A 57028-nucleotide genomic window follows, 5' to 3' on the forward strand; every position below is an offset into this window, starting at 1 on the left:
AGAGCCGGCCGCTGGCCGGCTGCTACGTGACGGGGTTAGTGAGGTTGCCGGCCAGCGGCCGGCACTACCCGAGGCGCGACCCAGGCCGGGACAGGCCCTGGTAGAGCCGGCCGCTGGCCGGCTGCTACGTGACGGGGTTAATGAGGTTGCCGGCCAGCGGCCGGCATTACCCGAAGCGGTCAGCGCGGCTGCTTCACCGGCAGCACCACGCGGAAGCGCGAGCCCACGCCCGGGGTGCTGTCCAGGTCGATCCGGCCATGGTGCTTGTTGATGATGCTGTAGGAGATCGACAGGCCCAGGCCCGTGCCACTGCCCACCGGCTTGGTGGTGAAGAACGGATCGAAGATGCGTTGGCGCAGTTCCGGCGAGATGCCACCGCCGGTGTCCTCGAACTCGACCCACACCTGGTCGCCATCGACGCCGGTGCGCACGGTGATCGTGCCGCGCTCGGCGATGGCATGGCCCGCGTTGAGCAGCAGGTTCATGTAGACCTGGTTCAACTCCGATGGCAGGCATTCCACCAGCGGCAGTTGGCCGAACTCGCGTACCAGGGTGACCTTGTACTTGAGCTCGTTCCAGATGATGTTGATGGTCGATTCCAGGCCCGCGTGCAGGTCGACCAGCTTCCACGACTCGTCACGCCCGGAATACGAGAAGTCTTTCAGATCACGCACGATGCGCGTCACCCGTTCGATGCCTTCGCGCGATTCGGCCATCAGCTGCGGCAGGTCGCGGCTGATGAAATCGATGTCCAGGCGGTCACGGATGTCATCGATCTCCGGGATCAGCGCCTTCGGGTCCGGCGCACGCAATGCGCGTTCGTAGGCTTCGATCACGGTGAACAGGCTGCGCAGGTACTCCTGCAGGCTGCCCAGGTTTGAGTGCACGTAGCCGATCGGATTATTGATCTCGTGCGCGACGCCGGCAGCAAGCTGGCCGATCGAGGCCATCTTCTCAGATTGCAGCAGTTTCTCCTGGGTACCGTTGAGCCGCAGGTAGGCCTGGCGCAGCTCGGCGTGGCGCTGCTGCAGTTCTCGCTCGTAGTCTTCCTGTCCTTCGATATGGCGGAACAAGGCCAGGAAGTGCCCCTGCCCCACCGGGCCGTGGTGATACAGGTGGGCGATGACCACGCCCTCGCCCAGCGGCAGGCTGCCGTTCCAGTGACCATGCTGGCGCGCGTGTTCCAGCGCATCGGGGGGCAGCAGCTCGCGAAGCCGCTGCGGGGGCGGCAATGCACCATCCTCACCGCTTGCCAACAGGTTCTGCGCGGCTGGATTGGCCAGCGCAACCTGCCCGTCTTCGGTGAACAGCAGCAGCCCTTCGCGCAGGCGCTCAAGCAGGGCCTGCAGTACCGGCTGTGGCGGAAGGGGGGCGGTAACCAGGGCGTTGGCAGCGGACACGGCGACTCGGGGGCATTCGAACAGACGCCCAATATACGCGCTCGTGCAGCGGGCTTCAGCCCGCGTGATGGGGTTGTTCGAGCGCCGCCTCAGGCGACGGCGAGTGGGCGGCGCGCTGTGACGGTGTGCGCCTGCCCCTTGGCATCGTAGGCCGAGGCATCTTCGGTGCGCCCGAGCTGGCGCAGGGCCCAGTTGACCTCGCGGCGCCGGCGCGACAGCAGCACGCCGTTGGCGCGGTTGCGTTCGGCCAGTTCCTGCAGCTGCTCGCCTTCCCCGACCGGCGGCGCGCCTTCCAGCGCACGCAGCGCTTCCAGCTTGGCGCCGGTGGCCCGGATCAGGGCGTGCACGTCGTGCTCGACCAGGGCCTGGCGTTCAACGTCCAGGGCCTGGGCAAGACGCTGCAGCGGCTCGCTCATCGCCGCAGTCATCCGTGCAGCTGCTGGTCCAGCTCGAGCATGCGCGATGCGATCGCGTCCGGATTGATCTTGTAGGTGCCGTTCTGCAGCGCCTCGCGCACGGCGGCCACGCGCTGGGCGTCGATTGCCGGGGCGGTGGTCAGCTCACGCTCGATTGCCTGCAGATTGGTGGCCTCGCCGGTCAGGCGCAGGCTGTCGGCCGCCTCGACCGGGCGTGCCGCCGCATCGGTGCTTACACCGGGCTTGTTGGCCGGGGTCGTCACGCTGCGCAGGGCCTGGGGGACCTGCAGGTTGCCGTCGATTTTCTGGCTCATGGGGTGTCCTGGAGTTGCCGTTCACATGGGATAACGGCCGCAGGGCCGTGATCTTTAGGGATATTCTGCGGTAATTCAACGCGCCACGATTACGTCACCGGCGGCGTCGACCGTGCCCTGCACGATCCGCCGCGAGGACAGGTTCTCGACCGAGACCCGCTCGTTCTCACCCGCGTCACCCATCGCACGGCCTGCAATACGGACCTCGACCGAGCCGCGACGCGAGACCAGTGCCACATTGTCTCCTCGCTTGATGAGACGCTGCACCACCAGATCGTTGCTCGACAGCAGGGCCCCGGCCTGCAACGGACGGCGGGCGATGCGGCCGATCGCTGCGTTGGGATCGGCCAGCACCGCACCGGCAATCCGGGCGGCATCACGCTGGGCAGTGGTGATATCGGCAGCGGTAAGGGTTTCTCCAGTACCGATTCCGCGGTTGAGCACCAGCACGGTCTGGTTGCGCCGCACTTTCACTGGCACGAACAGGCGCCAGCCACCGGCGTCGGGACAGCTGACTTCCACCGTGGTGTTGGCGGTGGGCTGCACCTGCAGCGCGCCGCCACACTTGGGCAGGCGCAGCGCATCGGCCACCTGCGCCTCCCCCTCGCTCCCGGCAGGCAGCGTCGACAACGCCGCCGCGCGGATGCTGGCAACCGGCTGCCACTCTGCAGCGGCTGCCCATGGCGCGGCTGCGGCGAGCACGATGGCGAATAGAGGTGTGACCCGGCGCATGGCGCCTCCTGTCGATGGAATCTGGCCCTGGTGCGTGCAAGGGGTGTGCCAGAGCGCCGGGACCCGTTGATCCGATCCGGGATGGGGATGCGACCGGATGGGTAGAGTCGACTGTCAGTCGACTTTCGCGCGAAGCACGGGGTTTCCCGTGATCGGATCGAAGAGCGGTCGACTGACAGTCGACTCTACAAACGTGGTGCGGACCGCGCAGGCGGCAGAGCGCCCTCAAGTTTGGCGCCCACCCCGCCGATACAGCAGCCATGTCCCATGACCTGCTCAACCGGATCGACCAGCGAACCCGACTGGCCGGCCACAACCGCCTGGCGCTGCTGCTGTTCCGTCTCGGCGGACGTCAGCTTTTTGGCGTCAATGTCTTCAAGGTGCAGGAAGTCCTGCGGCGCCCGGAGCTGTTCCAGGTGCCCGGGTTGCCCAGCCAGTTTGCCGGCGTGGCCGACGTACGCGGCCGCTCGGTGCCGGTGCTGGACCTGGGCCTGGCCATCGGCCACCCCGAGCGTGAGCCTGACGCGGACACCTCGCCTGGCTATCTGGTCGTCACCGAATTCAACCGTTCGATCCAGGGCTTCCTGGTCAGCGGCGTGGAGCGCATCGTCAACATCGCGGTGGAAGACATCCACCCGCCGCCGGAACTGGGTGCCGAATCGAGCTACCTGACGGCGGTGACCCGCTTCCAGGGTGAGCTGATCCAGGTGATCGACGTTGAAAGCGTGCTGGCCGATATCGCCCAGGTACGCGGTGATGCCGTACTCGATCCAGCAATGGCAATGCCTGCCGATGGCCCGCAGCTGCAGGTGCTGGTGGTGGACGATTCGCGCGTGGCCCGCCAGCAGATCCGCAGCGTGCTGGACCAGCTGGGCGTTGGCGCCACCCTGCTTTCCGATGGCAAGCAGGCGCTGGACCATCTGCTGCAGATCCACGCCTCGGGCGAGAACCCGGCCGAGCGCTATGCCATGGTCATCTCGGACATCGAAATGCCGGCCATGGACGGCTATACGCTGACGACGGAAATCCGGCGCCACCCTGGCCTTGCCGGCCTGTACGTGCTGCTGCATACCTCGCTGTCGGGCGTATTCAACAATGCGATGGTCGAGCGCGTCGGCGCCAATGCCTTCGTCGCCAAGTACTCGCCGCACGAGCTGGCCGATTTCGTGCTGGACCGCCTGCGCAAGGTCGCGATGGCGGCGTAAGGCCGCGTCACGGGTCTCCGCCGGGCATGGCCCGGCGCTACCACAACCTCCCCGACCCCTGGGGTAGCGCCGGGCCATGCCCGGCGGACGCGATGTCGCGCGTGCTTTGGCATACCCCTTGCAGCTTCCCGGGCAACGTTCCCGTGGGAGTGCACCGTGCGCAACCTGATTACCGACTACCTGGGCGTCCACGCCCAGGCCATGCCGTTGCGCGAACAGCGGATGAAGCTGATCGCCAGCAACCTCGGCAATGCCGATACGCCCGGCTACAAGGCCCAGGACCTGGACTTCGACGCCGCCCTGCGCCATGCCCAGGGGCAGGATGCCAATGGCCTGATGGCCACCACCCATGAGCAGCACTACGAAATCAGTAGCGGCCTGAACCCGTTCCAGATCGCGCGCGAAGGCGTGCAACCCAGCCTGGACGGCAACACCGTCGATCCCGATGCCGAGCGTGCCGCCTATGGCCGCGCCGCTCTTGAGTACCGCGCCTCGCTCAGCTTCGTCGAGAGCAAGGTGCGTTCCATGCTGACCGCGATCACGGGGCAATAAGCCATGAGCAACCTGCCGATCTTCGATATCGCCGGTTCCGCGCTGCAGGCGCAGTCGGTGCGCATGAGCACCATCGCCTCCAACCTCTCCAACGCCGACACCGTCGCCGGTTCCGCCGACGCCGTGTACAAGCCGCTGGAACCGATCTTCCAGGCCGTCACCAGCAAGAACGATCCGAACATCACCTCGGTGAAGGTGAAGGAGATCACCCAGAGCGAGGCCGCGCCGATCAAGCGCTACGAGCCGGGCCACCCGCTGGCCGACGCCGATGGCTACATCTACCAGCCCGACGTCGACCCGGTGGCGCAGATGGTCAACCTGATCTCGACCTCGCGCAATTACCAGGCCGGCGTGGAGATGTTGACCACCGCCAAGGAACTGGCCCTGGCCACCCTGACCATGGGCCGCTGAGGCCCGCAGTACCGGATACCGCCATGACCACCGCCGTCAACAACCAGACCAACCAGGACGTCTATACCGCACTTGGTCTGAACGCCCCGAACAGCAACGCCACCAAGAAGAAGAACACGCTGGACCAGGCCGATTTCCTGCGCCTGATGACCGAGCAGCTGCAGCACCAGGACCCGCTGAAGCCGATGGACAACACCCAGATGGTCGCGCAGATGGCGCAGATGTCCACCGTGCAGGGCATCACCGATCTGAACAAGACGGTGAAGGGCTTCCAGGAGTCGATGGCCAGCGACCAGGTGCTGCGTGGCGCGGCACTGGTCGGCCACCAGGTGCTGGTGCCGTCGGAAAAGCTGGTACTGGAGAAGGAGGGCAGCGTCGAAGGCACGGTGGCCGCGCCGTCGGCCGGCATCATCACCGTGGACATCACCGATGCCAACGGCGCCAAGGTCACCTCGCTGAGCGTGGAAGCCACTGCCGCCGGCGAGACCGCCTTCCAGTGGGACGGCAAGGACGCCAACGGCAAACGCATGGAGCCGGGCAAGTACTCCATCGTCGCCAACCATGTCGATACCGCCGGCAAGAGCACCAAGCTGTCCACCTACGTGCAGGCGCCGGTGGAAAGCGTGACCGTCGGTTCCGACGGCCTGTACCTGAACCTCAAGGGCCTGGGCACGGCCCCGATCGACTACGTGCTCCGCGTCAGCTGAGCCGCACATCCCGCATCAACCAGGAGCATCCCATGGGCTTCAATGTCTCGCTGTCCGGCATCAATGCCGCCAACACCGACCTGAGCGTCACCGCCAACAACGTCGCCAACGTCAACACCACCGGCTTCAAGCAGTCGCGCGCCGAGTTCGCCGATCTGTTCGCCTCCACCAGCTATGGCCTGTCGAAGAACCAGACCGGCTCGGGTGTGCGCGTCTCCAACGTCGCCCAGCAGTTCATCCAGGGCCACAACGAGCAGACCGGGCGCAGCCTGGACATGGCCATTTCCGGTGAGGGCTTCTTCACCATGAACATGAACGGTTCGCGGGTGTATTCGCGTGCCGGCAACTTCCAGACCGATTCGGCCGGCTACGTGGTCAATCCGCAGGGTGCGCGCCTGCAGGTGTTCGCACCGAATGCCGATGGCACCAACTTCGACGCCGGCCGCCTGGTCGACCTGCAGCTGCTGACCACCGACAGCCCGCCGAAGCAGACCAGCGAAGTGAAGGTCGGCTTCACCCTGCCGGCCAACGCCAAGCAGCCGACGGTGGCCACCTTCGACCCGGCCGATTCCAACAGCTACAACCACTCCAGCGGCGGCATCACCGTGTACGACTCGCTGGGCGTGAGCCATATCCAGGTCTCCTACTTCGTGAAGGGCGCCAACCCCAACGAATGGACCGTGCACAACTATGTCGATGGCCAGCCCGCTGGCACCCCGACCGCGGTCACCTTCGACAACAGCGGCAAGCTGACCGCCCCGGCCAACGGCAAGGTCGGCCTCGGCACGTTCACCCCCACCACCGGCGCCGGCCAGCTGAACATGACGCTGGATATCAACGGCTCGACCCAGTACGGCGAGAAGTTCGCGCTGCGCAACACCCAGCAGGACGGCTATGCCGCCGGCAAGCTCAACGAGATCACTGTGTCCGAGTCGGGCGTGGTCTATGCGCGCTACTCCAACGGCGACGACAAGCCGCTGGGCCAGGTCGCACTGACCACCTTCAACAACACCCAGGGACTGGAATCGAAGGGCAACAACCTGTGGGTGGAGACCTTCGAGTCGGGCACGCCGCGCACCGGCATGCCGGACACCTCCAATCTCGGCAAGATCCAGGCCGGCTCGCTGGAAGCGTCCACCGTCGATCTCACCGAGCAGCTGGTCAACATGATCACCGCGCAGCGCAACTTCCAGGCCAACGCGCAGATGATCACCACGCAGGACCAGATCACCCAGACCGTCATCAACATCCGTTGATGAGCTGCTGACCCTGTCACGGAACTCCCCGCATGGATAAAGCCCTTTACGTGGCGATGACCGGTGCCCGCGCCTCCCTGCAGGCGCAGGGAACGCTCAGCCACAACCTCGCCAACTCGGACACTCCTGGCTTCAAGGAAGCGCTGGCCAACACCGAAGCCTTCCCGATCAAGGGTCAGGGCTTTGCCTCGCGGGTGGATGCGCTGCACGTCGACGCTGGCTTCAACCGCACGCCCGGCGCGCAGCACATCACCGGCAAACCGCTGGACCTGGCGCTGCAGAGCGGCACCTGGCTGGCGGTGCAGGCCAGCGATGGCAGCGAGGCGTATACGCGCGGCGCGGCCTTGTCGGTCACCCCCAATGGCCAGCTGGTGACCTCCGGCGGCCGCACGGTACTGGATGACAACAACAACCCGATCGCCATTCCGCCCTACCAGGCGATGGAGATCGGTGCCGACGGCACGATCTCGATCATCCCGCAGGGTGAAGGCCCGCAGACCATGGCGCAGATCGGCCGGATCAAGGTGGTGCAGGCACCGGACGAGCGCCTCGAGCGCGGCCTGGATGGCCTGTTCCGCAATACCGACCCGCAACAGCCGTTCGCACCGGCACAGGGCACCGCAGTGCACAGCGGCCAGCTGGAAGGCAGCAACGTCGATGCGGCCGGGGCACTGGTGCAGATGATCCAGCTGCAGCGCCAGTACGAAATGCAGGTGCAGGTGATCAAACACGGCGACGAAAACGCGCGCAGCGCCAACAGCATGCTGCGCCTGGGCAGTTGACGGAATTCCGGCGCCGGCGGATGTCGGCGCTGGCACACCGCTTGCACACCCGCATACAAGGGCCGCACCACGCGGCCGGTTTCACCAGACAGGACATCGAAGATGAACCAGGCATTGTGGATCGCGAAAACCGGACTGGATGCGCAGCAGATGCGCATGTCGGTGGTTTCCAACAACCTCGCCAACACCAACACCACCGGCTTCAAGCAGGACCGTGCCAGTTTTGAAGACCTGCTGTACCAGCAGGTGCGCCAGCCCGGCGGCTCTTCGTCGGCGCAGACGCAGCTGCCGACCGGCCTGCAGCTGGGCACCGGCGTGCGCGTGGTAGCAACCGCCAAGAACTTCGAACAGGGTAGCCAGCAGCAGACCGGTCGCGCCCTGGATGTGATGGTCAACGGCCGCGGCTTCTTCGAAGTGCAGATGCCCGACGGCAGCTCGGCCTACACCCGTGATGGCTCGTTCAAGATCAACCAGGACAGCGAGCTGGTCACCAACAGCGGCTACCCGGTGCAGCCGGGCATCCAGATTCCCGAGGGCGCGCAGTCGGTCACCATCGGCAGCGACGGCACCATCAGCGTGAAGATGGCCGACAACGCCGCGTCGGTGGAAGTCGGTGCGCTGACCCTGACCGACTTCGTCAATCCGGCCGGCCTGCAGGCGCGCGGCGAGAACCTGTTCCTGGAAACCACGGCCTCGGGCCCGGCCCAGAACGGTAATCCCGGCCTGAACGGCCTCGGCACCGTGGTGCAGGGGGCGCTGGAAGGCAGCAACGTCAATGTGGTGGAAGAGCTGGTGTCGATGATCGAAACCCAGCGCGCCTACGAAATGAATGCCAAGGCGATCTCCACCACCGACTCGATGCTCGGCTATCTCAACAACAAGATCTGACCGGCCCAACCGGGAAACCGCCATGTCGCCCATTTCCAACTTCGCCCGCACTGCCCTCGCCTGCACCGTGGCCGCCCTGCTCGGTGGCTGCGTGATCGCGGGCGACGTGCGCCCCTACCCGGCGATGGCGCCGATCCAGCCGATCATGCCGCCGCAGGCCGCGCCCACCGCCGGGGCGATCTATGCCGCCGGCCCGACCCTGCAGCTGTATTCAGACCGCCGCGCACGCGATGTCGGCGACCTGCTGACCATCACCCTGCTGGAAAGCACCACCGCGCAGACCAGTGCAAACACCGCCACCAACAAGGAGTCCAACCTGAGCCTGGGCAGCCCGAGCATCTTTGGCGCGCCGGTCACCCTGGGCGGCAAGGACATCCTCAGCGCCAGTGCGGAAGGCAAGCGTGATTTCACCGGCAAGGGCAACAGCGCGCAGAGCAACCGCCTGCAGGGCAGCGTTACGGTCACCGTGATCCAGCGCCTGCCCAACGGCAACCTGGTGGTGCAGGGGCAGAAGAACCTGCGGCTCAACCAGGGCGATGAACTGGTGCAGGTGCAGGGCATCGTGCGCCCTGGCGACATCAGCCAGGACAACACCATTCCCTCCAGCCGCGTAGCCGAGGCCCGCATCGTCTACGGCGGCCGCGGACCGGTCGCGCAGTCCAACGCGATGGGCTGGCTGAGCCGCTTCTTCAATTCCGGCCTGACGCCGTTCTGAGTATGGCCATGAAACTCCTCCCCTCTTCTTCCTGGCAGCGCCGCGTGGCGTCGTTCGTCGCGCTGATGCTGATGGTCGTGGCAGCCCCGGCCAGCGCCGAGCGCATCAAGGACCTGGCACAGGTCGGCGGCGTGCGTGGCAACGCACTGGTTGGCTACGGCCTGGTGGTCGGCCTGGATGGCAGCGGCGACCGCACCAGCCAGGCGCCCTTTACCGTGCAGAGCCTGAAGAACCTGCTCGGCGAGCTGGGCGTGAACGTGCCGCCGAACGTCAACCCGCAGCTGAAGAACGTGGCCGCCGTTGCGATCCATGCCGAGCTGCCGCCGTTCGCCAAGCCCGGCCAGCCGATCGACATCACGGTGTCCTCGATCGGCAACGCGGTGTCGCTGCGCGGCGGCTCGCTGCTGATGGCCCCGCTGCGCGGGGCCGACGGGCAGATCTACGCCATCGCCCAGGGCAACCTGATCGTGGGTGGCTTCGGTGCGCAGGGCAAGGATGGTTCCCGTGTCTCGGTGAACGTGCCCAGCGTCGGCCGTATTCCCAACGGCGCCACCGTGGAGCGTGCCCTGCCCGATCCGCTGGCGAACGGCGGCGACATCACCTTGAACCTGCACAACAACGATTTCACCACGGTCTCGCGCATGGTCGCCGCGCTCAACAACGCCTTCGGCGAAGGTGCGGCACGCGCGATCGATGGCGTGACCGTCGCGGTCACCGCGCCGACCGACCCCGGCGCACGCGTCGGCCTGCTGGCGCGCATCGAGAACCTGGAACTGACCCCGGGCAGCGCCCCGGCCAAGGTGGTGGTCAATTCGCGCACCGGCACCGTGGTCATCGGCCAGCAGGTGCGCGTGGGACCCGCGGCGATCTCGCACGGTTCGCTGACCGTGACCATCCAGGAAAACACCAACGTCAGCCAGCCCAATGCCCTGTCCGGCGGCCGCACCGTGGCCAGCCCGCAGTCCACCATCACCGCCACCAACGACGGCAGCCGCATGTTCAAGTTCAGCGGCGGCACCACCCTGGACGAGATCGTGCATGCGGTGAACGCCGTAGGTGCGGCACCGGGCGACCTGATCGCGATCCTGGAAGCCCTGAAGCAGGCCGGCGCATTGAGTGCCGAGCTCGAGGTGATCTGACATGCGCATCAATCCCGCATTCGACCTGCACCCGGCGCAACAGAACGATCCGGCAAGGATCGACAAGGTGGCGCGCCAGCTGGAAGGCCAGTTCGCGCAGATGCTGGTAAAGAGCATGCGTGACGCCAGCTTCGGTGACTCGCTGTTTCCCGGCGAGAACAAGATGTTCCGCGAGATGTACGACCAGAAGATTGCCGAGGCGATGACCCGCGGCAAAGGCCTGGGTCTGTCCAGCATGATCAGCCGGCAGCTGTCCGGCCAGGCCGCCGATGGCCCGGCGCTGGATACCCGCGTGGATCCGGCCAAGGCCAGCCGTGCTTACCAGCTCAATGCACCGGCCAGGCCGGCACCGTCGCTGCCACTGGAAGACGGCAGCCAGGCGGTGCGCCTGCTGCAGCAGATGGCCGCCGGTGCGCAGCACGGTGCGCAGGCGGCAGTGGCGCCGATGGAGCAGGCCCTGGACCTGATCGCCGGGCGCGAGAGCAGCAGCATGCACCGCTCGCTGGGCACCGACGATCCGTACATCGGCAGCCTGCAGGGCGAGGACTGGGCCGCCAACAGCGACCAGTGGTCGGCCACCGCCAGCAACCGCGGCACCGCGATCAGCCCGGCCGATGCGATGGCGACCCGCACCGCTGTCGCCCAGCTCGGCGAGCACACCCCGGAAGGCTTCGTCGCCAGCATCTGGCAGCACGCGCAGCGTGCGGCCAAGGAACTGGGCGTGGATGCCCGCGCCCTGGTCGCCCAGGCCGCGCTGGAAACCGGCTGGGGCAAGCGCCACATCAAGCACGCCGACGGCAGCACTTCGCACAACCTGTTCGGCATCAAGGCCAATGGCTGGAACGGCCAGCGCGCCGTAGCCGGCACCCATGAATATGTCGATGGCGTGCGCCGCAACGAGACCGCCAGCTTCCGCGCCTACAGTTCGCCGGCCGAGAGCTTTGCCGACTACGTGCGCCTGCTGAAGACCAGCCCGCGCTACCAGCAGGCCCTGCAGGCCGGCACCGACGTGCAGGGCTTCGCCCGTGGCCTGCAGCGCGCCGGCTATGCCACCGATCCGCGCTACGCGGCCAAGATCGCCGCGATCGCCGGCGGCCCGACCATCGAGCGCGCCGTCGCCGCCGTGGCAGACGCCGGCTCGCGCCTTGGCCAGACCTTCGCCAGCACCGCGACCGCGGCGCTGGGTATCACCCGTCGTTGAGGAACCCCATGTCCAGCGTACTTTCCACCGGTACCGGTGCCCTGCTCGCCTTCCAGCGTGCGTTGGCGACCACCAGCCACAACGTGGCCAACCTCAATACGCCCGGCTACAGCCGGCAGAAGGTCAACTTCGCCACCGCCGATCCGCAGAACTATGGCTACGGCACGGTCGGCAACGGTACCCGCATCACCGACATCCGCCGCACCGCCGACCAGCTGGCCATCTCGCGCCTGCTCGACAGCAGCGGTGAACTGGCGCGCCTGAAACAGCTTTCGGGCATGGCCGACCGGGTCAACGCGCTGTTCTCTGATGCGGCCACGAATGTCTCTGGTGTGTGGTCGAACTTCTTCGACTCGGTCAGTGGCCTGTCCTCCAATGCCTCCGGCACGGCCGATCGCCAGAACATGCTCGATGGCGGCAAGGCCCTGGCCAACCGCTTTGTGCAGCTCAACACCCACCTGAACAACCTCAACAGCGAGGTCAACAACGGCCTGCTGGCCGGTGCCACCGAGGTCAACCGCCTGGCGCAGGAGATCGCGCAGATCAACGGTGCGATCGGCACCAACATCGCCACCGCCGCGCCCGACCTGCTCGATCGGCGCGACCAGCTGATCACCCAGCTGATCGGCTACACCGGCGGCACCGCGGTGATCCAGGACGGCGGCATCATGAATGTCTACACCGCCGGCGGCAACGCGCTGGTGGTGGGCACCACCGCGACCAAGGTCACCACCGTGGCCGACCCGTACCAGCCCGAGCGCCTGCAGCTGGCCCTGGAAACGCAAGGCAACACCATCCGCCTCGACCCGAAGGCAGTAGGCGGCCAGATCGGCGGCCTGATGGAGTTCCGCGACACCGTGCTGACCCCGGCCCAGGCCGAACTGGGCAAGTTGGCTGTCGGCCTGGCCGAGACCTTCAACCAGGCCCACCACCAGGGCGTGGACATGTATGGCCAGCTCGGGGGCGACTTCTTCAACATCGGCAACCCGCGCGTCACCGCCAACAACGCCAACACCGGCACCGCCAGCCTCAGCGCCACCTATGGCGACCTGGGCAAGCTGGACGCGCAGAACGTGGTGCTGCAGTTCGATGGCAGCAACTGGAAGGCCAGCCGGGCCGACACCGGCGCCAGCGTTCCGCTGGCCGGCACCGGCACCGCCGCCGATCCGCTGGTGATCAACGGCGTCACGCTGGTCGTGGGCGGCACCCCCGCTGCCAACGACCGATTCCTGCTGCAGCCCACCGCAGGCGTCGCCGGCAGCATGGAGATCGCCATCACCGATCCGTCCCGGATTGCAGCCGCTGCCGCGGTAAAGGGCGCCGCCGCGACGGCCAACACGGGCACCGGCAAGCTGAGTGGCGTGACCGTGACCGATTCGAGCAACGCCAACCTGCGCAATCCGGCCGCGATCGTGTTCACCTCGGCCACCACCTACACCATCGATGGTGGCCCGCCGCAGACCTACACGCCCGGGCAGACCATCAGCGCCAATGGCTGGAGCTTCGTGCTGGACGGTGCGCCGAAGGTCGGCGACACCTTCAACATCACCCCGACGCCGGCCGGCTCCTCCGACAACAGCAACGCCTCCAGGCTGGCCAAGGTCGAGAGCGCCAAGGCCTTCAATGCCGGCACGGTGACGCTGAACGGCGCGCTGGGTGGCCTCACCACCCAGGTGGGTGCTGCGGCCCGTTCGGCCGAGTACTCGCTGGAAGCGCAACTGGTGATCAACGACAAGGCGCAGGAAGCGCGCGATGAAGTGTCCGGCGTCAACCTGGACGAGGAAGCGGCCGACATGCTGCGCCTGCAGCAGGCCTACCAGGCCGCCTCGCAGCTGATCTCCACCGCCGACAGCATGTTCCAGACCATCCTGGGAGCCGTCCGCCGATGAGCAGCCGCATCTCCACCAGCATGATGTACAACCAGTCGGTGTCGCTGATGATGGCCAAGCAGGCCAAGCTCAGTCACCTGGAGCAGCAGATCGCCACCGGCAGCAAGATCGTCTCCGCAAAGGACGATCCGGTCGGGGCCGGCGCAGCGGTCGGACTGGACCGCAGCCTGGCCGCACTGGAACGGATGAAGCTCAACGCCGGCAACGTGCAGAACCGGCTGGGCGTGCAGGAAAACACCCTGGCCCAGGTCAATGATCTGATGGGGCGCGTCAACGACCTGACCATCCAGGCCAGCAACCCCGCCCTGAGCGCGTCCGACAAGAAGACGCTGATCACCGAACTGAACCAGATCCGCGACGGCCTGCTGTCGCTGGCCAACGCCGAGGACGGCACGGGTCGCTATGTATTCGGCGGCACCAACGACGGCGATCCGCCGTTTGCCAGGATCAATGGCAAGGTGGTCTACCGCGGTGACCAGACCCAGCGCCAGATCGAGGTCGGCCCCGATACCTACGTGCGCGATGCCCTGCCCGGCAGCGAGATCTTCATGCGCATCCCCACCGGCGATGGCTTCGTCGATGGCGGTGCCGCCGCCGGCAACACCGGCAACGGCGTGCTGACCAACATCACCCGCGATGGCAGCGACAGCTGGAACGGCCAGAGCTTCAGCGTCCGCTTCACCGCCGCCAACCAGTACGAAGTGCTGGATGGTGCCGGCAATGTGACCGGCACCGGCACCTACAAGGCCGGTGATGATCTGGAAGTGAACGGCGTGCGTCTGCAGATCACCGGTGCGCCTGCCGCAGGCGACAGCTTCAACGTGAAGCCGGCGAGCAGCCGCGACATCTTCGACACCATGGACAAGCTGATCACCGCGCTTGACGCCGACACCGGCACCACCGCGAAGATGAGCGCACAGCAGAACGAGTTGCAGAGCGCGTTGCGCGACGTGGCACGGGCGTCGGAGCGGATGATCGACTCGCGTGCGGCCGGCGGTGCGCAGCTGAAGGCGCTGGACAATGCCGCCGACATGCGAGAGGCCAACAGTGTGACCCTGAAGACCACGCTGTCGCAGATGCGCGACCTGGACTATGCCGATGCCCTGAGCCAGTACCAGCTGCAGAGCACCGCGCTGCAGGCGGCACAGACGATCTTCTCGCAGATGCAGTCGATGTCGTTGTTCAACAAGATCCGCTGACGCATCTCCTGCGTCACCCCTGAAAGGCCGCGATGCCCTGCATCGCGGCCTTTCTCGTTTCTGCGGCCCGTTGCCGCCGGGCGCGCCGACCTACCTCCCGCGGATTTTCCGTGATTGCCCATCAAGCCCGGCTGGCCCCCGCCGATACCTTCATCAGCGCTGGCTGGGCTTGCCCAGCCGCCCCTTCCCGGGTCCCCTTCACGCCCCTCCAGGGCTGGAAAACCCCGGAAAAACAGCCTCCGGCAACGAATTACGGCTTCAGCGGAATTCACGGCTAAAGGTTGTTGACAAAGCGCCGTTATTCATTTGGCAACAACGAAGCACACAGCCACACAAAAAAACAGGCGGCGCTTCGTTTCATTCACCAACGGGTTCCATATAAGAGGAGACGACCCCATGGCACAGGTAATCAACACCAATACGATGTCGCTCAACGCTCAGCGCAACCTGAGCACCAGCGGCAACTCGCTGGCCACCACCATCCAGCGCCTCTCGTCCGGCCTGCGCATCAACAGCGCGAAGGACGACGCCGCCGGCCTGGCGATCTCGGAGCGCTTCAGCACCCAGATCCGCGGCCTGGACGTGGCCATCCGCAACGCCAACGACGGCATCTCGCTGGCCCAGGTTGCCGAAGGCTCGCTGAGCGAAGTCGGCAACAACCTGCAGCGCATCCGCGAACTGGCCGTGCAGGCCTCCAACGCCACCAATTCCAGCAGCGACCGCAAGGCCCTGCAGGCCGAAGTGACCCAGCTGGTCAGCGAAATCGACCGCGTCGCCAAGCAGAGCGACTTCAACGGCACCAAGCTGCTGGACGGCTCGTTCACCAGCCAGCTGTTCCAGGTCGGCGCCAATGCAGGCCAGGCCATTGCGATCAACAGCGTGGTGGATGCAAAGGCTGAATCGCTGGGGGCAGCAAGCTTCCTCGATGCCGGCAAGATCGCCTTCACTGCAACCGATGTGGAAGATGCAAAGGGTACGCTGAGCGGCCTGAAGGTCGGCAATGTATCCCTGGGCGAGATCAAGTTCGACTATACCCCCCGCGCTGTGGCCGGCACCCCGGAGCCGGCCGTCGACAACGCCAACATGGAGCGCGCGGCCAAGGCCGTCGCCGCAGCCATCAACAACAAGCTGGGCGAAACCGGGTTGCACGCTACAGTAGCCACTGCAGCCAATGGCGCAGTCATTCCGGGCGAGGTCGCGCTCACCGCCGTCAAGGCGGATGGAAACGCGACTGACATCACTGTGACCAAGCCGCCGGTCGCTCCGGCTACGGACCCTGTTGCGATGAACACTGTCGGTCCCGCAGCCAACCCGGTCCATGTTGCGGATATCAAGATCGACACCGTTGCGGGTGCTCAGCAGGCACTGTCGATCGTCGACAAGGCTCTTGAGTCGGTCAACAGCGTCCGCGCCGATCTCGGCGCGATCCAGAACCGCTTCACCTCGGTGGTGGCCAACCTGCAGACCTCCTCGGAGAACCTGTCCGCCTCGCGCAGCCGTATCCGCGATACCGACTTCGCCAAGGAAACCGCCGAACTGACCCGCACCCAGATCCTGCAGCAGGCCGGTACGGCCATGCTGGCCCAGGCCAACCAGGTACCGCAGAACGTGCTCAGCCTGTTGCAGCGCTGACATGAGCCGCCCCCGGGGCACGTCGGGGGCGTCTAACCCAACTCACGTGCAACCGCTCAAGGACCTCTCCTCATGGCACAAGTCATCAACACCAACACGATGTCGTTGAATGCTCAGCGTAACCTGAGCACCAGTGGCAGCTCGCTGGCCACCACCATCCAGCGCCTGTCCTCCGGTTCGCGCATCAACAGCGCCAAGGACGACGCCGCTGGCCTGGCGATCTCCGAGCGCTTCGGCACCCAGATCCGCGGTACCGACGTCGCCATCCGCAATGCCAACGACGGCATTTCGCTGGCCCAGGTCGCCGAAGGTTCGTTGACCGAGATCGGCAACAACCTGCAGCGTATCCGTGAACTGGCCGTGCAGTCGTCGAACGCCACCAACTCTGCCAGCGACCGCAAGGCTCTGCAGGCGGAAGTGACCCAGCTGAAGTCGGAAATCGATCGCGTTGCCAAGCAGTCCGAGTTCAATGGCACCAAGCTGCTGGACGGCTCGTTCTCCAGCCAGCTGTTCCAGGTGGGCGCCAACGCTGGTCAGGCCATCGCTATCGACAAGGTGGTTGACGCAAAAGCCGACGCACTCGGAAATGCTGCCTTTGACGACCGTACGTTGGCCATCACTGCGACCGGCATTGCCGCGGCCGACAAGGGGAAGACCATCTCCTATGACGGCCTGACCATTGGTGGCGGCGGCTTGGCAGCTGGCATCAAGATTGACAAGGTCGAAGTGACTTCGACGGGCGTTATCGCAGACGACCAGAAAGCATTGGTTGCTGCCGTCACCACCGCTATCAATGCCAAGATCGGTGAGGCGGGAATCTACGCAGAAGTTGGCGCCAACGCCGGCGAAATCACGCTCACCTCCGTCAAGGAGAGCATCGATTCCTCTGGCAACTTCGCAGGCATGACTGTCAGCGCTGGCACCGGCACGCTTACCGGTGCCGCAGGCACCGTCGCCATCGGCAGCGTTGCGCTTACTGCCGGCCCAGCTAAGGCAGGGAAGATGCTCTCCGATGTCAACATCGATAGCGTCAAGGGAGCTCAACAGGCTCTGGAAGTCGTAGACAAGGCCCTCGGTGCCATCAACAGCTCCCGCGCAGACCTGGGCGCGATCCAGAACCGCTTCACCTCGGTCGTCGCCAACCTGCAGACCTCGACGGAAAACCTGTCGGCCTCGCGTAGCCGCATCAAGGATACCGATTTCGCCAAGGAAACCGCAGAGCTGACCCGCACCCAGATCCTGCAGCAGGCCGGTACGGCCATGCTGGCCCAGGCCAACCAGGTGCCGCAGGGCGTGCTCAGCCTGCTGCGCTGATCTGCACCTTGATCGACCACCGGGCGGCGGCTGAGCTGCCGCCCGGCTCCTGAAATACGTACCACCTTCGCCAAAGGAAAAGCACCATGGCACAAGTCATCAACACCAACACCATGTCGTTGAACGCTCAGCGCAACCTGAGCACCAGCGGCAGCTCGCTCGCCACCACCATCCAGCGCCTGTCCTCCGGTTCGCGCATCAACAGCGCCAAGGACGACGCCGCAGGCCTGGCGATCTCCGAGCGCTTCGGCACCCAGATCCGCGGTACCGACGTCGCCATCCGCAACGCCAACGACGGCATCTCGCTGGCCCAGGTTGCCGAGGGCTCGCTGACCGAGATCGGCAACAACCTGCAGCGCATCCGTGAGCTGTCGGTGCAGTCGTCCAACGCCACCAATTCGGCCAGCGACCGCAAGGCACTGCAGGCCGAAGTGACCCAGCTGGTCAGCGAAATCGATCGCGTCGCCAAGCAGTCCGAGTTCAACGGTACCAAGCTGCTGGACGGTTCGTTCTCCAGCCAGCTCTTCCAGGTCGGCGCCAATGCGGGCCAGGCCATCGCAATCGACAAGGTAGTTGATGCCAAGACCAACGCCCTCGGTGCAGCCAGCTTCGCGAACGAAGGAAGCATCGTTTTTGCCGCTGCGGCCGATCTGAGCAGCGGTGAAATCACCGGCATGAAGGTTGGCGACATTGACCTTGGCAAGATTACCTACTCCGCTGCTACCGTCCCGGCCGTCGTGACACCGCCAACCCCCGCTGATCCGGCCAACCCCACACAGGCTGAGCAGGATGCAATCGACGCAGCGAACGCAAGCAATGCTTCCCGCACCAAGATTGCTGACAGCAACATGCAGAACGCCACTGCAGCCGTCACTGCAGCCCTGAACGCCAAGCTCGGCGAGACCGGCCTACTGGCTGCGCAGACGATGGATGCCAACAACAAGCCGGTCGCCGGATCAATAACCCTGACCTCTGTCAAGGCAGGCGCGGACGTCACCAAGCTTGCAGTGACCGGACTTGCTGCCGGGGTCGCAACGACCACTGACGTTACGGCCAATGCCAGCAGCTCGCATCTCTCCGACATCAACATCGGTAGTGTTGCTGGCGCACAGAAGGCGATGGAGATCGTCGACAAGGCTTTGGAATCCATCAACAACACCCGCGCCGACCTCGGTGCGATCCAGAACCGCTTCACCTCGGTCGTCGCCAACCTGCAGACCTCGTCGGAAAACCTGTCGGCATCGCGTAGCCGCATCAAGGACACCGACTTCGCCAAGGAAACCGCCGAGCTGACCCGCACCCAGATCCTGCAGCAGGCCGGCACGGCCATGCTGGCCCAGGCCAACCAGGTGCCGCAGGGCGTGCTCAGCCTGCTGCGCTGATCCACGGCAAGAAGGCGCCGCTACCGTCGAAGTGAATCGACGGTAGCGGCAACCTGGAAGCCATGGTGCTCGAAGGCGCGGGCCATGCCCGGCCCGGGAAACCTCCCGAACCGGCTCGGCATCGCCCGCTCCTGCGGACCTCTCTTTCAGCGCTGTACCTTTGACTGTACGTACCGGGCGGCTTCGTCTCCCCCCGATTGTCAGTAGCCTGATCCCTCCCCTGCATTGGGGGAGGGCTTTTTGCAGACCCCCGGCAGCCTGCGGTGAATGTCCCCGCACCCTGCCCCAACCCTCCTGCAATCTGCGTGCCAGAACCTGCGCCAGACCATTGGCACGGCGCATGCATCAACGAAGTCCTCAAGACCCAGCGGCGCAGGCCGCTATTTTCGTTGACGACGGGCCGCCGCACGACGGCCAGGCCCGGATACCAGGAGAAACGACGTGGCAGACTTTGGATACGGTGGCATTGGCTCGGGGCTGGACATTTCCAGCATCGTCAACCAGCTGGTCGCAGCTGACCGCAAGCCCGCCGACAATGCGCTGAACCTGCAGCAGTCCAAGGCCAAGATGCAGCTGTCGTCGATCGGCACCGTTACGGCGGCCTTCGACAAGCTGAAGACCGCGCTGACGGCCCTCAAGGCCACGACGGCCTTCGATACCCGCACCGTCACCGCCACCGGCAAGGCCGGTCCGAACAATGCAGATGATGTGCTGACGGCGTCGGTCGCGTTGTACGACGTGGGCACGACCAAGGCAGCGGCCTCCAACGGCACGCACCAGGTGGAGGTGAAGTCCCTCGCCACGGCACACAAGCTGATCGCCGATACCTCGGTGCCCAAGACCGACACCTTCGGTGCCGGAACCTTGACGCTGACCGTTGGCGTGGGCGACAAGGCCAAGACCATGAACGTGACGGTGGAGGACGGCGACACGCTGACCACCATCCGCAACAAGATCGATGCCGCCGGGCGCAAGGAAGGCGTGCAGGCCACGCTTATCAGCTCGGGCGACAACCAGTATCTGTCGATCGCCCAGGAAAAGACCGGTGCCGCCAACGCGATCAAGCTGGAGTATGCCGGCAGCGACCCCAAGCTGGGTGCACTGGTAGGCAGCCTGAAAGAAAACACGGCCGCTGCGGACGCCGAACTGACCATCGACGGCGTCAAAGTGGTCAGTGCCAGCAATACGGTGACCGATGCGGTACCGGGCCTGACCCTGAACCTGAAGGTTCCCGGCAAGAGTACCGTGGTGATCAGCACCGACACGGCCGCCGCGACCAAGGTCATGCAGGAATTCGTGACCGCCTACAACGCGGCGATCGCGGCGATCAACACGGAGACCAAATACGACGCCAAGACCAAGGAAGCCGCCACCCTGACGGGTGACGCGCAGATGCGCGGCGCCTCCAGCCAGCTGCGTTCGATGATGTCGAGCGTGCTGAAGGAGCTCTCGGCCGACGGCTTGGATCCGAAGGTGCTGGGCCTGCAGACCCGCGGTTATCCCAACGCCGACGGCAGCCTCGTTCTCGATACCACCAAGTTTGCCGCCGCACTGGCCAGCCAGCCTGAGAAGATCCGCTCGGCCATCACCGGCGACACCGGCGGTGCTGGCACCCTGTACACCATGGTCGACGGCTATGTCAGCACCACCGTCGGCAAGGAAGGGGCGTTCGTCGCCCGCACCAAGGGCCTGAACACCACGCTGGACAACATCGACAAGCGCCGCAAGGACCTCGACACGCGCATGAAGAACGTCGAGGAACGCTACAAGAAGCAGTTCCTGGCGCTCGACAGCCTGATGGGCAAGCTGCAGCAGAGCAACACCGCACTGCAGCAGCAGCTGGCACAGCTGAACCGCTAAGGACGGCGTGCAACGCTCAAGTTTGGCGTGGTTCGCACCGATAACGGACGCAACAGCAATCAACGCCGCACCGCCGGCCACGGTCCCCACGACCACCCGACGGCACCCAGCGCAAGGAGAATCACGAATGTACGGTTCCAGCCGTCAATATGCCGAGCAGTACCGCCAGGTAGGAGTGACCAGTGCGGTTGCCGACGCCGATCCGCACAAGCTGGTGGCGATGCTGCTGGCGGGCGCGCTGGAGCGCGTACGCCGTGCCCAGGCCAGTCTTGAGCGTGGCGACCAGGCCGGAAAGGGCAAGGCGATCGGCGAAGTCTGCGCGATTGTCGGCCACCTCAACGGCTCGCTGGATCACGAAGCCGGCGGCGAAATCGCCGGCAATCTGTCGGCACTGTACGACTACGTGTTGCAGCGCCTGACCGAGGCCAACCTGCACAACGACCGTGCCGCGCTGGATGAATCGCTGCAGTTGCTGGGCGAGATCGACAGCGCCTGGAATGCGATCCCGCAGGAACAGCGCCGGCCGGCGGCGGTGGCGCCATGAGCCTGCACGAACTGCACGCCCAGCTGGATGCCTTCGAGAAGGCCCTGGGCGAAGAGTCCCTCGACCAGGCCGACAGCCTGCTCGACGGCCACGACAGCACGCTGCATGCGCTGCTCAGCCAGCCGCTGGCCGCCACCGACCACGCACCGCTGGCTGCGCTGTTCGATCGCCAGCAGAATCTGCTGGGCCTGCTGCGCCAGCGCCGTGATGCGGTGGCAGCACTGATGAATGACGGCCAGCGTTCCCTTCGCGCAGCGCATGCCTACCTGCAGGCAGAATTGCTGGCATGACCCAATTGCCGACCACGTCGCTGCATCATCCGGCCGAAAGCGAGCTGTTCGACGAGACGCTCAGCTGCGAGCTGGCCCTGCCGGCCGAGTTCCAGGCAGGCAGCGCGGCGGGTCGCACCAGCAGCGCCGAAGGCCTGCTGCGCAGCCTGGCGCTGGTTGAAGACAGCCGCGTTGACGAACATGACGACCGCAATGAGGCCAGCCTGCAGTTGCAGCGGCTGGAGGCCAAGCTGGATCTGGCGATGGTGCTGCTCGGCCGGCTCGTACGCCAGCAGGGCCAGGAACTGACCCTGCGCCCCGTGCGCTGGTCGCGCCGCGGCATCCGCCTGCAGCTGGGCCCACGCAGTGGCGCCAGCCCCGGCCAGGCCGGCGTGGTGCGCCTGCAGCCCAGCGATTGGCTGCCCGACCATATCGACCTGCCGGTGGAAGTGATCGCCGAAGCGGCGGACGGTGGCGGCGGTCACTACCTGTGGCTGCGTTTCCAGCGTCTTGGCGATGGCCTTGAGATGGCAATGGAGCGGCACTTGTTCCGCCTGCACCGCCGCCAGGTGGCCGAGGCGCGCCGCGCCCGCTGAAACCTGCCACCATAACGCTTTGCGGGCAAGCCTTGGCGCGCCCGTTCAGCTAAGTTAAGGTGGACTCCCCTACACGGATCTGTTGCGTGCCTGTGCGAGTTCTCATCGTCGACGATCACACCCTCGTCCGCGCCGGCCTGGCGCGGCTGCTGCAGGGGTTTGCCGACGTGCAGCTTGTTGCCGAGGCCAGCAACGCCGAGCAGGCACTGCAGCTGGCCCTGCAGCACGCACCGGATGTGGTGCTGATGGACCTCTCGCTGCCGGGCCGCACCGGCCTGGAAGCACTCAGCGACATCCGCCTGCGCGCGCCCGGTACCCGGGTGGTGATGATGACCATGCACGACGATGCCGCTCACGTGCGCGATGCGCTGGATCGGGGCGCGGTCGGGTTCGTGGTCAAGGATGCGGCACCGCAGGAGTTGGAACTGGCGCTGCGCGCCGCGCACGCCGGCCAGGTGTTCCTGAGCCCGCAGATCTCCGCCAAGATGCTGGCACCGATGCTGGGCCGCGAGAAGCCCACCGGCATCGCCGCGCTGTCGCCGCGCCAGCGCGAGATCCTGCGCCGCATCGGCAAGGGTGAGAGCAACAAGGAAATCGCCGCCGACCTCGGCATCAGCGTCAAGACGGTGGAAACCCACCGCGCACGCATGATGGAATCGCTCGGCTGCCGCCGCGCCAACGATCTGCTGCTGCTGGCCGCGCGCCACCAGCACGAGCTGGAGTAAGCGCGAGCCTCGGCGGCGCGAAACGATGGCTGGGTAGAGTGGGCTGTTGGTAGAGTCGACTGCCAGTCGACTTGCGCGCGGAGCGCGGGACTTTTCCTTGGTCTGATCGGAGAGCAGTCGACTGACAGTCGACTCTACCGGTGATCGTCTCTATCGACAGCCGACGCAGCCAACCCGCACCCAGCGACGAATTCCCGTCGCCCTGACACTCCCCGACAGGAATCCGTACACGGCGCAGCCCGATCAATCTGGGCCTTGCACCGGAAATCAGCAACTTAGCAGCTATCATCGTCAACAATCCGCGTCGATGTAGGGAATACCCCTACATCCTGTCAGGACATTCACCAAGCCCCTCAGGAACCCCCTGATTCCGCCCCCGCCGGATCAAAAGCAAGATGCGTTCCACAAGGCGCCGGGGAGCGGCGCCGGGGAACCACGATGAAGGCTGCACTCTCGACCCAGCTGGGCCAACAACTTCACCTCACCCCGCAGTTGCTGCAGTCGATCCGGCTGCTGCAACTCGACGGCCTGCACCTGGAACAGGAAATCCAGCGCCTGCTGGACTCCAACCCGCTGCTCGAAATCGAAGAGGCCGAAGCGCCTGCCGCCGACGCCACCGAGGCCAGCGCGACCACGCTGGAAACCGCCGCGTTCGACGAGTTGCCCGAGTCTTCGATGTGGGACGTGGCCGGCGCCAGCTGGCAGGACGGCGACGACGATCGCATGGCGCGCATCGCCGCCGGCGAATCGACCGACCCGCAATTGCGCGTGCTGCAGCGCCTGTCGCTGGACATGGATGACCGCGAACTGGCGGTGGCCGCGTTCTGGCTCGACCACTGCGATGAGGCCGGCTACCTGCAGGCGCCGCTGGCACAGCTGCAGCTGCTGGCCAGCGCCCAGTTCGACATCGCCGCCGCTGGCGTGGAAACCATCCGCCAGCAGCTGCTGCACGGCGAGCCGGCCGGCATGGCCGCACAGGACCTGCGCGAAGGCCTGCAGGCGCAGCTGCGCAGCCTGCACGGCGTGGTGCCGGCCCGCCATCTGGCTGCGCGCATCCTGGACGGCGCGCTCGACGCACTGGCTGCCCACGACTACCCCGCCCTCGCCCGCCAGCACGACGCCGAGATCGACGACGTGCGCGAGGCGGTGCGCCTGATCCTTTCGCTGCAGCCGCGCCCCGGCGACAGCCTGCTGCCCGAGCGCAACGCGGTGGTGGTGCCGGACGTCGTCGCCTGGCACGCCGACGGGCAGTGGAAGGTCGCCCTGAACCCGGCCACCAGCCGCCGCGTGTCGATCAACAGCCAGTACGAACAGGTGCTGGCCGAAACCAGCGACGCCGCCCCGGCGCTGCGCGAGATGCTGCAGGAGGCGCGCTGGTTCAGCCGTGGCCTGTCGATGCGCTACGACACCCTGCTGCGTACGGCGCGGGTGATCGTCGAGCGCCAGGCCGCCTTCCTGGTGCGGGGCGAAGAGGCCATGGCGCCGTTGACCCTGAAGGAAGTGGCCGAGGAAATCGGCATGCATGAGTCCACCGTCTCGCGCATCACCACCGGCAAGTTCCTGCAGACCCCGCGCGGCACCTTCGAGCTGAAGCACTTCTTCGCCGTGCGCCTGGAGGGCGCCAGCGTCTCCGGCCAGGCGGTGAAGGCCATGGTCCGCCGCCTGATCGACGCCGAACCGGCCGGCCGCCCGCTGGCCGACGAGGCCATTGCCGGCCTGCTGTCGCGCCAGGGGGTGAACATTGCCCGCCGAACCGTCGCAAAATACCGAGAACAACTGGATATCGCCCCGGCCCGCGAACGGCGCCGGCTCAGCGCCAGGCAACCCCAGCTGGCCCGGGTGGGCTGAAAAGGATGTTGGACATGAACAAGCTCACGGTCCTGCTGGTCGATGACCACGAGGGCTTCATCAACGCGGCGATGCGCCATTTCCGCAAGATCGACTGGCTGCAGATCGTCGGCAGCGCCGGCAACGGCCTGGAAGCGATCGAGCGCTCGGAAACGCTGCGCCCGCAGGTGGTGCTGATGGATCTGGCCATGCCGGAAATGGGGGGGCTGCAGGCCACCCGCCTGATCAAGTCGCAGGACGATGCGCCGTACATCGTGATCGCCAGCCACTTCGACGACGCCGAGCACCGCGAACACGCGCTGCGCGCCGGCGCCGACAACTTTGTCAGCAAGCTGTCCTACATCCAGGAAGTCATGCCGATCCTGGAAGGCCTCAGGGAGGAACAGTCGTGAGCGAATCGCGCATCCTGGTGCTGGACAACGACGCCGTGCGCGCGGAGCGCACCGTTGCCCTGCTGGAATTCATGGACTTCAACCCGCGCTGGGTGTCCGACGCAGCCGACTTCGACCTGGGCCGACAGCGCCAGAACGACTGGATGGCGGTGATCGTCGGCAGCCTGGACGACAGCCCCGCCAGCACCGCGCTGTATCACTGGCTGGGCGGCAGCGGCCTGCCGCCGCCGGTACTGCTGGCCGACGGTGATGCCGCTGCGTTCGCGCAGCAGCATGGCCTGCACGAAGCCAACATCTGGCCGCTGGAAACCCCGCTGCGCCATGCGCAGATGGAAGCGCTGCTGCGCCGCGCCAGCCTCAAGCGCCTGGATGCCGAGCACCAGGCCGGTGCCGCGCAGGAGCAGGGACCGACCGGCAACGGCCCGGCGGTCACCGCGCTGCGCACCATGATCGAACAGGTGGCCGCGTTCGACACCACCGTGCTGGTGCTGGGCGAATCCGGCACCGGCAAGGAAGTGGTGTCGCGCGCGATCCACCAGCGTTCGCCGCGCCGTGATGGCCCGTTCGTGGCGATCAATTGCGGCGCCATTCCGCCTGACCTGCTGGAAAGCGAGCTGTTCGGCCACGAAAAGGGTGCCTTCACTGGCGCACTGACCGCGCGCAAGGGCCGTTTCGAAATGGCCGAAGGCGGCACCCTGCTGCTCGACGAGATCGGCGACATGAGCCTGCCGATGCAGGTGAAGCTGCTGCGCGTGCTGCAGGAACGCAGCTTCGAGCGCGTCGGTGGCAACCAGACCATCCGCTGCAACGTGCGCGTGGTGGCCGCGACCCACCGCGACCTGGAGACCCGCATCGCCGAGGGCAAGTTCCGCGAGGATCTGTTCTACCGCCTCAACGTGTTCCCGATCGAAGTGCCCGCGTTGCGCGAGCGCCGTGAGGACCTGCCGGCGCTGGTGGAAACCATCGCCGCGCAGCTGGCCCGCACCGGCCGTGGCGAAGTGCGCTTCACTCCCGAAGCGCTGCAGGCGCTGTCCAGCTACGAATGGCCGGGCAACGTGCGCGAGCTGACCAACCTGGTCGAGCGCCTGGCGGTGCTGCATCCGGGCGGTTCGGTGCGCGTGCAGGACCTGCCGGCCCGCTACCGTGGCGATGCCGCACTGGCAGCGGTGGCTGCACCGGCACCGGCAGCTACGGTTGCCAACGAAGAACGCCTGGACCTGCGCAGCTTCTCGTTCCACACCCCCGGCAGCGGCAACCAGCCGGCGCTGGAGCACGGCATCGCCGTCAATCGCCCGGCGGCACCGGCCGCCCTGCCCGACGGAGGCATGGACCTGCGCAACCACATGGCCAACATCGAACTGGGCCTGATCAACGAAGCACTGGAACGCACCCAGGGCGTGGTTGCCCACGCCGCCCAGCTGCTCGGCCTGCGCCGCACCACCCTGGTGGAAAAGCTGCGCAAGTACGGCATCGAACGCGAGCAGGCCGAACTGGCCGGCTGAAACGCATCGCCAGCATGAAGGGGGCACGAACGCCTGGGCTTGCCCGGGCGTTGGTGTTTCTGGCGCCGCTGCATGACATCAGTAGATCCACGCCGTGTGTGGATAGAGACCGTGGCCGCGCGCTGACAACGCCGCGCATTTGCACAAGTTCCTACAGACAACGTTGCCGCGTTCCGGAGGATGGAGTGAGACCTCCCAACGAGGCTCCACCATGCATCGTCTCACCCTGCTCGCCGCCCTGCTCTGCCCCGGCATTGCCGCCGCCACCGGCTGCACCCTGCCCAATCCAGATGACTGAAAGCCACCCAGCCGGTCCCGCCCACTACACCCTCCTGCTGACCTGCCAGACAGACCGCCAGGGCCCTTTCATCTACACCCAGCACGACGGCCCCATCGCCCCGCGCCAGCGCCAGAATTCCGGCCGATGGACCCTGCAGCCCTAGGCCAGAAAACCGACGCCGGTTAAATGGCGCCACGACCGGGGGCAGAGCCCGTTGCGTTGCAACGGGATCTGACCCCGTGCCGACCAACGGTCGGCACCCACCACCATCAGAAGCACCGTCAGAAGCACCATCAGCAGCAGGTTCCAACAGATCGCGGCCAACTGTCGAAGGCGGGGTGGGTCCGGTTGCGGGGGCGTGAGCGCCATGGATGGCGCGACCGAGCCTACAGGGACGTATTCACGGCGTCCCCCGCAACCGGACCCACCCCGCCACCCCACGGATAGCCCGATTTTGACGTTGATGTTGACGTCGCGTCGGCGGGTGCAGGGCGCAGCCCTGCCACCAAACACCCCCCACCCTCACGTCACTGAATCGAAAACCGGTTTCGGCACGGCACTTGCACTGGCTCCAGCAGACAACCCCATCCCTGTTTCTGGAACCGTTGCAGATGTCCCACTCCGTCACTTCGATCCTTTCGCAGATCCGCTCCTATCAGACCCAGATGGGACAGCCGGCGCTCAACCCGCTGGGCGAAACGCCGCGCAGCAACGCCCTGCCGGGCACGGTGCTCGATGCACCGCAGGCCCAGCCGGCCAGCTTCACCGAAACCCTGCGTGGTGCGATTGCCGGCGTCAACGATGCGCAACAGAAATCCGGCGCCCTCGCCAAGGCCTTCGAAATGGGCGACCCCAGCGCCGACCTGGCCAAGGTGATGGTCGCCTCGCAGCAGTCCCAGATCGCCTTCCGCGCCACCGTGGAAGTTCGCAACCGTCTCGTCCAGGCTTACCAGGACGTGATGAACATGCCGCTGTAAGGAATAGAGACGCATGGCACTGACGCTCTCCAAGGACAGCCTGAACGCCGAAAAGGCCGGGCAATGGTTCGACCGCCTGCAGAGTCTGCAGATCACCCGTCGGCTGGGCCTTATGGCGATGATCGCGGTGGCGGTGGCGGCAGGCCTGTCCGTGTTCTTCTGGTCGCAGAAGCCGGGCATGGTCCCGCTGTACACCGGCCTGGACCAGAAGGCGACCGCTGAAGCGACCGACCTGCTGCGCGCCGCACAGATTCCGTTCGCACTCGACCCGGCCACGGGTGGCATCACCGTGCCGGAAAAGAACCTGCACGACGCGCGCCTGAAGCTGGCCGGCTCCGGCCTGACCGACAGCGGCAAGCTCGGCTTCGAGCTGATGGAGCGCGACCCGGGCTTCGGCGTCAGCCAGTTCGTGGAAAGCGCGCGCTACCAGCATGCGCTGGAAACCGAGCTGTCGCGCACCATCAACACGCTGCGCCCGGTGCGCGATTCGCGCGTGCACCTGGCCATTCCCAAGCCCAGCGCCTTCACCCGCCAACGTGACGTGGCCAGCGCCTCGGTGACCCTGGAACTGCGTGGCGGCCAGCAGCTGGAACGCAGCCAGGTGGACGCCATCGTGCACATGGTCGCGGCCAGCATCCCGGATCTCGCCCCGGAACGGGTGACCGTGGTTGACCAGAGCGGGCGCATGCTCAGCGTCAGCGACCCGAACAGTGAGGCGGCGGTCAACGCTGCCCAGTTCGAACAGGTGCGCCGCCAGGAAACCTCGTTCAACCAGCGCATCCGCGAACTGCTGGAACCGATGACCGGCCCCGGCCGCGTCAACCCGGAAGTGAGCGTGGACATGGATTTCTCGGTGACCGAGGAAGCCCGTGAGCTCTACAACGGTGAACCGCAGAAGCTGCGCAGCGAGCAGATGAGCGAGAACACCACCAGCACCCCGGGCCCGCAGGGCGTGCCGGGTGCCACCAGCAACAGTCCGCCGGGCCAGCAGGCCACGCCGGCCACCGCGCAGGCCCCGACCGAAAGCAGCAAGAACGCCACCCGCAACTACGAGCTGGACCGCACCCTGCAGCACACCCGCCAGCCGGCCGGCCGCATCAAGCGCGTGTCGGTGGCGGTACTGGTGGACAACGTGCCGCGCGCCGGTGCCAACGGCAAGGTCAGCCCGCAGCCGCTGTCGGCCGCGGAACTGACCCGCGTCGAGGCGCTGGTGAAGCAGGCCGTCGGCTTCAACGCCGAGCGTGGCGACACCGTGTCGGTGATGAATGCCCCGTTCGTGCGTGACACCACGCCGGTCGAAGGGCCGGCCTGGTGGGAACTGCCATGGGTGCACGATGCCGGCCGCATGCTGCTCGGCGCGGTGGTGGTGCTGGCGTTGTTGTTCGGCGTACTGCGCCCGGCGCTGCGCGCGATCACCGGCCAGAACAGGAAGGACGACCCGCAGGCACTGGAGCCGCACACCGCGGACGTGCAGCTGGTGGATGACGATGGCATGCCGCTGCCGGCGCTGGGCGCCGACCGGGCGAGCCTGGCCGGGCCGGAGGCCCTGGCCCTGCCGGTGGATTCATATGAGGAACGACTGCGGATGGCGCGTGAAGCCGTAAAGACCGACTCCAAGCGCGTGGCCCAGGTGGTCAAGGGATGGGTGGCCAATGACTGAGGCACAACTGACCGGCGTACAGCGCGCGGCCGTGCTGCTGCTGTCCCTGGGTGAGCTGGACGCGGCCGAAGTGCTGCGCCACATGGAACCCAAGGAAGTGCAGAAGATCGGCATCGCCATGGCCACCATGACCGACATCACCCGCGAGCAGGTGGAACGGGTAATGGACCAGTTCGGCCAGGAGCTGGGCTCGAAGACCTCGCTGGGCGTGGGTTCGGACGACTACATCCGCAACATGCTGGTGCAGGCGCTGGGCAGCGAGAAGGCCGGCAACCTGATCGACCGCATCCTGCTGGGCCGCAACACCACCGGCCTGGACGCGCTGAAATGGATGGACCCGCGTGCGGTGGCCGACCTGGTGCGCAACGAGCACCCGCAGATCATCGCCATCGTGATGGCGCACCTTGAAACCGACCAGGCCGCCGACGCGCTGAAGCTGCTGCCGGACCGTACCCGCGTGGACGTGCTGCTGCGCATCGCCACCCTCGACGGCATTCCGCCGAACGCGCTCAATGAACTCAACGAGATCATGGAGCGCCAGTTCGCCGGCAACCAGAACCTGAAATCGTCCAACATCGGCGGCGTGCAGTGCGCGGCCAACATCCTGAACTTCATGGACAGCGGCCAGGACCAGGCGATCCTGGGCGAAATCGCCCGCATCGATGCGCCGTTGAGCAACCGCATCCAGGACCTGATGTTCGTGTTCGACGATCTGGTCGACCTGGATGACCGCGAGATGCAGCTGGTGCTGCGCGAAGTGAGCGGCGAGCGCCTGGGCCTGGCCCTGCGCGGTGCCGACATCAAGGTGCGCGACAAGATCACCCGCAACATGTCGCAGCGCGCGGCCGAAATCCTGCTGGAAGACATGGAAGCTCGTGGCCCGGTGCGCCTGTCCGACGTGGAAGGCGCACAGCGCGAGATCCTGGCCATCGTCAAGCGCATGGCCGATGAAGGCACCGTCACCATCGGCGGCAGCGCGGAGGCCATGCTGTGAGCAACGTCGTGCGCTGGCTTGCCCCGGACCTGCTGGCCCAGCCCGAACCGGTGCTGGAGCAGGAGGATGCATTCGAACTCACCGAGCCGGACCCGGAGCATGAACCCGAGCCACCGCTGCAGCTGCCGACGCTGGAGGAAATCCAGGCAATACAGGACAGCGCCGAGAAGGAAGGCTTCCAGCACGGCCATGCCGAAGGCTACGGCCAGGGGCAGGCCGAAGTGCGCCGCCTCGCCGCGCAGATCGAAGGGATCCTCGACAACTTCAGCCGGCCGCTGGTGCGGCTGGAAAACGAAGTGGTCGGCGCGCTCGGCGAGCTGGCCGTACGCATCGCCGGTGCGCTGGTCGGCCGTGCCTACGAAGCTGAGCCGGCACTGCTGGCACAGCTGGTCGGTGAGGCGATCGACGCGGTGGGTGGCAGCACCCGCGAGGTCGAAGTGCGGCTGCACCCGGACGACATCGCCGCGCTCGCCCCGCTGTTGAGCCTGCCGCCACAGCAACGCCTGGTGCCGGATACCAGTCTCAGCCGCGGCGATCTTCGCGTGCACGCCGAAGCGGTGCGCATCGACGGCACCCTGGAAGCGCGCCTGCGCGGCGCGCTGGACGCGGTGATCCGCCAGACCGGAGCCAATGCATGACCCCCGATCCGCAGCCGACGCTGCCACCGGCCGACTGGGCCATCGCCCGCAACCTGCGCCTGGCGCGTCGGCTCGATGGCCTGCGCGTGGATACCGCCCATGGCCGTGGCCTGATCCGCGAAGGCGTGCTGCGCCGCGCGGTCGGACTGACCCTGGAAGCGGTCGGCTGCGAAGCGCCGCTGGGTGCCAGCTGCAAGGTGGAAGTGGTCGATGGTGGCTGGGTCGATGCCGAAGTGGTCGGCTTCGCCGGCGAGCGCACGTACCTGATGCCGAGCGCGGAACTGCACGGCCTGCTGCCCAATGCGCGGGTGGTGCCGTCCGCACGCCGCGGCGGCGTTGAAGTGGGCGAAGGCCTGCTCGGCCGCGTCATCGACAGCGACGGCGTGCCGCTGGACGGCAAGGGCCCGATCCGCGCCGAGGGCCATGTCGGCATGGCCGGCGTGTCGATCAATCCGCTGGCACGTGAACCGATCACCCAGCCGCTGGACGTGGGCGTGCGTGCGATCAACGCGCTGCTGCCGATCGGCCGCGGCCAGCGTGTCGGCCTGTTCGCTGGTTCTGGCGTCGGCAAGTCGACGCTGCTGGGCATGATGACCCGCTACACCGCCGCCGACGTGATCGTGGTCGGCCTGATCGGTGAACGTGGCCGCGAAGTCCGCGATTTCGTCGAGACCACGCTGGGCGAGGAAGGCCTGCGCCGCGCCGTGGTGGTGGCCAGTCCCGCCGACCGGCCGCCGCTGGCGCGCCTGCACGGTGCCTACCGCGCTACCGCCATCGCCGAATGGTTCCGCGACCAGGGACTGAACGTGCTGCTGCTGATGGACTCGCTGACCCGCTTCGCTCAGGCGCAGCGAGAAATCGGCCTGTCGGTCGGCGAGCCGCCGACCACCCGCGGCTACCCGCCGTCGGTGTTCGCCAAGCTGCCGGCACTGGTCGAACGCGCCGGCAACGGCGCCAAGGGACGTGGCTCGATCACCGCGTTCTACACGGTGCTGACCGAAGGCGATGATCCGCAGGATCCGATTGCCGATGCAGCGCGCGCGATCCTCGACGGCCACATCCTGCTGTCGCGGCGCGTGGCCGACAGTGGCCTCTACCCGGCCATCGACGTCGAATCGTCGGTCAGCCGCGTGGTCACGGAAATCGCCGACGAACCGTGGCGCCTGCGCATCCGCAAACTGAAACGACTGGTCTCGGCGTATTCGGCCAACCGTGACCTGATCGCCATCGGCGCTTACCAGCGCGGCAACGACGCGGCCACCGACGAAGCCCTGGAACGCTGGCCGGAAATCATGGAGTTCCTCGGCCAGGACGTTGCCAAGGCCGCAGATCTCCCGCACAGCCAGGCGGCGCTGCAGCGCCTGGTGGAACAAGAGAGTTAAGCCATGAACCAGTCCAAGCGCATCGATCCCCTGCTCAAGCGGGCCCAGGAACACGAGGACGCGGTCGCCCGCGACCTGGCCGAACGCCAGCGCGTGCTCGACACCCATCTATCGCGACTGGACGAACTGCGCCGTTATGCCGAGGAGTACGCCAACGCGCAGATGGCGGCGACCAGCCCGGCGCAGCTGCTCAACCGGCGTGCATTTCTCGACCGCCTCGACAGTGCGGTCGAGCAGCAGCAGGCCACGGTCAACGGCAACCGCGAGAAGGTGGAGGCCGAGCGCGCCCGCCTGATCCTGGCCAGCCGTGACAAGGCCGTGCTGGAACAGCTGGCGGCCAGCTACCGGGCGCAGGAGAAAGTGGTCACCGACCGCCGCGACCAGCGCGAGATGGACGACATCGGTGCGCGCCGTGCGCGTCTGGTGCAGGCCGAAGACCAGGATGGCACCGAGCAGGGAGGCCGCCCGTGATGCCCGCGCCATTGGCCAGCAGCGCCAACGCGCAGCCGCAGAATTCCGGCAGCAGCGCAACGCGCGCGCCACGCGGTGAGGGCAGCAAGGATTTCAGCCAGCTGCTGCAGGGTGGTGCGCCGGGCGCCGATGGATCCTCCAGGCCCTCGAACATGCCCACGTCGCCTGCACAGGGGCCGGCATCCGACAGCAATGGCCAGTCCAGCGCCGAGCGCAGGCCGGACAGCGCTGTCGTACCCGAAGAGACCGCGGCGACGGTGCCTCGGGTGCAAGCCAGGCCCGCTGCCGAAAAGGACGCCTCGGCGACGACCGAGGAAGCCCCATGGCCGCCGCTCGGCCTGGCAGGACTGGTACTGGCGGTACCCACGCCTGCCGATCCTGCCGCCGCTCTGCCAGCAGTGGCGACGGCCACCGATGCAGACGGCAACGCACTGCCCTCGCCCGCTGCACTGCCGGTCGCAGCAGCCCTGCCCTCCACAGCAGCGGCGACCGCTACGGCCACCGCCGAAGGCGACGCCCCCAATGGGGCCGACCAGGCGACCACTCTGCCGTTACCTGAGCTGGTGCTGCCCGGCAAGCGCGGCGAGCGCGGTGAAGGCAGCGACGCAACCCTCATCGGCGACCGCGCCACGGCGCCGCTGCTGCATGCCCCGGGCAACGCGGCTGTGCAGGATCTGAAGGCCGCGTTGGCCACAGGCAATGCGATCTTCAATGGTGAACCGACACCGAAACCGGTGCTCGGTGACGATGGTTTCGACCAGGCCATTGGCGCGCGCCTGGGCTGGCTGGCCGACCAGAAGATCGGCCACGCCCACATCCGCCTGAGCCCGGACGACATGGGCCCGGTGGATGTGCGCCTGCAACTGAACGGCGACAAGGTGCACGCCAGTTTCAGCAGCCCGCATGTGGACGTGCGCCAGGCACTGGAAAGCAGCCTGCCGCGCCTGCGCGAACTGCTGGGCGAACAGGGCTTCCAGCTGGCCCACGCCGATGTCGGCCAGCAGGCCCCGGGGGGTGACGGCAATGCGTCGGGGCGGCCCGGTGGCGGCGGTCTTCCCGGCGACGGAGAACCGACGCCGGGCGATGGCAGCGTGTCGTCGGCGCAGCTGATCCGCCAGCGCGGATTGCTGGACGCTTACGCCTGACAGGCGTGCCAACCAAGGTTGGCAGCCACCAGAGCGATGCCGCTGGCACCCCGACGGAATTCCGTCGCACCCCTCTGCCCCGGCTCCGGCACACCCCTTGCATATCCCGGTGAAGCAACCCTCAGGAGCTTCACCCCGTGGCCGCAGCCGCTGACAAAACCAAGAAGACCGCCGAGAAGGACAAGGCCGCCAAGCCGCGCAGTCCGATCCTGATCACCGCACTGGTGGCCGTGCTGGCCGCCGCTGCAGCCGGTGGCGGCGTATGGTTCTTCACCCAGTCCAAGCACGAAGACAAGACTGCGCAGGCGCCGAAGAAGAGCGCCACCCCGGCCCCCGCGCAGTACTTCGCGCTGGACCCGGCGTTCGTGGTCAATCTCAATGGCCCGGTCGATGGTCCGCGCTACCTGCAGCTGGAAGTGCAGCTGATGACCCGTGACCCGGCTGCGCTGGAAGCGATCAAGACCCATGCACCCGCCATCCGCGCACGCCTGCTGATGCTGTTCTCGCAGGTCAGCCCGGACCAGATCGCCGATGTCGCCGGCAAGCAGAAGCTGCAGGCTGCGTCGCTGGCCGAAGTGCAGAAAGTGCTCAAGGCCGAGACCGGCAGCAATGGTGCCGACGACCTGCTGTTCACCAGCTTCGTGACCCAGTAAGGGCCCACCGATGAATGATCTGTTGTCCCAGGACGAGATCGATGCCCTGCTCCACGGCGTGGACACTGGCGCGGTCGAAACCGATCCGGAACCGCCGTCAGGCGAAGCGCGCTCGTACGACTTCGCCAGCCAGGACCGCATCATCCGCGGTCGCATGCCGACCCTGGAAATGGTCCACGAGCGTTTCGCGCGCCTGTGGCGGATCGGCCTGTTCAACCTGATCCGCCGCTCGGCCGAGCTGTCGGTGCGCGGCATCGAACTGATCAAGTTCAACGACTACATGCACTCGCTGTATGTACCGACCAACCTGAACCTGATCCGCTTCAAGCCGCTGCGCGGCACCGGCCTGATCGTGTTCGAGCCGACCCTGGTGTTCGCCATCGTCGACAACTTCTTCGGTGGCGACGGGCGCTACCCGACCCGCATCGAAGGCCGCGAGTTCACCGCCACTGAAATGCGGGTGATCCACCTGCTGCTGAAGCAGACCTTCGCCGACCTTCGCGAAGCCTGGGCGCCGGTGATGGACGTGGACTTCGAGTACATCAACTCGGAGATCAACCCGCACTTCGCCAACATCGTGACGCCACGCGAATACGTGGTGGTGTGCCGCCTGCACGTCGAACTCGATGGCGGCGGTGGCGACATCCACGTCACCCTGCCGTATTCGATGCTGGAGCCGATCCGCGAGCTGCTCGACGCCGGCATCCAGAGCGACCGCAACGATCGCGACGAAAGCTGGGGCCAGACCCTGCGTGAGCAGCTCAACATCGCCGAAGTCACCCTGTCCAGCGTACTGGCCAGCAAGCGCATGACCCTGCGCGACCTGACCCAGCTGAAGGTCGGCGACATCCTGCCGATCGAACTCAGCCCGCAGGTGCCGCTGTGCGTGGAGAACATTCCCGTGTTCACCGGCGAGTTCGGCATCGCCAACGGCATGAACGCCGTGAAGATCACCGCTACCCATCCGCCGGGCACCCGCCCGCGCGCACCCGTCATCCAGGAAGACCCGCAATGAACGATATCGACGCCCTCGAACCGACCCCGGCCCAGTTCAGCAGCCTGCAGGCCGATGAGGCGAACGGTCCTGACCTGAACCTGGACGTGATCCTGGACGTGCCGGTGACCCTGTCGCTGGAAGTCGGTCGCGCCCGCCTGCCGATCCGCAACCTGCTGCAGCTCAACCAGGGTTCGGTGGTGGAACTGGAACGCGGCGCCGGCGAATCGCTGGATGTGTTCGTCAACGGTACCCTGATCGCCCACGGCGAGGTTGTGGTGATCAACGACCGCTTCGGCGTGCGCCTGACCGACGTGGTCAGCCCGAGCGAGCGGATCCGGAGACTGCGTTGAGCCTGCTGGCCTCCACCCTGCTGGCGGTCGGCAAGACCGCCGCGCCCATCGGGCCCCAGGTCGGCCAGCATGCGGCCGCCGCACCCAGCCTGTTCGGCGCGGTGCTGGCGCTGCTGGCGGTGCTCGCGCTGGTCATCGGCCTCGGCTGGCTGCTCAAGCGCATGCCCGGCAGCGGCTTCCGCCCGGCCGAAGGCATGAAGCTGGTGGCCAGCCTGAGCGTGGGCGCCAAGGAGCGCGTGGTGGTGGTCGAGGTCAACGGCCAGCAACTGCTGCTGGGCGTCACCGCCGGTGGCATCAACACCCTGCATACCCTGCCCGAACCGTTGCCGCCCCCGGCGCCGGTGCGCGTGCCGGACTTCAAGAATCTTCCGAATTTCGCCCAGCTGCTGCAGCAGCGGCTGCGCAAGGATCCCTGACATGCGTGTCACCCGTACCCGTCTTGCCACCCTGATGCCGTGGCTGCTGTTGCTTGCCCTGTGCCTGTTGCCGGCACTGGCGTTCGCCGCGCCCGGCGCCCCGAACACGCCGCTGCCGGACATCAACGTCGGCAAGATCGGCGGTGCACCGGTCAGCCTGCCGCTGCAGACCCTGCTGCTGATGACGGCGATCACCCTGATCCCGTCGATGCTGCTGGTGCTGACCTCGTTCACCCGCATCATCATCGTGCTGGGCCTGCTGCGCCAGGCGCTGGGTACCGGGCAGACCCCGTCCAACCAGGTGCTGCTGGGCCTGGCCCTCTTCCTCACCGCGATGGTAATGATGCCGACCTGGGACAAGGCCTGGAGCGCCGGCATGGCGCCGTACCTCAATGGCGAGATCGACTTCCAGACCGCCTGGACGCTGACCACCACGCCGTTGCGCGCCTTCATGCTGGCGCAGATCCGCGAGACCGACCTGATGACCTTCGCCGGCATCGCCGGGCACGGCACCTACGCCAGCCCCGATGCGATCCCGTTCCCGGTACTGGTCGCATCGTTCGTCACCAGCGAACTGAAGACCGCTTTCGAGATCGGCTTCCTGATCTTCATCCCGTTCGTGATCATCGACCTGGTCGTGGCCAGCGTGCTGATGTCGATGGGCATGATGATGCTGTCGCCGATGCTGGTGTCGGCACCGTTCAAGATCCTGCTGTTCGTGCTGGTGGATGGCTGGGTGCTGACCGTGGGTACGTTGGCAGCCAGCTTCAATCCGGCTTGATATCCCGCGCAAAGCGCAGTCGAGCATGGCTCGACTCTACAAGAGCAGATGGACCCCCGAATGTCTCCCGAACTTGCCCTGACTGAACTGCGTGGCGGCCTGATCACCGTGTTGTGGGTGGCTGGCCCGCTGCTGCTCACCGTGCTGGTGGTGGGCGTGGTGGTGGGCGTGGTGCAGGCCGCGACCCAGCTCAACGAACCGACCATCGCCTTCGTCGCCAAGGCGGCGGCACTGACCGCGGTGCTGTTCGCGCTGGGCAGCCTGCTGATCGGCCACCTGGTTGAATTCACCACGCTGCTGTTCCAGCGAATTCCGCACCTGATCGGCTAGGACACGCGCTTCGATGGACGCCGCCACCCAGATGGCTGCCGACGGCCTTCAGGCCTTCGGCATGATCGGCACCGTACTGTGGACCATGCTGCGCATCGGCGCTGTGGCCATGGCCATGCCGATGGTCGGGACCCGCGCCGTCCCGTCACGGGTGCGCGTGGTGCTGGCTGGCACCCTGGCCATCGCACTGGCGCCGCTGCTGCCGCCAGTACCGGACTGGACTGGCTTCGATGCCGCCACGGTCCTGACCATCGCCCGCGAACTGGCCATCGGCGTGTCCATCGGCTTCCTGCTACGGCTGGTGTTCGAGGCCGGGGCGATGGCCGGCGAACTGATTGCCCAGGGCACCGGCCTGGCCTTCGCGCAGATGAGTGACCCACTGCGTGGCGGCACCTCGGGCGTGATCGGCCAGTGGTTCTATCTGCTGTTCGGCCTGCTGTTCTTCACCGCCAACGGGCACCTGGCGCTGATCTCGCTGCTGGTGGACAGCTATCGCGCACTGCCGATCGGCGCTCCGCTGCCGGACCCGCACGCGTTCTTCAGCATCGCCCCGACTTTCCTGCTGACCGTGCTACGCGGCGCGCTGACCCTGGCGATTCCGCTGACGGTGGCGATGCTGGCAGTGAATCTGGCGTTCGGCGTGCTGGCCCGGGCCGCTCCGGCGCTGAATCCGATCCAGCTGGGCCTGCCGGTCTCGTTGCTGCTGGGTCTGTTCCTGCTGGCGCTGCTGGCCGGGGAAATGGGCCCGCCGGTACAGCGCCTGTTCGATGCCGCCTTCCAGGCTGCGGACGCGGTCACACACTGACCTGATCATCACGTTTTACTGCTTGCCATGCCTTTGTTTCTGTAGAGCCGAGCCCATGCTCGGCTGTCTTCGGCAGGAGCGGCAGCCGAGCATGGGCTCGGCTCTACGGGGCGCAATTTCACGTTTTACTGCTTGCCCTTCCCCCGGGTCTGCGCGTTAGAGTGAATGCGCGGCAACCGGGGGGATGCCGCACGTGGCCGCCGCCCTGCGTCGGCCTGCCTCATGCATGCCCCACCGTGGTTTCCGTCGACAGGCAGGTCCGGGAGACTGACGAATGCTGGTAGGCACGTACAACCCGTGGCTGGTCGCAATCTCGCTGCTGGTAGCCGTGATGGCTTCCTACACTGCACTGGCAATGGCCGGGCGCACGATTACCGCGCCCGGCAAGGCCGCGGCCTGGTGGTGGCGCCTCGGTGGTGGCTTCGCCATGGGCCTGGGCATCTGGTCGATGCACTTCATCGGCATGCTCGCCTTCGATCTGCCCATTCCGCTCGGCTACGACCTGCCGATCACCCTGCTCTCGCTGGCCTTGGCGATCGCTTCGTCGGTATTCGCACTGTGGCTGGTCTCGCTGCGTACTCTGCCGCATCCACGGCTGGCCGGCGGTGCCCTGCTGATGGGCACCGGCATCGCCGGCATGCACTACGTCGGCATGGCCGCAATGCGCATGCAGCCAGGCATCGACTACGACCCGGGCTGGCTGCTGCTATCACTGATGGTGGCGGTCGCCGCCTCGTGGACAGCCCTGTATGTTGCGTTCCGCCTGCGTGGGCAGCGCACCCGTATCGGCGACCGCTTGGCCGCGGCGGGGCTGCTCGGCCTGGCGATCGTCGGCATGCACTACACCGGCATGGCCGCTGCTCGCTTTCCGGAGGGCAGCATCTGCGGCGCAGCCGTCGGCGACGGCTTGCAGAGCGAATGGCTGGCCATGCTGGTGGTGGTGCTGTCCGTGGCGATCCTCGCGGTGGTGCTGGTGGTGTCCTGGCTGGACCAGCGGGTGGAGGCGCAGCTGCTGCGACTGCGCAACTCCATGCTGAGCACCTCGTTGACCGATGCGCAGCAGGAACTGACCCAGGCCGCACTGCATGATCCGCTCACCCGCCTGCCCAACCGCCTGCTGCTGCAGCGTCGCATCGTGCAGGCACTGGCCGAGGCCGAGCAGGGCGGCAGCCGTTTCGCCGTGATGTTCATGGACCTGGACGGCTTCAAGCAGGTCAACGATGCCTACGGCCACCAGGCCGGCGATGCACTGCTGGTGGCGGTGGCCGAGCGCACCCGCCAGCTGCTGCGGCCCAACGATATGCTGGCACGACTGGGCGGTGACGAGTTCGTGCTGGTGGTACGCATCGAACACGACGAGGACCTGCCCACCCTCGCCCGGCGCATCCTGCAGGCGGTGGGCAGCGGCCCGTTGCTGCCGGACAACGAACTGCAGGTAACCGCCAGCATCGGCGTGGCAATCTGCCCCGACCACGCTGCCAGCGAACGGCAGCTGATGGCGTTTGCCGATGCGGCGATGTACCAGGCCAAGGAATCCGGACGCAACGCCTTCGTGCTGTTCGCCGACTGGATGAATGACAGCGCCGAACAACAGTTCCGGCTGCTGGCCGACCTGCGCCGGGCCATTGGCAGCGAGCAGCTGTTCCTGCACTACCAGCCCAAGATCCGCGTGGCCACGCAGAAGGTGGCCGGTGCCGAAGCGTTGATCCGCTGGCACCATCCGGAGCATGGCCTGATTCCGCCCGATCGGTTCATCCGCCTGGCCGAGCGCAGCGGCGCGATCAACGAGATCGGGCGCTGGGCGCTGGACCAGGCCTGCCTGCAACTGCGGCGCTGGCACGATGCCGGTCACGAAGGCTGGTCGATGTCGGTGAACCTGTCGCCGGTGCAGTTCAGTTCGCCGCACCTGCTGCAGGATGTGCGCGCGATGATCGAACGCCACAACATCGCTCCGCGCCACCTGGTGCTGGAAATCACCGAAAGCACGGTGATGCGCGATACCGACACCAGCTTGCGCCTGCTGCAGGCGCTGTCGGCGCTGGGCGTAGGCATATCCATCGATGACTTCGGCACTGGCTATTCCAGCCTGCTGTACCTGAAGCGGCTGCCGGCCACCGAGATCAAGATCGACCATGCGTTCGTGCGCGACCTGGAACACAGTGCAGAGGACGTGGTGATCGTCTCGGCGATCGTGGCGCTGGGCCATGCGCTGGACATGGACATCGTCGCCGAAGGCGTGGAAACCACCGCCCAGCGCGCCTACCTGGAGCGCCTGGGCTGCGACTACCTGCAGGGCTACCTGCTCGGCCGCCCGGTCGACGCGGCGCGCTTCATGCAGCTGCACGACCTGCCGCGGCCGCGGGTGGAGCTGGCGCAGAGCCCACCGTCCAGCGACAACTCTCCCCTGTAGAGCCGAGCCTGCGCTCGGCTGCTCTTCGCGCCCGATCCAAACATAGCCGAGCATGGGCTCGGCTCTACAAATAGATCCGCGCCGCGCGTGGATAGGCAACACCCCATCACGGAACAGTTCTTGCACGCCCTCCGGCAACCCCTGCCGCAGTGCCCGTGATGTCCGAGAACGAATCCGCCGGCGAAAAGACCGAACAACCGACCGAAAAACGCCTGCGCGACGCCCGCGAACAGGGCAACCTGCCGCGCTCGCGCGAGCTCGGCACGGCCGCCGTGTTCGGCGCCGGCGTGCTGGCGGTGATGGCCATGAGCGGCTCGATCGGCCGCGGCGCCACGGCCTGGATGAAGCAGGCGCTGAGCCCGGAACAGAGCCTGCGGCAGAACCCGAAGGAACTGTTCGGCCACTTCGGCGACCTGCTGATGCAGTTCATGCTGGTGATCGCGCCGCTGGTGCTGGTCTGCCTGCTGGCCAGCTTCGTCGCCCCGCTGGTGATGGGCGGCCTGCGCTGGTCGCAGAAGGCGTTGATGCCCGACATCAACCGCATGAACCCGATGAGCGGGTTCAAGCGCCTGTACGGCCCGGAGGCCATTGCCGAGTTCACCAAATCGCTGCTGCGCGTGGCCTTCGTCGGCGTCGCCGCCGGGCTGGTGGTCTGGACCGGCTTCGACACCCTGCGCGGCCTGATCCACCACCCGCTGGAGACGGCCATCACCGACGGCCTCGGCTTCACCCTGCGCCTGCTGCTGGCCACCGCCGGCGCGATGCTGGTGCTGGCCGCCATCGACGCGCCGTACCAGCGCTGGAACTGGACGCGCAAGCTGAAGATGACCCGGGAAGAGCTGCGCCGGGAAATGAAGGAAAGCGAGGGCAGCCCCGAGGTCAAGGGCCGCATCCGCCAGCTGCAGCAGCAGATGGCCAACCGCCGGATGATGGAAGCGGTACCCACCGCCGACGTGGTGGTGGTCAACCCCACCCACTACGCGGTGGCCCTGAAGTACGAGGGCGGCGCCATGAACGCCCCCACCGTGGTCGCCCTGGGCGTGGACGAGACCGCCCTGCGCATCCGTGAAGTGGCCGACGGCAACAAGGTCGCGATCGTCTCTGCCCCACCTTTGGCACGCGCCTTGTATCGGGAGGGCCAACTCGGAAAGGAAATCCCCGTGAGACTGTATTCGGCCGTCGCCCAGGTCCTGTCCTACGTCTACCAGCTGCGCGCGTGGCGCACTGGCCCGATGCCGGACGCCCCGCACATCCAGGTGGATGAATTCGGCAAGGGAGGCCGCCCGTGAGCGCCCAGCCCTCCACCGGCTTCAACACCCGCCGCGCCCTGGAAATGATCCGCCAGGGTCTTGGCGCGCCGCTGATCGTGCTGGCCCTGCTGGCCATGGTCGTGGTGCCGCTGGCCGCGCCGGTGCTCGATGCGCTGTTCACCTTCAACATTGCCATCTCGCTGATGGTGCTGCTGGCGGTGGTCTACGTGAAGCGCCCGCTGGACTTCACCATCTTCCCGATCGTGCTGCTGATCACCACCATGCTGCGGCTGGCGCTGAACGTGGCCTCCACCCGCGTGATCCTGCTCAACGGCCAGAACGGCCACGATGCCGCGGGCAAGGTCATCGCCGCCTTCGGCGAATTCGTGATCGGCGGCAACTACGCGGTGGGCATCGTGGTGTTCGCGATCCTCACCATCATCAACTTCGTGGTGATCACCAAGGGCGCCGGCCGGGTCTCGGAAGTGACCGCGCGCTTCATCCTCGACGCGATGCCCGGCAAGCAGATGGCGATCGACGCCGACCTCAACGCCGGTTTGCTGACGCGTGAAGAAGCCAAGCTGCGCCGCGAAGAAGTCCGCGAGGAAGCCGACTTCTACGGTGCGATGGACGGTGCCAGCAAGTTCATCCGCGGCGACGCCATCGCCGGCATCCTGATCCTGTTCATCAACATGCTCGGCGGCCTGGCCGTGGGTGTGCTGCAGCATGGCATGCCCTTCGGTGAAGCCGCTGCCACCTACACCCTGTTGTCGATCGGTGACGGCCTGGTGGCCCAGCTGCCGGCGCTGCTGGTCTCCAGTGCGGTGGCGATGCTGGTCACCCGCGCCTCGCGCTCGCAGGACATGGCCCAGGCCATGACCGGCCAGGTGTTCGGCCAGTACCGGGCGCTGGCGATCACCGCCGGCATCATCGGCCTGGTGGGCCTGGTGCCGGGCATGCCCAACGTCGCTTTCCTGACGCTGGCGTCGATCCTCGGCTTCATTGCCTGGAAGCTGTACCGCAAGACCCAGGCCCCGGCCGCCGATGCAGCCGCAACGGGCAAGGACCCGGCGGCGCTCAGCGCCCTCGGCCGCCCGGCCGCGCCGGCGCCCACCGCCGAACTGAGCTGGGACGAACTGCGCCCGGTCGATCCGCTGGGCCTGGAGGTCGGCTACCGGCTGATTCCGCTGGTGGACAGCAACCAGGGCGGCGAACTGATGGCGCGCATCAAGGGCGTGCGCCGCAAGCTGACCCAGGATGTCGGCTTCCTGATTCCATCGGTACACATCCGCGACAACCTGGAACTGCCCGCCAACGGCTACCGCGTGCTGGTGCACGGCGTGCCGGTGGCCACCGCCGAGATCCACCCCGACCGCGAGCTCGCGCTGGACCCGGGCAGCGCGCTGGGCACGCTGGAAGGCATCGCCGGCAAGGACCCCGCGTTCGGCCTCGATGCCACCTGGATCCAACCGCACCAGCGTGCCCAGGCCGAAACGCTGGGCTACACGGTGGTCGACCCGGCCACCGTGGTCGCCACCCACCTTTCGCACCTGATCCGCGAGCACGCACCTGAGTTGCTCGGCCATGAGGAAGTGCAACACCTGCTGGCCAACCTGGCCAAGAGCGCGCCCAAGCTCGTCGAAGATCTGACGCCGAAGGCGCTGCCGCTGTCGGCGGTGGTGCGCGTGCTGCAGAACCTGCTGGTCGAGCGCATTCCGATCCGCCAGCTGCGCAAGATCGCCGAGGCACTGGTCGAACATGCGCCCAGCAGCCAGGACCCGGCCGTGCTGACCGCCGCCGTGCGCACCGCCCTGGGCCGCTTCATCGTGCAGGAGATCGCCGGAATGTCGGCGGAGCTGCCGGTGTTCACCCTCAACCCGCAATTGGAACGTGTCTTGCAGGAGTCCACGCAGGGCAACGGCGCCGCGCTGGAACCCGGACTCGCTGAGCGACTGCACCAGAGTCTGGCCGAATGTGTCAGCAAGCAGGAAGCCCGCAACGAGCCCGCGGTCGTGCTGGTACCTGGCCCGGTGCGCGCCGCGCTGGCACGCCTGGTCCGCCACAGCGTTCCGTCGCTGTCGGTCCTGGCCTACAGCGAGGTGCCGGAGGACAAGCGCCTGAAGCTGGTCGGAACGATCAGCTGACGCCGCCCGCCGACGCGCCAGAAAACAGACACCACCTTCGAACCAACGCAACAGACAGATACCAAGGGGAACCCGCACCGTGCAGACCACCGACCACCCGAGTTCCCCGGCCGCCACTCCGCCGTCTTCGCCTCGTGACCACAGCATGAAAATCAAACGATTCGTCGCCGCCGACATGCGTTCGGCCATGAACCTGGTGCGCAAGGAACATGGTCCTGATGCCGTGATCCTGTCCAACCGCCGGATCGAGGAAGGCATCGAGATCGTCGCCGCCGCCAACTACGATGAAAGCGCCGTGCAGCGTGCGCTGGAAGCCTCGCGCCGCGACGTGGCGCCGCCGCCGGCGCCCAAACCGCGCACCGCCGCCGATGCGGTGATCGCCGCCGTCACCCGCCGTCGCAGCGCCACCCCGGCACCGGAGCCGGTCGCCGCCACCACCTCGGCGGTGGCCGCCCTCGCCCGCGCCGCGGTCGGCGCCACCGGCCGCACCCTGGACAGCGCCGACGAGATCGTGCCGACCCGCGGCAGCACAGGCTTTGCGGCCACCCTCGCGCGTGCCGCCGTCAACGAACCGGCGCTGCCGGAACAGATCTTCGCGCCGTTCGCCGAGGCCATCGTTGCACCGGCCGCCGCCGTGCCGGCCAACCGCGCCCGCTTCCAGATCGATCCGCCGCACGAGGCGCATCACGAAAGCGTGGCGCCGGCCGTGCAGCCGCCGCCGCTGCCGACCGCTGCCGTCGCCGACGCGCAGCCGGCCAGCGCCGCCAGCGAACCGGCGTTGGCCGATGCCATTGTCGAAACCGCGCCGGCCCCCACCCTGGCTCCGGCTCCGGTGCTGACGGTGGTCGCCCAGGACGACGCCGAGATCCGCCAGTTGCGCCAGGAAGTGGCCGGCATGCGCCAGGTGATCGAGCGCGAGATGAACCGCTTCACCGACGAGCGCCTGCGCGGCTGCCCGGTGCGCGCCACCGCGTTGGACCTGATGGACGAATATGGCTTCGATGCCGGCCTGGCCCGCGACGTGGCCATGCAGATCCCGCTGGAGACCGAAGCCCATCGTGGCCGCGGCCTGATGCTGGGGCTGATCTCGCGCAAGCTGCCGATCGCCCCGGTCGACCCGCTGGAAGAAGGCGGCGTGATCGCCCTGGTCGGCCCGACCGGCGCCGGCAAGACCACCACCATCGCCAAGCTGGCCTCGCGATTCGCCGAGAAGCACGCGCCGCGTGACGTCGCCCTGGTCACCACCGATACCGCCCGCATCGGCGCCCGCGAGCAGCTCTACGGCTACGGCCGCCAGCTCGGCATCGCGGTGCACGAGGCCAACAGCGGCACCGACCTGGACCAGCTGCTGGAACGCCTGAAGGACTACAAGCTGGTGCTGATCGATACCGCCGGCCTGGGCCCGCGTGACCGTGCCCTGGCCGCCCAGCTGCAGTGGCTGCGCGCCGCGCGCCAGGTGCGCACCCTGCTGGTGCTCCCGGCCAACACCAGCTTCGGCGACATGGACGAGGTGGTGCGCCGCTTCGGTGCGGCAAACCTGCAGGGCCTGGTGCTGAGCAAGCTGGACGAGACCGGCCGCTTCGGCAACGCCCTGTCGGTGGCGGTGGACCACGCCCTGCCGATCACCTGGGTGACCGATGGCCAGGACGTCCCGGAGGACCTGCATAGGGCCAGTGCAGCCAATCTCGTACTTCGCCTTGAAGATTTGCGCCGAGCGGCCGATATGCCCTGCAACCCGGAGTTGAACCATGCCGTCGCGTGAGTACGCCAAGCTGACCAAGACCTTCCCGCTGTCGGCCACCCGCAGCGAGCCGCTCGGCCCTGTGCGCACCATCGCGGTGACCGGCGGCAAGGGCGGCGTGGGCAAGACCAACGTCTCGGCCAACCTGGCTGTGGCGCTGGCGGGCATGGGCAAGCGCACGCTGCTGCTGGACGCCGACCTGGGCCTGGCCAACATCGACGTTATCCTGGGCTTGAACCCCACCTTTACGCTGGCCGACCTGGTGGCCGGCCGCTGCTCGCTGGACGACGTCATCGTCGAAGGCCCGAACGGCGTGCTGGTCGTCCCGGCCGCTTCCGGCCGCCGGCACATGGCCGAGCTGGCCCCGGCCGAGCATGTCGGCCTGGTCAACGTGTTCTCCGAACTGGAACGCGAGCTGGACATCATGGTGGTCGATACCGCCGCCGGCATCACCGACGGCGTGCTGACCTTCTGCCAGGCCGCGCAGGACACCGTGGTGGTGGTCTGTGACGAACCGGCCTCGATCACCGACGCCTACGCACTGATCAAGGTGCTGTCGCGCGAGCGCGGCGTGGACCGCATCCAGGTGGTGGCCAACATGGTGCGCGACCCCAACGAGGGCCGCGTGCTGTACGAAAAGCTGACCCGCGTGTGCGAGAAGTTCCTCGCCGATGTCTCGCTGAACTACCTGGGCTGCGTGCCGCAGGATGATTGGCTGCGCCTGTCGGTGCAGCGCCAGCAACCGGTGGTGAAGGCCTACCCGTCCAGCCCGGCCGCGCTGGCGATCACCGAGATCGCGCGCCGCACCGCACGCTGGCAGGCGCCGACCGAACCGCGTGGCGGCGTCGAGTTCTTCCTCGAGCGCATTCTCAAGCAGCGCGGGGTGGCCGCATGAAAGGCGCAGCCCAGTACCGGGAGGTCCAGCGCTCGGCGGCCAACGAGGTCATCTCCCAGCACTCGGACCTGGTGCGGCGCATCGCCCACCACCTGGCCGCACGCCTGCCGGCGAGCGTGGAGGTGGACGACCTGATCCAGGCCGGCATGATGGGGCTGATCGAAGCGTCGCGCAGCTACGACGCCGACCAGGGCGCCTCGTTCGAGACCTACGCCTCGATCCGCATCCGCGGTTCGATGATCGACGAGATCCGCCGTGGCGACTGGGTGCCGCGCTCGGTGCATCGCCGCGCACGCGACGCCGCTGCCACCATCCGCCGCCTGGAACAGAGCACCGGCCGTGCCGCCAGCGCCACCGAAGTGGCCGCCGCGATGGAGATGCCGCTGCCCGAATACCTGCGGCTGATGGAAGACGCCGCGCGTGGCCAGGTGCTGAGCCTGGAGTCACGCATCGAGGACCAGGGCGAGCTGGACACCGTCGCCCAGGGCGGCCCGACCCCGCAGCAGGTGCTGGAGCGCGGCGAGTTCGGCCGCGAGCTGGGCAAGGCCATCGGCCACCTGCCCGAGCGCGAACAGCTGGTGCTCTCGCTCTATTACGAGCAGGAACTGAACCTGAAGGAGATCGGCGCGGTGCTCGGCGTGAGCGAGTCGCGGGTCTGCCAGATCCACGGCCAGGCCGTGCTGCGCCTGCGTGGACGATTGAAGATTTTCGAGGCGGCCGACGCCGGCCTGGAAGAGTGAACATGCCCGAGGCGGCTGCCCCCGGCCACCCGGAATGAACAACAAAGGAACTCTGCTTTGAACAAGAACATGCGCATCCTGATCGTCGACGACTTCTCGACCATGCGTCGCATCGTCAAGAACCTGCTGGGCGATCTTGGCTTCACCAATACCGCCGAAGCCGAGGACGGGCATGCCGCGCTGTCGCTGCTGCAGAGCCAGTCGTTCGATTTCGTCGTCACCGACTGGAACATGCCGGTGATGACCGGCATCGAGCTGCTCAAGGCGATCCGCGCCGATGCCAAGCTGAAGACCCTGCCAGTGCTGATGGTCACTGCCGAAGCCAAGCGCGAACAGATCATCGAAGCCGCCCAGAACGGCGTGAACGGCTACATCATCAAGCCCTTCACCGCGCAGACGCTGGAAGAGAAGCTCGGCAAGATCTTCGAACGCCTGGCGGCCAGCGCCTGATGGATACCACGGTCGACAAGAACGCCCTGGCCCTGCGCCTGCAGGAAGCCCTGGACGCACTGGAGTCCGGTGACGAAGCTGCCTGGCGGCAACGCATCGACGGACTGGTCGCGCTGCGCACGCAGCCGATGATGAGCGGCCTGTCGCGGCTGGCCCGCGAGCTGGGACAGGCGCTGGGTGAACTGCCGACCGTGCCCAGCGAGGCCGGTGAGCTGGATGACGCCTGCGCGCGCCTGGACCACGTGGTGGCGATGACCGAACAGGCCACCCACCGCACCCTGGACCTGGCCGAGGAATGCCGCAGCCTGACCGAACTGCTGCGTGCCGAAGGCCTGCAGCCGGGCCAGGACGCGCAGCTCGAGCGCATCCGCCACAACCTGACCGAGATCGCCCTGACCCAGAGCTACCAGGACCTGACCGGGCAGATCATCCGTCGCGTGGTCGGCATCGTCCGCCGCGTGCACGAGGGCTTCGGCGCACTCGGCCTGCCGCCGGAACAGCATCGCACCGACCCGGCACTGGCCGGGCCGGCACTGAAGGGACTGGACCGCCACGCGGTCTCGCAGAACGACGCCGACGACCTGTTGTCGGATCTGGGGCTGTAAGCATGAGCGCGGTATCCGACGACATCACTGCCGATTTCATCATCGAGGCGCAGGAGATCCTGGACCGCCTCGGCGAACAGCTGGTGTCGCTGGAGCAGGCACCGCAGGACAGCGACCAGCTCAATGCGGTGTTCCGCGGCTACCACACGCTCAAGGGCGGCGCCGGCTTCCTCGGCGTCACTGCCATGGTCGAGCTGTGCCACGCCGCTGAGGAGGCGCTGGGCGCGGCGCGCGCCGGCCAGGCCGTGCTGCAGGCCCACCACTTCGACGCGGCCCAGCAATCACTGGATTACCTGCAGTCGATGCTGGACGCCGTGTCGTCCGGCACCGAGCCGGGCTATGCGCCGCCGGACCTGATCGCCCAGTTCGACGTGCAAGGGGCTGCCGTGGCTGCGCCCGCCGCCGCCGCAGCACCCGCTGCGGGGGGCAGCGACCTGATCACCGACGACGAATTCGAGGCGCTGCTCGACCAGCTGCACGGTGGCAATGCTCCGACTGCGATCGCGCCGGCAAAAAAAGCCGACGACGGCCTGATCAGCGAGGACGAGTTCGAAGCCCTGCTCGACCAGTTGCACGGTGGCGCCGCACCGGGTGCCAAGCCTGCTGCAGTCCTGGCACCGGCGCCGGCGCCCGCGCCGCGCCCGGTCGCTGCACCGACACCCGTGGCCAAGCCGGCGGCCAAGCCGCTGGCCGAGGCCGAACACACGGTGCGCGTTGATACCAAACGCCTGGACGCGATCGTCAACCTGATCGGCGAACTGGTGCTGTCGCGCAATCGGCTCAAGACCCTGCGTGCACGCCTGCGCGATGAAGAGCTGGACCGCGCCGTGTCGACGCTGGATATCGCCACCGCGCGCCTGCAATCGGCGGTGATGCGCACCCGCATGCAGCCGGTGGGCAAGGTCTTCTCGCGGTTCCCCAAGGTCGCCCGCGACGTTGCCCGCTCGCTGAAGAAGGAAGTGGACCTGGAGCTGATCGGTGCCGAGACCGAGCTCGACCGCAACCTGGTCGAGGCCCTGGCCGACCCGCTGGTGCACCTGGTCCGCAACGCCATCGACCACGGTGTGGAAATGCCCGACCTGCGCGAGGCGCAGGGCAAGCCGCGGATGGGCCATGTGCGCCTGTCGGCCCAGCAGGAAGGCGATTACGTCAGCATCGAGGTGCAGGACGATGGTGCCGGCATCGACCCGGAGAAGCTGCGCGCCAAGGCGCGCGAGAAGGGCCTGATCGATCCGGAAGCCGCCGCCCGCCTGAGCAGCGAGGAGTGCCTGCACCTGGTGTTCCTGCCGGGCTTCTCGACCAAACAGCAGGTCACCGATATCTCCGGCCGTGGCGTCGGCATGGACGTGGTGCAGTCGCGCATCCGCGAACTGAGCGGCCAGATCCAGATCCAGTCGGAACTGGGTCGTGGCAGCCGCTTCCTGATCCGCGTGCCGCTCACCCTGGCGATCCTGCCGACCCTGCTGGTGCAGGCCGGCGAGGACGTCTACGCGCTACCGCTGGCACGCGTGATGGAAGTGCTGCACGCGCCGCGCACCTCGCTGGGCTGGTTCGATGGCCGCGCCGTGCTTGATCGCCGCTCGCACACCCTGCCGCTGGTCGACCTGCGCCAGTGGCTGGATGTGACGCCGGCCGCGTCAACCCTGCTGACCATCGTGGTGCTGCAGGCCGGCGAAGCCCGCTTCGGGCTGGTCGTGGACCAGGTGCGCGGGCGTGAGGAAGTGGTCATCAAGCCACTGCCGAAGGCCCTGCGCGGCCTGCGCGGTTATGCCGGTGCAACCTTGATCGGCGATGGTCGCATGGCCCTGATCCTGGACGTGGACGGGCTGCGTTGAACCCCGCCAGGGCCATGCCCGGCAACCCGAAAAACTGTGACTACCGTCTGTACGCGATCTACCGGTGTCTCAAGTCCCATTCATACACGCCGATACCGGAACCATGGATAGACTCAGCCTCATTGGACTCTTTCTCGCCCTGGCCTCGCTGGTCGGCGGCAGCATCCTCAAGGGCGCCGGCCTGGCGTCGTTGTGGTCGCCTGCGGCGTTCGTGATCGTCATCGTCGGCACCGTCGCCGCGATCCTGCTGCATACCTCGCCGGCGGTGTTCAAGCATGCGTTCAAGATCGTGCGCTGGGTCGTACGCCCGCCACACAGTGATCGCCGCGAACTGATCCAGCAGATCGTTGAGTGGAGCAACATCGCCCGCCGCCAGGGCCTGCTGGGTCTGGAATCGCAGGTGGAAGCGCAGCAGGACCCGTTCCTGCGCAAGGGCCTGCAGCTGCTGGTGGACGGCGTCGAGCCCGAATCGATGCGGCACATGCTGGAAATCGAACTGGGCAGCCAGGAACACCAGGACCAGGCCGGCGCCAAGGTCTTCGAAGCGATGGGCATCTACGCCCCGACCCTCGGCATCATCGGAGCCGTGCTCGGCCTGATCGCGGTGATGAAGAACCTGGCCGACCCGAGCAAGCTCGGCCACGGCATCGCCGCAGCATTCACCGCCACCATCTACGGCATCGCCTCGGCCAACCTGCTGTTCCTGCCGGTGGCTGCCAAGCTCAAGAGTGTGATCTCGCACAACACCCGCGACCGCGAAATGGTCATTGAAGGCCTGATTTCGATCGCCCAGGGCGAGAACCCGCGCAACATCGAAACCAACCTTTCCGGCTTCCTGCACTGACATGGCCCGCCGCAAGCACCACGAAGAGCACGCCAACCATGAAGCATGGGCGATCCCCTATGCCGACCTGATGACGCTGCTGCTCGCCTTTTTCGTGGTCATGTACGCGATCTCCTCGGTCAACGAGGGCAAGTACCGGATCATGGCCGACGCGCTCACCGATGCCTTCGGTGGCGCACCGCGCACGATCAACCCGGTGCAGGTGGGGAACAAGCAGGTGCAGGGTGGCGGCTGGGACAGCCCTTCGGTGATCAAGTCCGGCACCAAGATCGGCCCCTCCGCGCCGGCGCCGTCGCACGACCCGACCCTGCTGCCGTCGATGGCCTCGCAGATGCGCATGCCGGTCTCCGTGCACAACCAGGAACAGATCGCCCGTGCCGAGCGCCAGCTCAACAGCATCGCCGACCGCCTCACCGCTGCATTGGCGCCGCTGATCGACCGCGGCATGATCAGCGTGCGCCGCACCGAGTTGTGGATTGAAGTGGAGATCAACAGCGACATCCTGTTCCCCACCGGCTCGGCCGCGCTGGACGTGCATGCACGTCAGACGCTGGCCAGCCTCGCCGAGGTGCTGCGTGACGTGCCCAACAGCGTGCGCGTGGAAGGCCACACCGACAACGTGCCGATCGCCACCGCCACCTTCCCTTCGAACTGGGAACTGTCGGCCGGACGCGCCGCCAGCGTGGTGCATCTGTTCGCCGACCAGGGCCTGCAGCCGTCGCGGCTGGCGATGGTCGGCTATGGCCAGTTCCGTCCGCGCGAAGAGAACGACAGCGCGCAGGGGCGCAACCGCAACCGCCGGGTGATGGTCATCATCCTGGCCGACACCTCGCATTCGGTGGATCCGCTCGGCCAGCGCCTCAATGCGGCCACCGGCGCCGTCGACAACAGCACCACCGAACAAGCCGCCGCAACTCCGGCCAGCGCCCCCACCTCCCCCATCGCACCGGTGAAGTTGCCGCCGGTGCCGGCTGGCAGCCGCGTCGGCGCCGCCGTTCCCCCGGCAATGAAGGAGTAAACCGATGCGCATCTGGGCAATCGCCAACCAGAAGGGCGGAGTCGGCAAGACCACCACCACCCTCGCCCTCGGCCGCGGCCTGGCCGCGCTGGGCCATCGCGTGCTGCTGATCGATCTCGATCCGCACGCCTCGCTCAGCCGCGCCTTCGGCGTACCGGTGGATCCGCCGCCGGCCGGCGTGCTGGAACTGTTCGGCGCTCCGCCGGCCGATCTTTCCAGCCTGTGCCATGCCAGCAGCATCCAAGGCCTGGACTATGTCTGCGCGCAGTCGGCGCTGGCCACGCTGGAGCGCCGCAGCGCCAACCAGCCCGGCCTCGGCCTGGCCCTGCAGAACGCACTGGCGCGCCACCAGGGCCAGCACGACTACATCCTGCTGGACTGTGCCCCCACCCTTGGCCTGTTGATGATCAACGCGCTGGCCGCTGCCGACCGCCTGATCATCCCCACCCAGGCCGAGCCGCTGGCCCTGCATGGCCTGGACGGCATGGTCCGCACCGGCGAGATGGTCGAGCGCTCGCGCCGCCGCCCGCTGCCGATCTCGATCCTGCCGACCCTGTTCGACCGCCGCACCCGCGCCGGCAACGAGTCGCTGCGCACCATGCAGGATCGTCATGGCACCCGCGTGTGGGAAGACGCCATTCCGATCGACACCCGCATCAGCAATGCCGCAGGCCTGACCCTGCCCAGCGTTGGTGAGGAGTACCCGGGCCGCGGCCTGGCCGCCTATCGCCGCGCACTGAACTGGATCCTCGGTGAGGATGCCCGCGCCCTGGAGCAGGCCGCATGAACAGCACCGGCGTACTGGACGACTATCTGGACGAACTGCTGGGCGAAGCGATCGCTCCGGCCGTCGTGCTTCCAACGCCGGACAGCGTCGCCCCGGCCCCGGCCCCGGCCAGCATATCGCAACCGGAACATGAGCCGACCTGGGATGACCTGCCGGCCGAGGTGATCTACGAGACCGACACCGTCGCCGCGGCGCCTGCCGCGGACAACGCCGCGCTCGAAGCCGCCTTCGAGGCCGCCGCAATGCCGGTCGCCGCTCCCGAGCGGGAACCGACCTGGGATGATCTGCCTGACGAGGTGATCCACGAGACGGCCCCGGCCAAGGCCGGCCCGGAGCCCACCTGGGACGACCTGCCCGACGAAGTGATCTACGAGACCGACGCGGCCGACAGCCATCACCTCGCCCACACTGACAGCCCCGGCCTGCAGGCTGCGTTCGAGGCCGCTGCCGGCGGCGCGGATGTCCCCACGCCGCCCCCGGCCGTGGTAGCGCCCCCGGCGCCGCGCCCTGCACCCGCGCCTGCCCCGGCTGCGCCCGCTGCCGTCGCGCCGCCGCCCCGCGTTGCCGTGGATGCCCCGGCCACCAACCGTCCCGGCACCTGGCAGGAACTGCAGGCACAGGCTCTCCAGCCCGCCAGCAGCCCGCATCCGCAGAACCGCCGCGCCGGCGAGCGCACCTCGCGCTGGCTGCGCCTGCGTTGCGGCACCCAGGCTTATGCGCTGGAACTGCTGAAGGTGCAGGAAGTGGTGCTGCCAGTTCCCCTGCTGCCATTGCGCGGCACCGCACCAGCGATGCTCGGCATCATGAACCTTCGGGGCCAGGTGGTACCGGTGATGGATCTCGGCCTGCACCTGGGTGCGGCCGCTGCCGAAGACGATTCGCAGACCCGCATCGTGGTGCTGGAGGAAGACGGCGAAACCATCGGCCTGCGCGTGTCGGCGGTGGAAGATGTCGCCAACCTTACCGACTCGCAGATCGAGCCGCCTGATACCGCGCGCATCTGCCAGATTTCCAACGACCTGTTCCGTGGCGTCGCCCGGGTCAGCCAGCGTCCGATGATCCTGCTCGACGCCACACGGCTGTTGAGTTGAGTCGGCGCTTTGCGCCGACGCGGTGCCTGTCGGGGACTGCAGGTGCCGATGCGCAGCATTGGCATCTCCCGTCCCCGAACAACACCGCATCGGCGCACCGCGTCGATTCCCCTAAAGAACCCTGCCGGGGTGCCGTTATGGATCACGGAACCGTTTGTCCGGAGCAACGATGAGCACTGTCGAACTGGGTGGGGATCTCGGCATCGAGAGCAGCACCGAGCTCAAGAACCGCCTCGCCCCGCTGGTGGCGCAGGCAGGCGAGCTGACCCTGGATGCAAGCCAGGTCGCCCGCATCCACACGGCCGCCGTGCAGGTGCTGTGTGCATTCGTGCAGGCCCGCCGCGAGGCAGGCCTGGGCACCGGCTTCCACGGTTGCACCGCAACCTTCCGTGACGCCGCGCGCCTGCTGGGCGTCACCCAGGCCCTGGGCCTGGACGCAACCCATGACAACCTGAAATCTGTGGAGAACGCTGCATGAGCGCACGTATCTTGGTGGTGGACGATTCGGCGTCGATGCGCCAGATGGTTTCCTTCGCCCTCACCTCGGCCGGTTTTGCCGTCGAAGAAGCCGAAGACGGCGCGGTCGCGCTCGGTCGCGCCAAGGGCCAGCGCTTCAACGCGGTGGTCACCGACGTCAACATGCCGAACATGGACGGCATCGCGCTGATCCGCGAACTGCGCCAGCTGCCGGACTACAAGTTCACCCCGCTGCTGATGCTGACCACCGAATCGGCCGCCGACAAGAAGTCCGAAGGCAAGGCCGCCGGTGCCACCGGCTGGCTGGTCAAGCCGTTCAATCCGGAACAGCTGGTCGCCACCGTGCAGAAAGTGCTGGGCTGATCGCCCCGCACCGCTCCCCTTCTTCGCTTCCGGACCGCCACTGCCATGAGCATGGACCTGCAACGCTTCCACGCCACCTTCTTCGAGGAGAGCCGCGAAGGCCTCGACGCGATGGAGGCTGGCCTGCTGGCCCTGGAATCGGGGCAGCAGGACGCGGAGATCATCAATTCGGTGTTCCGCGCCGCCCATTCGATCAAGGGCGGCGCCGGCACCTTCGGCTTCGATGCCATCGCCGGCCTGACCCACGTGCTGGAAACGCTGCTCGATGAGCTGCGTGCCGGCAAGCGGGCGCTGGAAGGCCATGCCGTCGACGCCATGCTGTCTTCGGTGGACGTGCTTCGCGCCCTGCTGCGCGAAGCCGAACACGGCCAGGCTGCCGACCCCGCCGCTGTCGCCGCAGTGAAGGCGCGCCTGGAAGCCGTTCTCTCCGGCCAGGCCGCATCGAGCGCTCCGGTCGCGGCAGCGGCCAAGGTGGACGATACCCCCGAAGCCTGGCAGATCGGCTTCACTCCGGCGCCGTCGCTGTTCATGAGCGGCAACGACCCGCTGCGCATTATCCGCGAGCTGGAACACCTCGGCTCGCTGCAGGTCGCCGCGCGCATGGAACGCCTGCCCGGCTTCGCCCAGCTCGACCCGCTGGAGGCCCACCTGGCGTGGGATCTGGGCCTGGTCGGCAAGGTGCCGCGCAGCAAGATCGAAGACACCTTCGCCTGGGTGCTGGACGACTGCGAACTGGACATCCGTCCGGCCGCTCCGCCAAGCCTGGCCACCCAGGCCCCGGCCGCAGCGGCCCCCGCTCCGGTGGCAGCGGCGCCGTCGGCACCTGCCGCGCCTGCCGCCAGCGGTGGTGCCAGCCAGGAAGCGGAAACCTCGATCCGCGTCAGCGTCGACAAGGTCGATGCGCTGATCAACCTGGTCGGCGAACTGGTCATCACCCAGGCCATGCTCAAGCAGGTCTCGCACGCGCTGGACCCGGTCCACGCCGAGAGCCTGTTCGCCGGCCTGGACCAGCTTGAACGCAACACACGCGACCTGCAGGAAGCGGTGATCGGCGTGCGCATGCTGCCGGTCGATGCGGTGTTCCGTCGCTTCCCGCGCCTGGTCCGCGACCTGTCCAGCCGCCTCGGCAAGCAGGTGCGCCTGCGCACCGTCGGCGAAGGTACCGAGCTGGACAAGGGCCTGATCGAGAAGATCGCCGATCCGCTGGTGCACCTGGTGCGCAACTCGATCGACCACGGCCTGGAAATGCCCGACGTGCGCCGCGGTGCAGGCAAGGACGAGACCGGCACGATCACCCTGGCGGCCTCGCATCAGGGCGGCCATATCGTCATCGAAGTCAGCGACGATGGCCGTGGCCTGGACCGCGCCAAGATCCTGGCCAAGGCTCACGAACGCGGCCTGGCCGTGCCGGACAACCCGACCGATTCGCAGGTCTGGGACCTGATCTTCCAGCCAGGCTTCTCCACGGCCGATGCGGTCACCGACCTGTCCGGGCGTGGTGTCGGCATGGACGTGGTCCGCCGCAACATCCAGGCACTGGGCGGCGAGGTGCAGATCGAAAGCAGCCTCGGTACCGGCACCCGCACGCTGATCCGCCTGCCGCTGACCCTGGCCATCCTCGACGGCATG

The 57028-nt window shown here is 67.2% G+C and carries 57 protein-coding genes (1 of these 57 cut by a window edge); 53 read left to right on the forward strand and 4 right to left on the reverse strand.

Annotated elements, in window-relative coordinates; translation table 11 throughout:
- Nucleotides 1-179: 179 nt before the first annotated feature.
- From AC5P7R_RS21475 to flgA, 4 genes are all read right to left on the reverse strand, one after another.
- The gene (locus AC5P7R_RS21475) at nucleotides 180-1400 is read right to left on the reverse strand and encodes an ATP-binding protein (RefSeq protein ID WP_019659625.1); all 1221 of its coding nucleotides are present in this window, start codon (nucleotides 1398-1400) and stop codon (nucleotides 180-182) included.
- A gap of 89 nt (nucleotides 1401-1489) precedes the next feature.
- The gene (locus tag AC5P7R_RS21480; protein WP_010485882.1) at nucleotides 1490-1828 is read right to left on the reverse strand and encodes a flagella protein; all 339 of its coding nucleotides are present in this window, start codon (nucleotides 1826-1828) and stop codon (nucleotides 1490-1492) included.
- A complete protein-coding gene (flgM, locus tag AC5P7R_RS21485) occupies nucleotides 1825-2130 on the reverse strand; it encodes a flagellar biosynthesis anti-sigma factor FlgM (protein ID WP_019659624.1) in 306 nt (101 codons plus the stop codon). Before flgM ends, AC5P7R_RS21480 begins: the two co-directional genes overlap by 4 nt.
- Nucleotides 2131-2205: 75 nt before the next feature.
- Nucleotides 2206-2862, reverse strand: a complete 657-nt coding sequence (gene flgA, locus AC5P7R_RS21490; RefSeq protein ID WP_019659623.1) for a flagellar basal body P-ring formation chaperone FlgA — start codon at nucleotides 2860-2862, stop codon at nucleotides 2206-2208.
- A 260-nt stretch (nucleotides 2863-3122) separates the two neighbouring features.
- Here flgA and AC5P7R_RS21495 point away from each other — a divergent pair, with 260 nt between their 5' ends.
- The 53 genes from AC5P7R_RS21495 to AC5P7R_RS21755 form a co-directional block, all read left to right on the forward strand.
- The gene (locus AC5P7R_RS21495; RefSeq protein WP_019659622.1) at nucleotides 3123-4067 is read left to right on the forward strand and encodes a chemotaxis protein; all 945 of its coding nucleotides are present in this window, start codon (nucleotides 3123-3125) and stop codon (nucleotides 4065-4067) included.
- A gap of 156 nt (nucleotides 4068-4223) precedes the next feature.
- Nucleotides 4224-4619, forward strand: coding sequence for a flagellar basal body rod protein FlgB (gene flgB, locus AC5P7R_RS21500; protein ID WP_005409576.1), 396 nt, complete (start codon nucleotides 4224-4226; stop codon nucleotides 4617-4619).
- Nucleotides 4620-4622: 3 nt separating this feature from the next.
- Nucleotides 4623-5030, forward strand: coding sequence for a flagellar basal body rod protein FlgC (gene flgC / locus AC5P7R_RS21505; protein ID WP_005416461.1), 408 nt, complete (start codon nucleotides 4623-4625; stop codon nucleotides 5028-5030).
- Between the two features lie 23 nt (nucleotides 5031-5053).
- Nucleotides 5054-5737: a flagellar hook assembly protein FlgD gene (locus tag AC5P7R_RS21510; RefSeq protein WP_019659621.1), complete on the forward strand. Its 684-nt coding sequence runs from the start codon at nucleotides 5054-5056 to the stop codon at nucleotides 5735-5737.
- Between the two features lie 32 nt (nucleotides 5738-5769).
- Nucleotides 5770-6993 (forward strand): flagellar hook protein FlgE, encoded by a 1224-nt coding sequence (flgE, locus tag AC5P7R_RS21515; RefSeq protein WP_019659620.1) that lies wholly within the window; start codon nucleotides 5770-5772, stop codon nucleotides 6991-6993.
- Between the two features lie 32 nt (nucleotides 6994-7025).
- Nucleotides 7026-7775, forward strand: coding sequence for a flagellar basal body rod protein FlgF (locus tag AC5P7R_RS21520; RefSeq protein WP_021201760.1), 750 nt, complete (start codon nucleotides 7026-7028; stop codon nucleotides 7773-7775).
- Nucleotides 7776-7877: 102 nt separating this feature from the next.
- A complete protein-coding gene (gene flgG, locus AC5P7R_RS21525) occupies nucleotides 7878-8663 on the forward strand; it encodes a flagellar basal-body rod protein FlgG (RefSeq protein WP_101765416.1) in 786 nt (261 codons plus the stop codon).
- Between the two features lie 22 nt (nucleotides 8664-8685).
- A complete protein-coding gene (gene flgH, locus AC5P7R_RS21530; RefSeq protein WP_019659618.1) occupies nucleotides 8686-9378 on the forward strand; it encodes a flagellar basal body L-ring protein FlgH in 693 nt (230 codons plus the stop codon).
- A gap of 2 nt (nucleotides 9379-9380) precedes the next feature.
- A complete protein-coding gene (locus AC5P7R_RS21535) occupies nucleotides 9381-10517 on the forward strand; it encodes a flagellar basal body P-ring protein FlgI (protein ID WP_019659617.1) in 1137 nt (378 codons plus the stop codon).
- A 1-nt stretch (nucleotide 10518) separates the two neighbouring features.
- Entirely contained in the window at nucleotides 10519-11718 is a 1200-nt protein-coding gene (gene flgJ, locus AC5P7R_RS21540) for a flagellar assembly peptidoglycan hydrolase FlgJ (protein WP_111098329.1), read from the forward strand.
- Between the two features lie 8 nt (nucleotides 11719-11726).
- Nucleotides 11727-13607, forward strand: coding sequence for a flagellar hook-associated protein FlgK (gene flgK / locus AC5P7R_RS21545; RefSeq protein ID WP_021201758.1), 1881 nt, complete (start codon nucleotides 11727-11729; stop codon nucleotides 13605-13607).
- A complete protein-coding gene (gene flgL / locus AC5P7R_RS21550) occupies nucleotides 13604-14806 on the forward strand; it encodes a flagellar hook-associated protein FlgL (protein ID WP_478436495.1) in 1203 nt (400 codons plus the stop codon). The genes flgK and flgL overlap by 4 nt, the downstream gene beginning before the upstream one ends.
- Nucleotides 14807-15202: 396 nt before the next feature.
- Nucleotides 15203-16438 carry a flagellin gene (locus AC5P7R_RS21555; protein WP_049455064.1) on the forward strand — a complete coding sequence of 412 codons (1236 nt, stop codon included), beginning with the start codon at nucleotides 15203-15205 and terminating at the stop codon, nucleotides 16436-16438.
- 72 nt (nucleotides 16439-16510) lie between these two features.
- A complete protein-coding gene (locus tag AC5P7R_RS21560) occupies nucleotides 16511-17752 on the forward strand; it encodes a flagellin (RefSeq protein WP_495214175.1) in 1242 nt (413 codons plus the stop codon).
- An 86-nt stretch (nucleotides 17753-17838) separates the two neighbouring features.
- On the forward strand, nucleotides 17839-19134 hold the full coding sequence (locus tag AC5P7R_RS21565; protein ID WP_478436493.1) for a flagellin: 1296 nt from the start codon (nucleotides 17839-17841) through the stop codon (nucleotides 19132-19134).
- Between the two features lie 441 nt (nucleotides 19135-19575).
- A complete protein-coding gene (fliD, locus tag AC5P7R_RS21570) occupies nucleotides 19576-20994 on the forward strand; it encodes a flagellar filament capping protein FliD (RefSeq protein ID WP_111104208.1) in 1419 nt (472 codons plus the stop codon).
- A gap of 127 nt (nucleotides 20995-21121) precedes the next feature.
- Nucleotides 21122-21538 carry a flagellar export chaperone FliS gene (fliS, locus tag AC5P7R_RS21575; protein ID WP_021201753.1) on the forward strand — a complete coding sequence of 139 codons (417 nt, stop codon included), beginning with the start codon at nucleotides 21122-21124 and terminating at the stop codon, nucleotides 21536-21538.
- Nucleotides 21535-21828: a hypothetical protein gene (locus AC5P7R_RS21580; RefSeq protein WP_227854397.1), complete on the forward strand. Its 294-nt coding sequence runs from the start codon at nucleotides 21535-21537 to the stop codon at nucleotides 21826-21828. The genes fliS and AC5P7R_RS21580 overlap by 4 nt, the downstream gene beginning before the upstream one ends.
- Nucleotides 21825-22403: a PilZ domain-containing protein gene (locus AC5P7R_RS21585; protein WP_019659609.1), complete on the forward strand. Its 579-nt coding sequence runs from the start codon at nucleotides 21825-21827 to the stop codon at nucleotides 22401-22403. The genes AC5P7R_RS21580 and AC5P7R_RS21585 overlap by 4 nt, the downstream gene beginning before the upstream one ends.
- 92 nt (nucleotides 22404-22495) lie before the next feature.
- Complete coding sequence (locus AC5P7R_RS21590; RefSeq protein ID WP_005413261.1) at nucleotides 22496-23128, forward strand: response regulator; 633 nt, start codon at nucleotides 22496-22498, stop codon at nucleotides 23126-23128.
- Nucleotides 23129-23566: 438 nt separating this feature from the next.
- Nucleotides 23567-24976: an RNA polymerase factor sigma-54 gene (rpoN, locus tag AC5P7R_RS21595; RefSeq protein WP_188249949.1), complete on the forward strand. Its 1410-nt coding sequence runs from the start codon at nucleotides 23567-23569 to the stop codon at nucleotides 24974-24976.
- Between the two features lie 14 nt (nucleotides 24977-24990).
- Nucleotides 24991-25368, forward strand: coding sequence for a response regulator (locus AC5P7R_RS21600; RefSeq protein WP_005409556.1), 378 nt, complete (start codon nucleotides 24991-24993; stop codon nucleotides 25366-25368).
- Entirely contained in the window at nucleotides 25365-26870 is a 1506-nt protein-coding gene (locus AC5P7R_RS21605; RefSeq protein ID WP_227854395.1) for a sigma-54 dependent transcriptional regulator, read from the forward strand. The genes AC5P7R_RS21600 and AC5P7R_RS21605 overlap by 4 nt, the downstream gene beginning before the upstream one ends.
- An 891-nt stretch (nucleotides 26871-27761) precedes the next feature.
- Nucleotides 27762-28127 carry a flagellar hook-basal body complex protein FliE gene (fliE, locus tag AC5P7R_RS21610; RefSeq protein ID WP_005409552.1) on the forward strand — a complete coding sequence of 122 codons (366 nt, stop codon included), beginning with the start codon at nucleotides 27762-27764 and terminating at the stop codon, nucleotides 28125-28127.
- Between the two features lie 13 nt (nucleotides 28128-28140).
- A complete protein-coding gene (gene fliF / locus AC5P7R_RS21615) occupies nucleotides 28141-29787 on the forward strand; it encodes a flagellar basal-body MS-ring/collar protein FliF (protein WP_021203865.1) in 1647 nt (548 codons plus the stop codon).
- A 7-nt stretch (nucleotides 29788-29794) separates the two neighbouring features.
- Entirely contained in the window at nucleotides 29795-30781 is a 987-nt protein-coding gene (gene fliG, locus AC5P7R_RS21620) for a flagellar motor switch protein FliG (protein WP_024958226.1), read from the forward strand.
- The gene (locus AC5P7R_RS21625) at nucleotides 30778-31419 is read left to right on the forward strand and encodes a FliH/SctL family protein (protein ID WP_111098338.1); all 642 of its coding nucleotides are present in this window, start codon (nucleotides 30778-30780) and stop codon (nucleotides 31417-31419) included. Before fliG ends, AC5P7R_RS21625 begins: the two co-directional genes overlap by 4 nt.
- Complete coding sequence (locus AC5P7R_RS21630; RefSeq protein ID WP_049412701.1) at nucleotides 31416-32801, forward strand: FliI/YscN family ATPase; 1386 nt, start codon at nucleotides 31416-31418, stop codon at nucleotides 32799-32801. Before AC5P7R_RS21625 ends, AC5P7R_RS21630 begins: the two co-directional genes overlap by 4 nt.
- 3 nt (nucleotides 32802-32804) lie before the next feature.
- A complete protein-coding gene (fliJ, locus tag AC5P7R_RS21635; RefSeq protein WP_021203862.1) occupies nucleotides 32805-33272 on the forward strand; it encodes a flagellar export protein FliJ in 468 nt (155 codons plus the stop codon).
- Nucleotides 33272-34417, forward strand: coding sequence for a flagellar hook-length control protein FliK (locus tag AC5P7R_RS21640; protein ID WP_188249952.1), 1146 nt, complete (start codon nucleotides 33272-33274; stop codon nucleotides 34415-34417). Before fliJ ends, AC5P7R_RS21640 begins: the two co-directional genes overlap by 1 nt.
- Nucleotides 34418-34554: 137 nt before the next feature.
- On the forward strand, nucleotides 34555-35070 hold the full coding sequence (locus AC5P7R_RS21645) for a flagellar basal body-associated FliL family protein (protein WP_019659602.1): 516 nt from the start codon (nucleotides 34555-34557) through the stop codon (nucleotides 35068-35070).
- Nucleotides 35071-35080: 10 nt separating this feature from the next.
- Complete coding sequence (gene fliM / locus AC5P7R_RS21650) at nucleotides 35081-36085, forward strand: flagellar motor switch protein FliM (RefSeq protein ID WP_188249953.1); 1005 nt, start codon at nucleotides 35081-35083, stop codon at nucleotides 36083-36085.
- Nucleotides 36082-36417: a flagellar motor switch protein FliN gene (fliN, locus tag AC5P7R_RS21655; RefSeq protein ID WP_005409543.1), complete on the forward strand. Its 336-nt coding sequence runs from the start codon at nucleotides 36082-36084 to the stop codon at nucleotides 36415-36417. Before fliM ends, fliN begins: the two co-directional genes overlap by 4 nt.
- Nucleotides 36414-36833, forward strand: a complete 420-nt coding sequence (gene fliO / locus AC5P7R_RS21660; protein WP_014037105.1) for a flagellar biosynthetic protein FliO — start codon at nucleotides 36414-36416, stop codon at nucleotides 36831-36833. The genes fliN and fliO overlap by 4 nt, the downstream gene beginning before the upstream one ends.
- Before the next feature lies 1 nt (nucleotide 36834).
- Entirely contained in the window at nucleotides 36835-37614 is a 780-nt protein-coding gene (fliP, locus tag AC5P7R_RS21665) for a flagellar type III secretion system pore protein FliP (protein ID WP_019659599.1), read from the forward strand.
- Between the two features lie 60 nt (nucleotides 37615-37674).
- A complete protein-coding gene (locus AC5P7R_RS21670; protein WP_005413254.1) occupies nucleotides 37675-37944 on the forward strand; it encodes a flagellar biosynthetic protein FliQ in 270 nt (89 codons plus the stop codon).
- A 13-nt stretch (nucleotides 37945-37957) separates the two neighbouring features.
- Nucleotides 37958-38749 (forward strand): flagellar biosynthetic protein FliR, encoded by a 792-nt coding sequence (gene fliR / locus AC5P7R_RS21675; protein ID WP_049397365.1) that lies wholly within the window; start codon nucleotides 37958-37960, stop codon nucleotides 38747-38749.
- A 274-nt stretch (nucleotides 38750-39023) separates the two neighbouring features.
- Nucleotides 39024-41159 (forward strand): putative bifunctional diguanylate cyclase/phosphodiesterase, encoded by a 2136-nt coding sequence (locus AC5P7R_RS21680; RefSeq protein WP_021203857.1) that lies wholly within the window; start codon nucleotides 39024-39026, stop codon nucleotides 41157-41159.
- A gap of 158 nt (nucleotides 41160-41317) precedes the next feature.
- Complete coding sequence (gene flhB / locus AC5P7R_RS21685; RefSeq protein ID WP_111104213.1) at nucleotides 41318-42448, forward strand: flagellar biosynthesis protein FlhB; 1131 nt, start codon at nucleotides 41318-41320, stop codon at nucleotides 42446-42448.
- Between the two features lie 44 nt (nucleotides 42449-42492).
- Nucleotides 42493-44553, forward strand: coding sequence for a flagellar biosynthesis protein FlhA (gene flhA / locus AC5P7R_RS21690; RefSeq protein ID WP_180832666.1), 2061 nt, complete (start codon nucleotides 42493-42495; stop codon nucleotides 44551-44553).
- 145 nt (nucleotides 44554-44698) lie between these two features.
- Entirely contained in the window at nucleotides 44699-46315 is a 1617-nt protein-coding gene (gene flhF / locus AC5P7R_RS21695) for a flagellar biosynthesis GTPase FlhF (RefSeq protein WP_227854394.1), read from the forward strand.
- The gene (locus AC5P7R_RS21700) at nucleotides 46302-47189 is read left to right on the forward strand and encodes a MinD/ParA family ATP-binding protein (protein WP_005409532.1); all 888 of its coding nucleotides are present in this window, start codon (nucleotides 46302-46304) and stop codon (nucleotides 47187-47189) included. Before flhF ends, AC5P7R_RS21700 begins: the two co-directional genes overlap by 14 nt.
- Nucleotides 47186-47929: an RNA polymerase sigma factor FliA gene (locus AC5P7R_RS21705; RefSeq protein WP_019659593.1), complete on the forward strand. Its 744-nt coding sequence runs from the start codon at nucleotides 47186-47188 to the stop codon at nucleotides 47927-47929. The genes AC5P7R_RS21700 and AC5P7R_RS21705 overlap by 4 nt, the downstream gene beginning before the upstream one ends.
- Before the next feature lie 57 nt (nucleotides 47930-47986).
- Nucleotides 47987-48379, forward strand: a complete 393-nt coding sequence (gene cheY / locus AC5P7R_RS21710) for a chemotaxis response regulator CheY (RefSeq protein WP_019659592.1) — start codon at nucleotides 47987-47989, stop codon at nucleotides 48377-48379.
- Nucleotides 48379-48984: a protein phosphatase CheZ gene (locus tag AC5P7R_RS21715; protein WP_227854393.1), complete on the forward strand. Its 606-nt coding sequence runs from the start codon at nucleotides 48379-48381 to the stop codon at nucleotides 48982-48984. The genes cheY and AC5P7R_RS21715 overlap by 1 nt, the downstream gene beginning before the upstream one ends.
- Before the next feature lie 2 nt (nucleotides 48985-48986).
- The gene (locus tag AC5P7R_RS21720; protein ID WP_227854392.1) at nucleotides 48987-50819 is read left to right on the forward strand and encodes a chemotaxis protein CheA; all 1833 of its coding nucleotides are present in this window, start codon (nucleotides 48987-48989) and stop codon (nucleotides 50817-50819) included.
- Nucleotides 50820-50922: 103 nt separating this feature from the next.
- Nucleotides 50923-51663, forward strand: coding sequence for a flagellar motor protein (locus tag AC5P7R_RS21725; RefSeq protein ID WP_010482457.1), 741 nt, complete (start codon nucleotides 50923-50925; stop codon nucleotides 51661-51663).
- Nucleotide 51664: 1 nt separating this feature from the next.
- Nucleotides 51665-52681 (forward strand): flagellar motor protein MotD, encoded by a 1017-nt coding sequence (gene motD, locus AC5P7R_RS21730; protein ID WP_111104217.1) that lies wholly within the window; start codon nucleotides 51665-51667, stop codon nucleotides 52679-52681.
- A 4-nt stretch (nucleotides 52682-52685) separates the two neighbouring features.
- Nucleotides 52686-53468: a ParA family protein gene (locus tag AC5P7R_RS21735; protein ID WP_019659589.1), complete on the forward strand. Its 783-nt coding sequence runs from the start codon at nucleotides 52686-52688 to the stop codon at nucleotides 53466-53468.
- On the forward strand, nucleotides 53465-54559 hold the full coding sequence (locus AC5P7R_RS21740; RefSeq protein ID WP_021203852.1) for a chemotaxis protein CheW: 1095 nt from the start codon (nucleotides 53465-53467) through the stop codon (nucleotides 54557-54559). Before AC5P7R_RS21735 ends, AC5P7R_RS21740 begins: the two co-directional genes overlap by 4 nt.
- A gap of 169 nt (nucleotides 54560-54728) precedes the next feature.
- On the forward strand, nucleotides 54729-55037 hold the full coding sequence (locus tag AC5P7R_RS21745; RefSeq protein WP_019659587.1) for an STAS domain-containing protein: 309 nt from the start codon (nucleotides 54729-54731) through the stop codon (nucleotides 55035-55037).
- Nucleotides 55034-55399: a response regulator gene (locus AC5P7R_RS21750; RefSeq protein ID WP_005409521.1), complete on the forward strand. Its 366-nt coding sequence runs from the start codon at nucleotides 55034-55036 to the stop codon at nucleotides 55397-55399. The genes AC5P7R_RS21745 and AC5P7R_RS21750 overlap by 4 nt, the downstream gene beginning before the upstream one ends.
- 45 nt (nucleotides 55400-55444) lie before the next feature.
- Nucleotides 55445-57028 carry the 5' portion of a chemotaxis protein CheA gene (locus AC5P7R_RS21755; RefSeq protein WP_111099180.1) on the forward strand. 405 nt of this gene lie beyond the right edge of the window, so 1584 of the gene's 1989 nt are visible here — the first part of the coding sequence; its start codon is at nucleotides 55445-55447; its stop codon lies off the right edge, out of view.

The organism is Stenotrophomonas sp. YJH_SMC_27, assembly GCF_059369815.1.

What these genes read in the sequence shown, in the direction of transcription:
- AC5P7R_RS21480 (WP_010485882.1), bottom strand. Translation starts at nt 1,828, where the DNA reads ATGACTGCGGCGATGAGCGAGCCGCTGCAGCGTCTTGCCCAGGCCCTG.
- flgM (WP_019659624.1), bottom strand. Translation starts at nt 2,130, where the DNA reads ATGAGCCAGAAAATCGACGGCAACCTGCAGGTCCCCCAGGCCCTGCGC.
- flgA (WP_019659623.1), bottom strand. Translation starts at nt 2,862, where the DNA reads ATGCGCCGGGTCACACCTCTATTCGCCATCGTGCTCGCCGCAGCCGCG.
- AC5P7R_RS21495 (WP_019659622.1), top strand. Translation starts at nt 3,123, where the DNA reads ATGTCCCATGACCTGCTCAACCGGATCGACCAGCGAACCCGACTGGCC.
- flgC (WP_005416461.1), top strand. Translation starts at nt 4,623, where the DNA reads ATGAGCAACCTGCCGATCTTCGATATCGCCGGTTCCGCGCTGCAGGCG.
- AC5P7R_RS21510 (WP_019659621.1), top strand. Translation starts at nt 5,054, where the DNA reads ATGACCACCGCCGTCAACAACCAGACCAACCAGGACGTCTATACCGCA.
- flgE (WP_019659620.1), top strand. Translation starts at nt 5,770, where the DNA reads ATGGGCTTCAATGTCTCGCTGTCCGGCATCAATGCCGCCAACACCGAC.
- AC5P7R_RS21520 (WP_021201760.1), top strand. Translation starts at nt 7,026, where the DNA reads ATGGATAAAGCCCTTTACGTGGCGATGACCGGTGCCCGCGCCTCCCTG.
- flgG (WP_101765416.1), top strand. Translation starts at nt 7,878, where the DNA reads ATGAACCAGGCATTGTGGATCGCGAAAACCGGACTGGATGCGCAGCAG.
- flgH (WP_019659618.1), top strand. Translation starts at nt 8,686, where the DNA reads ATGTCGCCCATTTCCAACTTCGCCCGCACTGCCCTCGCCTGCACCGTG.
- AC5P7R_RS21535 (WP_019659617.1), top strand. Translation starts at nt 9,381, where the DNA reads ATGGCCATGAAACTCCTCCCCTCTTCTTCCTGGCAGCGCCGCGTGGCG.
- flgJ (WP_111098329.1), top strand. Translation starts at nt 10,519, where the DNA reads ATGCGCATCAATCCCGCATTCGACCTGCACCCGGCGCAACAGAACGAT.
- flgK (WP_021201758.1), top strand. Translation starts at nt 11,727, where the DNA reads ATGTCCAGCGTACTTTCCACCGGTACCGGTGCCCTGCTCGCCTTCCAG.
- flgL (WP_478436495.1), top strand. Translation starts at nt 13,604, where the DNA reads ATGAGCAGCCGCATCTCCACCAGCATGATGTACAACCAGTCGGTGTCG.
- AC5P7R_RS21555 (WP_049455064.1), top strand. Translation starts at nt 15,203, where the DNA reads ATGGCACAGGTAATCAACACCAATACGATGTCGCTCAACGCTCAGCGC.
- AC5P7R_RS21560 (WP_495214175.1), top strand. Translation starts at nt 16,511, where the DNA reads ATGGCACAAGTCATCAACACCAACACGATGTCGTTGAATGCTCAGCGT.
- AC5P7R_RS21565 (WP_478436493.1), top strand. Translation starts at nt 17,839, where the DNA reads ATGGCACAAGTCATCAACACCAACACCATGTCGTTGAACGCTCAGCGC.
- fliS (WP_021201753.1), top strand. Translation starts at nt 21,122, where the DNA reads ATGTACGGTTCCAGCCGTCAATATGCCGAGCAGTACCGCCAGGTAGGA.
- AC5P7R_RS21580 (WP_227854397.1), top strand. Translation starts at nt 21,535, where the DNA reads ATGAGCCTGCACGAACTGCACGCCCAGCTGGATGCCTTCGAGAAGGCC.
- AC5P7R_RS21585 (WP_019659609.1), top strand. Translation starts at nt 21,825, where the DNA reads ATGACCCAATTGCCGACCACGTCGCTGCATCATCCGGCCGAAAGCGAG.
- rpoN (WP_188249949.1), top strand. Translation starts at nt 23,567, where the DNA reads ATGAAGGCTGCACTCTCGACCCAGCTGGGCCAACAACTTCACCTCACC.
- AC5P7R_RS21600 (WP_005409556.1), top strand. Translation starts at nt 24,991, where the DNA reads ATGAACAAGCTCACGGTCCTGCTGGTCGATGACCACGAGGGCTTCATC.
- fliE (WP_005409552.1), top strand. Translation starts at nt 27,762, where the DNA reads ATGTCCCACTCCGTCACTTCGATCCTTTCGCAGATCCGCTCCTATCAG.
- fliF (WP_021203865.1), top strand. Translation starts at nt 28,141, where the DNA reads ATGGCACTGACGCTCTCCAAGGACAGCCTGAACGCCGAAAAGGCCGGG.
- AC5P7R_RS21630 (WP_049412701.1), top strand. Translation starts at nt 31,416, where the DNA reads ATGACCCCCGATCCGCAGCCGACGCTGCCACCGGCCGACTGGGCCATC.
- fliJ (WP_021203862.1), top strand. Translation starts at nt 32,805, where the DNA reads ATGAACCAGTCCAAGCGCATCGATCCCCTGCTCAAGCGGGCCCAGGAA.
- AC5P7R_RS21640 (WP_188249952.1), top strand. Translation starts at nt 33,272, where the DNA reads ATGCCCGCGCCATTGGCCAGCAGCGCCAACGCGCAGCCGCAGAATTCC.
- fliM (WP_188249953.1), top strand. Translation starts at nt 35,081, where the DNA reads ATGAATGATCTGTTGTCCCAGGACGAGATCGATGCCCTGCTCCACGGC.
- fliN (WP_005409543.1), top strand. Translation starts at nt 36,082, where the DNA reads ATGAACGATATCGACGCCCTCGAACCGACCCCGGCCCAGTTCAGCAGC.
- fliP (WP_019659599.1), top strand. Translation starts at nt 36,835, where the DNA reads ATGCGTGTCACCCGTACCCGTCTTGCCACCCTGATGCCGTGGCTGCTG.
- AC5P7R_RS21670 (WP_005413254.1), top strand. Translation starts at nt 37,675, where the DNA reads ATGTCTCCCGAACTTGCCCTGACTGAACTGCGTGGCGGCCTGATCACC.
- fliR (WP_049397365.1), top strand. Translation starts at nt 37,958, where the DNA reads ATGGACGCCGCCACCCAGATGGCTGCCGACGGCCTTCAGGCCTTCGGC.
- AC5P7R_RS21680 (WP_021203857.1), top strand. Translation starts at nt 39,024, where the DNA reads ATGCTGGTAGGCACGTACAACCCGTGGCTGGTCGCAATCTCGCTGCTG.
- flhB (WP_111104213.1), top strand. Translation starts at nt 41,318, where the DNA reads ATGTCCGAGAACGAATCCGCCGGCGAAAAGACCGAACAACCGACCGAA.
- flhA (WP_180832666.1), top strand. Translation starts at nt 42,493, where the DNA reads ATGATCCGCCAGGGTCTTGGCGCGCCGCTGATCGTGCTGGCCCTGCTG.
- flhF (WP_227854394.1), top strand. Translation starts at nt 44,699, where the DNA reads ATGAAAATCAAACGATTCGTCGCCGCCGACATGCGTTCGGCCATGAAC.
- AC5P7R_RS21700 (WP_005409532.1), top strand. Translation starts at nt 46,302, where the DNA reads ATGCCGTCGCGTGAGTACGCCAAGCTGACCAAGACCTTCCCGCTGTCG.
- AC5P7R_RS21705 (WP_019659593.1), top strand. Translation starts at nt 47,186, where the DNA reads ATGAAAGGCGCAGCCCAGTACCGGGAGGTCCAGCGCTCGGCGGCCAAC.
- AC5P7R_RS21715 (WP_227854393.1), top strand. Translation starts at nt 48,379, where the DNA reads ATGGATACCACGGTCGACAAGAACGCCCTGGCCCTGCGCCTGCAGGAA.
- AC5P7R_RS21720 (WP_227854392.1), top strand. Translation starts at nt 48,987, where the DNA reads ATGAGCGCGGTATCCGACGACATCACTGCCGATTTCATCATCGAGGCG.
- AC5P7R_RS21725 (WP_010482457.1), top strand. Translation starts at nt 50,923, where the DNA reads ATGGATAGACTCAGCCTCATTGGACTCTTTCTCGCCCTGGCCTCGCTG.
- motD (WP_111104217.1), top strand. Translation starts at nt 51,665, where the DNA reads ATGGCCCGCCGCAAGCACCACGAAGAGCACGCCAACCATGAAGCATGG.
- AC5P7R_RS21735 (WP_019659589.1), top strand. Translation starts at nt 52,686, where the DNA reads ATGCGCATCTGGGCAATCGCCAACCAGAAGGGCGGAGTCGGCAAGACC.
- AC5P7R_RS21740 (WP_021203852.1), top strand. Translation starts at nt 53,465, where the DNA reads ATGAACAGCACCGGCGTACTGGACGACTATCTGGACGAACTGCTGGGC.
- AC5P7R_RS21745 (WP_019659587.1), top strand. Translation starts at nt 54,729, where the DNA reads ATGAGCACTGTCGAACTGGGTGGGGATCTCGGCATCGAGAGCAGCACC.
- AC5P7R_RS21750 (WP_005409521.1), top strand. Translation starts at nt 55,034, where the DNA reads ATGAGCGCACGTATCTTGGTGGTGGACGATTCGGCGTCGATGCGCCAG.